Consider the following 57,304-nt stretch of genomic DNA (forward strand, 5'->3'; position numbering starts at 1 on the left):
GGATTTATCGGGCGTTATTGCCGGCACTTATACGCTTACTATTTATGGTAGCTCCGTTTGTGAACCTGTGATCAGCCAACCCATAACCATTCAAAGCACCAATGGCGTATCGCTCGATTACAGTAAACAAGGCGGCGTGTCGCCAAGTTGCAACAGGAGCGATGGCTCTATAACCGGCCTGCAAGCGCCGGGTGCAACCACCTACAACTGGGTAATAACCGGCACAAACACAACTGTTGGGCAAAATTTAGACCTTACCGGTGTACCTGCGGGTTTTTATACGCTTACCATTAGCAATGGTATTTGTAGCAGGTCTTATCCATTCGAGGTTCAAGGTTTTCCGCCTACCGCTTTTACAGGTATTACCTACACCAAAACCAAAACCTGCGATGCCTTCCCCACGGGCACAATTACCCTGAACACAGATAACGCTAACGAAGAACCAAGAGCGTATCAATGGTACGACGAACAGGGCAACCCGGTTGGCTATACCAAGCAGGTACAATTTTTAAAGGCGGGCCGTTACAAACTGGTGCTGGAAGATAAAAATTATTGCTTGTTCGATTACCCTGAAGTGTTTACCATTGAGGCTTACCCTGAGCTGAAGGTAACCCGCGGTACCGAAACGCACATACAATGCGGTGTAGGCACGGGCAGCGTAACCGCAACTACTGTAACCGGGGGCACCGGCACTTATATTTATCAATGGAAAAATGCAGATACCGGGCAAGAACTACCCGGCAAAACACAGGCAAGTATTGAGGGCCTTGCAGCCGGTAATTATATTTTGGAAATTAAAGATGATGGAGGTTGTAACAACTTTCCGATCCCCTACACTATAGTAGACCAACCTGCTACCCCGCCTACGCCCGTTGCAGATGATATACAGGTTTACGGGGTCGGCAAAGCTACTATTAAGGTTAAAGATGCTTTCCCAACGGCCATTTACCGCATTTACGAAAGCGCTACCAACCCGCTGCCTATAAAAGATACCATTGGAGGCGATATTAATATTAACGTTAACGAAAGCCGAAGCTATTACATCAGCCTTACTTATGGCTACTGTGAAAGTGCACGTGCCGAAGTGAAGGTGTTTTTGAGCGCCCTTAGCGGGGGCGTCCCCAATACCTTTACGCCCAATGGCGATGGTGTTAACGATTTGTGGAATATCCCGGGCCTTGGTAGCTACCCAAGTGCTACAGTAAACATCTTCAACCGTAACGGGCAAAGCGTTTATCAGTCGGTAGGCTATGCCAAACCGTTTGATGGTACGCGTAATGGCAAGCAACTGCCGACAGGGGTGTATTATTACATCATCACATTACGGAAAGGCGAGGTGCTCTCGGGCTACGTTACTATACTGCGTTAAGTATGAAGCCTGAAGTAGTAAGTCTGAAGTCTTAAGTTCGGTGTTCGGAAAGGGCCGATGTTTGGGTTCCTTCTTTCGGACTCAAGACTTACAACTATGCCAATTGGCGCAGGTACATTTGTATGGTGTTCTCCAGGCCATAGTACAAAGCATCGCTTATCAGCGCATGGCCAATGCTCACCTCATCTAAGGCGGGGATATTGTCCGAAAAGTATTTCAAGTTATGCAGGTCAAGGTCGTGCCCGGCGTTTATGCCCAAGCCGAGTTTGTGCGCTACTTCAGCTGCTTTTACGTATGGCGCTACGGCCTGCTCTTTGTTTTGCAAGTATTGCGTAGCGTAGGCTTCGGTGTAAAGCTCAATGCGGTCGGTACCGGTAGTGGCGGCGGCTTCCACCATTTCTACAACAGGGTCTACAAATATCGAAACGCGGATACCCGCATCTTTAAATACTTTAATAATATCTTGTAGGTAGGCCTGGTTGGCTATAGTATCCCAGCCATGGTTACTGGTGATCTGGCCCAAAGCATCGGGCACCAAAGTAACCTGCTCAGGTTTGCTCGCCAGTACAAGTTCAACAAATTTTTGCTCCTGGCAATTGCCTTCGATGTTGAACTCGGTGGTAACTATCTTCTTCAGGTCGAACACATCTGCGTAGCGGATATGCCTTTCATCCGGGCGTGGGTGAACGGTTATACCCTGCGCGCCAAAACGTTCGCAGTCTTTTGCCACTTGTACCAGATCGGGGTTATTGCCACCGCGCGAATTACGCAGCGTAGCTATTTTGTTGATATTTACAGATAAACGAGCCATGGCGCAAAGTTATACATCATTTAAATAAATCGGCATTTATGAATAACTTTAAACCATGAAACCTAAGCGCCTTATTATCGAACTGATTGTACTCGCAATAATTTATACTGCAGTGTTTTTCTGCTACTCTGTTGTATATGCGCAAATCTACAACAGTCCCGATATTGCCAACGTATACAAAACTTATTCTATTACGCCGCCATCGCCGCCTCAAATTCTGGTGTTCTCGACCTTTTGCTTAATAAGCACTGTGGTTTATTTTATCCGCTCAGTGGTTAACCGTTATAAAAGCAATATCGTCAATGTCGTCTTGCTGGTCGGTAATGTCTTTTCGGTAACTGCATTATTGGGGGGCTATCAAGCGGTAATTGAATTAGAAAAAGCTTTTATTTAAATGGTGATACGTGGACACTATATTCTCCTCTTGCCGGGCCGCCCAGGTCGTCAGCAGATCAACCGCACCTCGAAGGCTACGTATTTATACCGATTGCGATTTTCGTGCTTATATTGATAAGTAGTTGTGTTATTACCGTTAGAAACTGGAAAACAAACACTTATGCCCAAACTCTATCTTAAAATACTTTCGCTATTTTTAATGCTAATGGCCTTTTGCTGCCGGGCGTTAGGCCAATCCCCCTACACGCCTATAAGCAATTACCGCGTTTATACCGGCGTAGCCAAAGGGTTTGGTTTGAACTGGGTAGTGCTTCGCAGTTTCGAAAACCGCAGCAGGCAATTCCTGCTATTGGTAAACCCGCAAACGATGGAGACAAGGATAGACCTGGCAACTTCGTACACCGTTACACCGCTTGATCTGGAAAAATGCCGTAGCGCTTTAAAAAATACACCTTATACTAAAGCACTTGCCGGTGCCGAAAAACAGTCGGCCGCCCTGCAGGATGCAGGGATAGAAACAGGGCTGCCTAAGGAGACGGGCATCAGCCTTACTGCGGACTTATGCCCTTCGCACCGCCCGCTGGACAGGCGTATATTTACCGATATCATCAATGGCTTTAAAAAAGTAGAACGCCCGGTACCCGTTGCCCTATCGGTAAGCGGGCTTTGGATGCTGAAACATAAACCCGACCTGCAATGGTTAAAACAATTGGAACAACAGCATGAGATAGATATCACCTGGATAAACCACTCGTACAACCATCGCGTTAGCGCAAAAGCTCCCCTGAAAGAGAACTTTTTATTAGAGCCGGGTACCGATATGAATTATGAAGTATTGCAAACCGAGCAGGCGATGATCATCAACGGCTTATTGCCATCGGTTTTCTTCAGGTTCCCGGGCCTGGTATCCGATCAGCAATTGATTTACCGCATTACAGGCTTCGGGTTGATGCCTATCGGTACCGATGCCTGGTTGGCCAAAGGTCAGCAACCGCATGCCGGCAGCATAGTGCTCATTCACGGCAATGGCAACGAGCCTACCGGCGTAGCCGATTTTATAAAATTACTCGGTACAAAAGCCTCTGCCATAGCACAAAAGCAATGGCTGCTTTACGACTTAAGGCAAACTGTAGACGAAGATTTCGAAAGCAATTAGCTAAAATGTTTTAGATGCATTTAAAGTGCATCGAAATGTGATTTTGGTGGCTCTTTGGGGTAAATTCATCAAAATTTCATAATGAAATATATTAGTTACTGAATTTCATTGCATTAAGCAACATTTTATTTAATATATTCGTAATACCAATTTTATTACATGCCCCAGTGATCCATTCGCCCGTACCCCTAAACGAAAAAGAGCGCCTCAAAGCGTTAGATCGATACGAGATCTTAGACACACTGAGCGAGTACGAGTTCGATCGTATTACCGAACTTGCCTCGATCATCTGCAATGTGCCTATCTCGTTGGTTTCGCTTGTGGACGAAAAACGGCAGTGGTTCAAATCCGCCCTGGGGCTTGATGTAAAGGAGACTTCCCGCGATATTTCTTTTTGCCGCTATGCCATAATGGATAGCGCCCCCATGGAGGTGCCAGATGCTACGCTTGACCAGCGCTTTAGCGATAACGTACTGGTGACCGGCGCACCTGATATCCGCTTTTACGCCGGCTACCCGTTGGTAGACCCGCAAGGCTACGCACTGGGTACGCTGTGTGTGATAGATAACGAACCGCGCGAGCTTACCAAAGCCCAAAAACGTGCCATGCAGTTGCTGGCACAGGAGGTAATAGTTTTAATTGTAGAACGCCGGCAGAAGCAACAGCTAAGCAGTTTCGAAAAGCTTTTCCAGTTATCAAACGATTTGGTTTTTGTAGGGAACGAGAACGGTTTCTTCAAAAAAGTGAACCCTGCCTTTACCCGCATTTTAGGTTGGAGCGAGGAGCATTTACTGAATACCTCGACTTTTGATTTTGTGCACCCCGAAGATGTGGAGCGTACCGTAGTACAGTTGGAAAAATTGGGGCAGGGCGAGCCCACGGTTAACTTTTTGCAACGCTTTAAGAGCGCCGACGGCAGCTACCGCACCATACAGTGGACCTCGACCCCCGAACCTTCAACAGGCAATATCTTTGGTATTGGGCGCGATGTTACCCAGAAAATAACACTCGAAAAAGAACTTGCCCGAACTACCGAAATGCTGGAACGCACCAACCGTGTTGCCCGCGTAGGCGGCTGGGAACTCGACCTGCACCGCCAAACTTTGTATTGGACATCGGTAACCAAAGATATACACGGCGTGCCCGACGAATACGAGCCCGATCTGGTCACTGCTATTGATTTTTATAAGATAGGCGAAAGCCGCGATAAAATTACCGATGCTATTAACAAGGCCGTAACCGGTGGTTTCCCCTGGAGCCTGGAACTGCAAATTACCAACGCCAAAGGTAAAGATACCTGGGTGCGTGCATTGGGTAACGTAGAGTTTGAGCAAGGTGTTTGCAAACGTTTGTACGGCACTTTTCAGGATATTGATAATTATAAACGAAGCGAAATTGCCCTGCGCCGCGCCATTGCTACCGAGAAGAAGCTGAACGAAGAGTTACAGGTACAAGTGAGCCTGGTGCAAAAGCAGGACAAAACCATACAGGATATACAGGAGTATAAATTCCTGGCCGACTCGATACCCGAAATTATCTGGACCTGCAACCCCGATGGCAGCGTTGATTATTATAACCGCTATTGGTTCGATTATACCGGCCTGAACATGCAGGAAACCCGCAGTTTCGGCTGGGGGCTGATACTACATCCCGAAGACGTGGAGAAAGACAGTATAAAATGGAATTACTGTTTGGATACCGGTACGCCCTACGAATCGGAGATTCGTTTTAAACGCCAGGCCGATGGGGTATACCGTTGGCACCTGTCGCGCGCATTGCCCATGAAGAACGAGCGGGGCGAGATCGTTAAATGGTTCGGCTCGTGTACGGATATCGATGAGTATAAACGTGCTTTGAATCTTGAAAATAAGATAAGCCAGTTCGAAGATTTTAACCGCATTGTGGCGCACAACCTGCGTGGCCCCGCCGGTAGTATAGGCCTGCTGTTGGATATGATAGACGATGAGGACGATACTGCTGAAAAAGCCAGTCTGCAAGGTATGCTGAAAGAAAGCAGCGTTACCCTCAACGAAACGCTGAACGAGTTGATGAAAGTGCTGGAGGTGCGCAACAACCAAAACATGGCTTACGATCTGTGCTACCTGCCCGAAATGGTAACCGTTACCGATGCCATGCTGAAAGGCCAGATAGCCGCTAAAAAAGCCCATATCACTACCGACCTGCGCGTAGCCACCATGAAATTCCCCAAAATGTACCTCGAGAGTATATTTTACAACATGGTAAGCAACTCGCTCAAGTACAGCAAGCCCGATGTTGCGCCCGAAATTGCCATTAACTCTAAAATGGTTGACGGCCGGGTGATGCTGGAATTTAGCGATAACGGCCTGGGGATTGACCTGCGCCGCCATGGTCAGAATATGTTTAAGTTGAACAGCATTTTCCACAAGGGCTACGACAGTAAAGGCGTAGGCCTGTTCATGACCAAAACGCAGATAGAAACCTTCGGCGGGAAAATAACCGTAGAAAGCGAACCCAATGTAGGGACGAAGTTTACCGTGGTGTTTTAGGTTTTCTTTCACGCAAAGGCGCTAAGGCGCAAAGAAAAAAAACAACAACACCGGGCTTTAAGGCGTTATAAATATTAAATTTACCTCATGCCCTACACCTGCCCCAAATGCGGCCGCGAACTGGTAAGCGAAAGCCAAAGCCACTACTGTGCGCGGGTAAGCTTGGATAGTTTATTCAAAGGCAAGTCGCCGGAGTTGGTACTGCTGTTCGATAAACTACTTGCCGAAGTTGCCGATTGGCCCGATGTGCTGGTAGGCACCACACCTAACTGCATCACCTTTGTGCATAGGCAAACCTTCTTCGTGATTCGCCCCATGCAAAAAGTGCTCGATTTGAAATTTTATTCAGCTGATAAATTGGAAGGCCCGCCTATTTTCAAATGTATAGCCGCAGGTACCCGTTTCCAAAACAATGTGCGCTTAAGTGATGTAAGTGAGTTGCGCCCGAAGCTGTTTAGCTGGATACGGGATTCTTATAACTTGCTGTAAGCCGCCATATAGTTATCCCCCTATCACCTCCACTAAAAACTGAATAGCCCCTTCGGAATGCAATGCCTCGGTAGATTGCATAGTCATTTCTGCAGTTTCGGATGCGCGTGTACGCATTTGCTTTTCATAGGCGGCAATTGCTGATAGTGTGTCGGGATGATTTTCGTTCAATAAAGCCTGCGCCAGTTCAAGGGCATCCAACATCGCCATATTTACACCTTCGCCTGCGTAAGGAGGCATGAGGTGGGCGGCATCGCCAAGGATGGTTAGGTTAGGCTGTGCCTCCCAGGTTTGGTCTAACGGCATGCAATACTGCGAGCGGGGGATAAATGGCCCTGTGGCATTTTTAAAAAGTTCCTGCCATATGTCAGCCCATCCGGCGTATTCGGCTTTAAACCAGGCAAGCACTTGTGCTTTATCTGCAAAATCTATCCCGCTTGTGCGCACCCAGTCTTCGGCGCATTTAAAGCCGGGGTAAAATACCAAGCTGCCATCGCCTTTAGAACTAACGATCAAGCTCTTCTCATCGCCAAAGGCAAATATTTTACCGCCGTTAAGTAACTCGTGTATTTTAGGGCTGTTTTGAGCCGAAAGATAAACAGCTCCCTCCATAGCCGTAACTCCAGAATAGAACGGTTTAATAGGCGTAAGGTAGGGGCGAAGCTTTGAGTTAGCGCCATCGGCCGCTACAGCTATATCGGCGTAAACTTTTTGCCCGTTCTTAAATTCAATATCCCAACCGCTACCGTTCGGCTGTATGGCCGCAAATTGGCTATCCCATATTACGGTACCGGGCTTTAAGGATTCCAGCAGGATATTTTGTAGAGGCCCACGGTCGATCTCGGGCCTTATGGTGTCTTCGCGCGGGGTTTCTTTATCATCGTACACCAACGTGGCGTGTTTATCTGCAATGCGTAAGGCATCGGCGCCTGGGCGGTAGTTAGCCCAAAATTCATCCATTAAACCGGCAGCATCTAAGGCTGCCAAGCCCGATTCTTCGTGGAGGTCTAACGTGGCACCTTTGGGGCGGGCATCTTTATGTGCGTCGCGTTCATAAACGTTAACATCGGCACCGTGCATTTGCAACAGGCGCGCCAGTGTAAGCCCGCCCGGGCCGCCGCCTATAATGGCTATCTTTTTATTGGCTATTGAGTTCATTGTCGAAAGTATTTTAGCATTCTGCCTAATATTGAAGACGACCATAGCCCTCGCATATTTTAAAGTATCTGCTGAAAAATACACCTATATATCATTATAGCGGCTTTGCTGTTCTTTTCATCTGAAATCTGCACATTTGCATACCTGCACATTCAACCGCGCCATGATAGCTGAAACCCCACAACCACCTTACTATGCTGTAATATTTACCTCCATCCGTACGTCCGTCGACGATGGCTATGGCGATATGGCTACCGAAATGGTGAAACTGGCTGCCGAACAGAAAGGTTTTTTAGGAGTTGAGTCTGCCCGTAACGAAACCGGCATTACGGTGTCTTATTGGAAAACGCCGGAGGATATCAAAAACTGGAAGGCCGTGGCAAGGCACCAACTGGCGCAAAAAACGGGGCGCGAAAAATGGTACGAAAGTTATAAAGTACGCATTTGCCTGGTAGAGCGCGATTACGGTTTTTAAGCGAAAATAAAATTTCGCGCCCTCCTTATTTTTTGCTATTTTCAAGCGGAAAGAGTTATCATACTGCTGTTTTACAGTTGCGTACTTTGATGTTTACAAAATTATTGTCCAAATTAGTATTCAGTGTAACTTTTATGTGGTTTTAGGCGTATAAACGTTTCGCCGGTTACTGTGGGGTTTGTGCAGCAGTAGGTTTTAATTACTTTGCGAGCCTGAAAACAATCGAGAATTTATTTAGTTTACAACTTATAGGAGTACAACTTTTTTAATGTTATTTCCGTACAAGGATTAGATATGAGCCCTAATAATAACAAATCCGTGAGCGTTTTATTGGTTGATGACGACGAGATCAACAACTTCATCTCTATTAAACTGATTAAAAAAGCTTTAGCGAACACAGACATCATGGCCTGCCTGAACGGGAGATTTGCGATCGATCAGCTCGCGGATATCCAACGGAAAGACCCAAGTAAACTACCCGATTACATTTTGCTGGATATAAACATGCCGATAATGAATGGCTGGGAGTTTTTGGATGAGTACAAGCGCATCAATCTCGATCCGCTTGGCAAAAGCAAGATTTTTATTATTTCCTCATCTGTTTTCAGCAACGATATCAACAAAGCGCGCTCGTACCCGCTGGTGAAAGATTTTATATCTAAACCGCTTAACGTTGATAAAATAAAGGAACTTTTCGGGGTTACTGAAGAGGCGTAACCGTAAATTGTTCGTCTTGATAGCTTACTGTACCTACAGCATTTGCGCGGGCGTGGTAAAATAAACAGGTATAACCTTCTGCAGCAGCTTTTTTGCCGTACTCTATTCTTAATTCTGCCGAACGGTGGCCATCATAATCGTATTTGGCCACAAATTTCCTTATCAGTTGCTCGGGTTCGGGTAATTCATCACCTCCAAAAAACACTTTACTGCCATCCAGATCAAACCAAAGCACCTGGTGGTATTTGCTATGGCCTGCGCTCGGCTCATAAGTAATGCCCGGCCTAAACTCGCCGTTGCCTTCTACAAGCGTCATTTTCACTTTGTCCTTCAGGGCTTCAAAAATCTCTTTATGGTACGATGATGATGCGCCGGTTAGTGCATATTCCCATTCCTGTTTATTGATCATGTGCTCGGCATCGGGGAAGCTTGGCTCCAGTTTGCCGTTGCGCTCAACCACCAGGCCGCCTGAGTGGTCGTAATGCAGGTGGCTCATGATGACAAGGGTAACATCCTCCGGGTCGAAGCCGGCGTTACGGATGTGCTGGTGCAGCAATAATTCGTCGCGGGTATCTTTATAACCCAGGCCGGCATCTAATAAAATAAGGTCGGTACTTGTTTTAAGCAGGAAAGGGTTCACATGGATGAACAACGAACCGGGGCGGTCTTTTCTATTATCCGTTTCCGGGTTAAAAGGAATAAACTTTTTTGTACTATCAACCGAATACGAGCCCTCGCCTAAAACAAAAATTTCCATAGTGGCGCAAATATACGGCTATAAATTGTAACGGTTTAGTCATAAGGGGTGTCTATTAGAATATGGGAGGGGGGCGAAATTTAACCACGGAGCCCGCAGAGGTTACGCGGAGGTGAACAGAGCTTTGCAAATTGACTTAAGAGTTTTAATTTTTCTTTGCGGCTTAGCGCCTTTGCGTGAGTAAATAACCACAAGACAGGCTCTCTGCGAACCTCTGTGCAACCTCCGCGCCCTCTGTGGTTAAATAGCCGCTATGTTAAAAACTGTTAAAATATTCACAAATAATTTTGATATACGAAATCTATCGTAGATATTTGTACGAAGGGATTCGTAATAAGGATAAAATGGAACTGAAACCAACAGAAAGCGAGCTGGAAATTTTACAGGTGATCTGGAAAAAGGGCGAGTGTACCGTTCGCGAGGTGCACGAAGAACTCATTAAAAGCAAAGAATCGGGTTATACCACTACCCTGAAACTGATGCAGATAATGCACGAAAAAGGTTTGGTAGAGCGTAACACCAATGCCAAAACACACCTGTACAAAGCGGTAATTACCCAGCGCGAGGCGCAGAAGGGCGCGTTGGATAAGATCATATCCACCGTGTTCAAGGGCTCTACCAGCGACTTGGTGATACAGGCCCTTGGCCAGCATCGCGCCTCTAAGGATGAGATAGACGCCATTAAAGATTACTTGAAGCAGTTTGAAGGTAGAGAATAGAGGTTAGAGAATAGAGGTTAGAGGTTAGCGCTTTTTACTTTAGGATTTAGCGTTTAGTTTTTAGAATTTCTCCTCATTTAGAATTTAGGTTTTAGATCTTAGAATTTAAATAACATAAAATGCAAAGCTTGTTGTATAACATCAGCCAGGTTTTAGGTATCGCCATTCTGCACTCGTTGTGGCAGGGTTTGTTGGTTTGGTTTCTGTTGCGTATAGCCTTCGGGGCCATGCCGCTGCTGCCTGCCGCTAAAAAATATAACGTGGCTTTACTAGCCATGTTCGGTATTGCTGCCTGGTTTATGGTTACCTTGTTTAAAGAAGCAAGTAATTTTAACTGGCACCCGGTGAATACAACAGGTGCAGGCTTTGTACAGCAGCCCGGGCTGGTTAACCAGCTATCGCCCTTTACAGCACAGGCCGACAGGTATTACTATGTTATTGAAGGTTATTTGCCCTACATTTCTATCCTTTATATAGCAGGTTTAGTGGTGAACCTGCTTAAACTGAGCTATTGCCGGCTAAAGCTGCGCCAAATAAAAAAAGCGCTGTTGCCTGCCGCCCAATTGCAATGGCTAACCGAAGAATTTGCAGCCAAACTTAATATCAGCCGCTATGTGCGCGTACATTTTAGCGAGTTGGTTGATGTTCCCTGCATGTTGGGGTATTTGAAACCTATTATCCTTTTACCAATTTCCCTATCTGCTAACCTCACCGTTGCCGAAACGGAGGCTATTTTACTGCACGAACTCGCCCATATTAAACGGAATGATTATTTGGTGAACCTGCTGCAGCAGGTAATAAATTCCTTATTGTTCTTTAATCCTTTTGCCCAAATAATAAACCGTTTAATAAGCGTTGAGCGCGAGAACTGCTGCGACGACCTGGTGGTGCAAACCACCAATAACCCGTTGGTTTACGCCCGTGCATTGCTCAAGTTAGAAGAAAGCAGGCATGCAAACCTGCAGTTTGCCCTTGCGGCGAGCACCAACAAAAATGTTTTACTAACCAGAATTGAACGCATCATGAAAACTCAACAAAAAATAGGCAATATACGCCACCTGGTGCTTGCCATATTACTTTTAGCCGGCAGCTTAAGCAGCATTGCCTGGCTAAACCCCGAAATTAAGAACGGTAAAGTAACCGTAAAAGCAGTAAAACCTGCCGAAGTAATTGATAACCTGAATACCCTTTTTGCCGATACTACCCGTAAAAAAGCCGCTAAAGCCAAACCCGCTAAAAAGGCCGTTGCCGCAAACAAAACAAAAACCTACGTAAACGACGAAGGTATCCACTACAATTTTAACGACCCCGAGCTTGACCGCCTGAGCGCCGACGTACAAAAACAGGCCGACGTAATAAACAAATACTACAACAGTGCCGAGTTTAAGGCTATATCTGCCGACCTGGAAAAACGCGGCAAAGAGATAGGCGATTTTTACGCCAAACCCGAACTAACAAGTTTAAGCGAGAAGATGGGTAAGCTGGGCGAGGAGTTCTCGAAAAAATACGGCAACAACCCCGATGCTGAGAAGTACAGCCAGCAAATGGGCGAATTAGGCAAGAAGATGGGCGATTATTACAACTCATCGGCATTTAAAGATATGAACAACGCCCTGAGGAAGAAATACAACATCACCAGCGACTATAACGACAGCCGCGACGAGAACTACAAAAAATACCAGGACGAGTTGCACACTAAAATACCTGCTGATGTGCAGCAGTACAGCGAAACCATGCGCGCCTTGGGCGAAAAAATGCGCAGCTTTTATCAATCTGCAGATTATGTGGCCGCGCGCGACCAAATGAAACTGATGGGAGATAGCATGCGCAAGGCTTATAACAACCCTGCCATGAAGCAGCAGCAGGAAGAGATGCGTAAGCTCAGCCAAAAAATGCACGACTATACCAAAAGCCCTGAGCTTGCCCGTGCCAAAAAAGAGTTGAAAGAAGCTTCAGCACGCTTAAAGGCCTATACCAAAACCCCCGCCTTCGAGAAAAAGATGAAGGAATACCGCAAGCAAATGAAGGCTTACAATTGGGATAATAACTTCAAGTTCGACTACGATAACGACAATAACAATAATAACGACAATGATAACGACAGCAATGATAGTGCTGAGCGTATAAAAAAGGAAATAAAAGAAGCCCGTAAAGCCGCAGAAGAAGCCGCTAAAGAAGCGCCCGCGGAGCCGGTGAAGCCGTAAGGCAGTTAGCAGTGGGCAGTTTGCAGTAAGCAGTTGCCAGTTATCGGTTCGCAGTTTGCGGAGAGTAGAAGCAGTTTACTGCTACATATTCTGTAAACTGCGAACCGTTATTGCATATAGCATAGTAACTGCGGAACTGCCCACCGCAAACCGCAAACTGAAATTAGCTATTTTTTTTAGCAAAATCTTTTCGATAAACATCCTTTTCGTAATTTAGTGCTTTCAAAAAAACAGAAAGCGCTTGTTATGCTGCAGAAGCTCACTATACAAAATTACGCACTGATAGATAACCTCGAGATCAAGTTCGATAAGGGCCTAAACATCCTTACGGGCGAGACCGGGGCGGGTAAATCCATTATTTTGGGGGCGCTATCGCTGATATTGGGGCAGCGTGCCGAGAGCAAATACTTCTTCAATCAGCAAAAAAAATGTGTGATAGAAGGCTCTTTTAAAATAACCGGCTTTAAACTTAAAAGCTTTTTTGAAGAGCACGACCTGGACCATGAGGACGAAACAGTTCTGCGCCGCGAAATATCGAGCGATGGCAAAAGCCGCGCTTTTATAAACGATACACCGGTAAATCTTACCCTCCTGAAACAGTTCGGCGAGAAGCTGATCGATATCCACTCGCAGCATGCCACACAGGAAATAAACGACCCCGATTTTCAGTTATTGGTGGTTGATGGCGTTGCTGACCATCAGCCACTGCTTACCGAGTACCAAACCAAATATAAGGCTTACCGTAAGTCGCTTACCCAGCTACAGCAACTTATCGAACAAAACGATAAAGCTAAAGCCGACCTGGACTACTTCCAGTTCCAGTTTGATGAATTGGATAAGGCAGCCCTTGCCGGCGATGAGCAGGAGGCGTTGGAGCGCGAGCTAAACACGTTAAACAATGCCGAGGAAATAAAACGCAACTTGCTTGGCGCACACTACCTCATGCACGAGGGCGAAACATCGGCCATTATACAACTCCGCGAGGCCGGGCAGCAATTATCATCGGTAGAGAAATTTACGCCCGAAGTTGAAGAACTACACGAGCGCCTCAAGAGCACATTGATAGAACTGAAAGACATTGCCGCCGAAATAGAAACCATAGAGCAGCGCACCTTTACCAACGAAGCCCGCGCCGAGGAAGTGAACACCCGCCTGAGCCTGTTATACAACCTGCAAAAAAAGCACAGAGTAAGCACTAACGACGAACTATTGGCCATACAAGCCGACCTGTCTGAGAAGATAGCGCAGGCCGTTTTTGGTGATGAAGCGGTAGAAAAACTGCAAAAGCAAATAGATGCTGCCAAACAGGAACTGGAAAAATTAGCTGCCAAACTATCTGCCAATCGCAAAAAGGCCATCCCTGTTATTACTAAGAAAGTGCTGGATAACCTGGCAGAAATGGGGATGGGGAATTCGGCGATGGAGATAGATCAGGTAGTGAGGGAGGCGGTAAGTCCGCAAGTCGGGAAAGACGCTTCGTCTGCGGACTTTCGGACTTCCGGACTTTCGGACCATCTTACAAAGACTGGTACCGATAACATTCACTTCCTTTTCTCAGCTAACAAGGGGCATGCTTTGGCGGATATGAGCAAGGTGGTATCGGGCGGTGAGTTGAGCAGGCTGATGCTCAGCATAAAATCTATCATTGCAGAATACACTGCTTTGCCAACTATTATTTTCGATGAGATAGATACGGGGGTAAGCGGCGAAGTAGCTAACAAGGTAGGGCAGGTGATGGAGCGCCTGGCGCAAAACCTGCAAGTGATTACCATAACCCACCTGCCGCAAATTGCCGGTAAAGGCAAAAGCCATTATTTTGTTTTTAAAGACCATAGCGACGCCGTTACCAAAACCCAGATAAGAAAACTAACCAACGAAGAACGCGTGCGCGAAATTGCCAAAATGCTAAGCGGCGATAAGCCCGGCGAAAGTGCTTTACAAAACGCAAGGGAATTGTTGGGGCAACCTAATCCGCTAAGCGGGGAGTTGGACCTGCGGTAGATAAATAGTTGTTTAAATTTATAAGCAAGTATGCGCAAGTTAATTATCATCCCCTCGCTTATTGTGATCATATTCATTGCGGGAGCGATATTGATATATAACACCCACCCCATAGCGCTAAAATGGGCAACAGGTACTGCAAGAGTATTGGGTAAACCCATCCCTGCTAGCGTTTATACCAACGATAAGCAGGATAGCAGTATATTGGTTTACAAAAATGGAGATGATGGGTATGTTTTAGGACTGAAAAAGTTTGATAAGCAAGGCATGCTGCGCTATATACAAATTTATCCTAAGTACAATTGGGTAGGCCGGCCTGCGGGAACGAGTACCTATGATTATGACATAATAGCCGGCAGGCTGTTCCAAAGCGAAGTTGGCCAAAAAACAAGCAGTTTTAAGGATGACATGAAAGGTTTTGGTATGGACCCGCATCTATCCGTGGCAGGCAAAAACATATCATTTAATGTCCCCTACCAATATCTCGGATATAATACAATTAAGGTGATACTCAACTAAGCCGATTCGCTACCGCGAGTTTTTAACTCGTGGTATGGCATTGTTGCAGCTTTCAGCTGCTATTTGTCGAAAGCAGGATGCTTTCGATGTGCACCACCACGAGATACGCTTTCGCTAAATCTCGCGGCAGCGGGAGTTGTTTTCATCAAGAGATCCTAAAATCAAGCGCATCATGGTTCAGAAAATACGGGTGAGATTTGACAACTTTTAGAAAGTTGTCAAATCTTTACGCATGCTCGCGTTAGGGATAGGAGCGGAAACCCCACAGCCGCGGGAAGGCCTGAGCGAAGGAAAGGGCGAGGAGTTGCAGTGTATAGCCCGGGCCGAAGGCAACGCCATAAAAATTTCTGAACTCGAATTTTAAAAGAATTAGATGAATTATTCAGAATTTTAAAGCAATCGGGTTGTAGTTGCTTTACCACAAAACCCAACTGCAAACTGCCCTCCGCAAACTGCGAACAAATTTATACCTTTGCCCATTATAAAAACCAAAAACAATGGCTTACAATTTATTAAAAGGTAAAAAAGGAATTATTTTCGGGGCGCTTAACGAGCAGTCTATCGCCTGGAAGGTGGCTCAGCGTTGCCATGCTGAGGGTGCCGAAATAGTTTTAACCAACTCGCCGCTGGCCTTACGCATGGGCGAACTGAATAAACTGGCGGAAGAATGTAATGCCCCTGTTATTCCGGCTGATGTTACCAGCAATGAGGATGTTACCAACCTGTTCACCAAAAGCATGGAGCATTTTGGCGGCGGTGTTGATTTTGTGCTGCACTCGATAGGTATGAGCGTTAACGTGCGCAAAAACATTCACTATACCGAAAACAACTACGATTTTACCCACAAGGGTTTTGATATTTCGGCACTGAGCTTTCACCGAGTTTTGCAAACAGCCATGAAACTGGATGCAATAAACGAGTGGGGTTCGGTATTGGCCTTAACTTACATTGCGGCCCAGCGCGTATTCCCTGATTATAACGATATGGCCGATAACAAAGCGTACCTGGAAAGCATTGCCCGTAACTTTGGTTACCAGTATGGTGTTAAAAAACACGTACGTGTGAACACCATTTCGCAATCGCCAACCCGCACTACTGCAGGTAACGGTGTAAAAGGCTTTGATGGCTTTGTAAACTACGCCGAAAAGATGAGCCCGCTTGGCAATGCTGATGCCGACCAATGCGCAGATTACGTAGTAACCCTGTTTAGCGACCTTACCCGTATGGTTACCATGCAGAACTTGTTCCACGATGGTGGTTTCTCGTTCACCGGCGTAACCCAGGCGGTTATTGAGCAAATGGAGAAGTAATCAGCCCCACCCGGCCTCCCCTGAAGGGGAGGAGATAAAATATGCGAGCTTCTAAAAGTCTCTCCGCTAACCAGTGGAGGAGATTTAGAGGGAGCTAACAAAAAAGGCACCCAACCGGTGCCTTTTTCTTTTTTGAAAATTTACTGAACATATATGAGGAAACTTTCCGCGGGTTAGGCGGAAAGTTGGGGAAGCCCTTACTGGTTAGAGTCGATCAATACAACTTTAACGTTGCCGTTACCGGGGTTGGGTGTGGTTAAGTTACCATCATAAGCTTGTGCATAAATAGTGAGCAAGCCACGTTCGTGAATGTAGCTATAGCTTACGCCATTGAATACTTCGGGTATTTGCTCGTATACACCATTGGTGAACGATAGGTAAACCAATACGCCTGCATTATCGTTGGCATAGCTATCAAGTTCGGGCATGTTAATGGATTGTTTCCAGGTTTTGCCATTATCAAGGGTAGTCCATTGGTTGGTGCTCACGCTGGTAAGGATAGTAAGGTTGTTGTTAGGCGCTACTACGTTGTCTTTTTGGCAGGATGATGCCGTCAATACAACGATTGCCAGGCATAGGATAGATAGAATTCGTTTCATAATAATTGTGCTGTTTATATTGGTATGAACAATTTTAACAGGAAAGGTTTAACGGCTTTTGTAATTATTATATTTGGTAAATAACCTTATGAAACAATACCTGCTTTTTTTGCTGCTTTTGCCGCTTACTGCGTTTTCGCAAGTTAAAATTACCGGCAAGGTTTTGAACGCCACGGGCGGCAAGCCATTAGGGAATGTGAGTGTGTTCTTAAGTAACGCTACTGTGGGCAGCAAAACGACCGACGACGGCACATTTACGCTATACAATGTGCGCCCCGGGCAATACGAGCTGGTAGCATCGGCTGTGGGTTATAGCACTTACCATATTGTTGTATTGGCCGCCAACGCCGATATCACTGTGGCCGACATTAAGCTTGAGGCGAAAACAACCGAGTTAAAAGAGGTGGCCATTACCGGCGAAAACGACTGGGAGAAGAATTTTGCAAAGTTTAAAACCCAATTTTTGGGTACCTCGGAAGCTGCTGCCGAATGTAAGTTGACAAACTACGATGCCCTTACGTTAGATTACGACAAGCAGACGGGCAAACTAAGCGGCTCATCTAACGATTTTATTGAACTGGAGAATAAATACCTTGGTTATAAAATTAAGTACTTGCTTGCCTCTTTCGATTGGGATGAGCGGGGAGGGGTCTTATATTTTGCAGGATCGTCGGTTTTTGAGGATATGAATGGTTCTGCATCACAAAAAAAGCGATGGCAGAAGCGGCGCAAAGAAGCCTACGAAGGGTCGAGTATGCAATTTTTACGCGGATTGGTTAGCGATAGCATAGAATTGAAAGATTTTAAGGCTTACCGACTTATCAGAAAACCCAACCCGCAGTCGAAAGGCCTTTCTGATAAATATATACAAACGCTGATTAATAAGCCATTGGAAAAGTCGGAATTTTTGCGCCCCACCAATCTTTCCGGTATATATGCTATTAGCTTTAAAGATTGCCTGTCTATCAAATATAAAAGCAACCGGTCAACAGTAGTAACCATCAAAAGCGACTACGCCTTTTTCGACCTGAACGGCATCATTGCAAACCCTGCCGATGTTTTTTTTGAAGGCGCATGGGGCCTCAACCGTATGGCCGAGATGCTGCCGGTAGATTATGCGGTAGAGAAATAATTTTCGCCCCCAGCAATGTTACTCAGTACCACCTACCACAAGATTTCCAATGTTCGTATCCAATTGCGCTATCACTTTCCCGAAGGATTTGTTAAACATCCATTTACCTGCCATATAACCGAGCGGAGGTAATATAATGACACAGGCAATCAGCACCCACCAAGCGCTTGGCTTGTCCATAAAGGTAGTAACATCTTTACCGGAGGCAAATACGCCACCCCACAGATAGCCGCCTGCTGCGCTGAAGGGATAGATAATAGCTGATACCCGCATTTGTATCCGCATCCAAGAGTTAAGGGCGTTGCGGTTGCGTTTTAGTTCGGCCAGTAAGTTATCTGCCAATACATCATCATCTACCGAGCGGTAAAGTTGCCGGGCACTTAGTAAGCCCCAAAGCGTAAACAAAAGAGTGATGCCAATTAAGGCTCGTATTTGCCAGTAGTTAAAAAAATACAGGATGCAAACATACATGCCTATGCAAATACCCACGCCCACCATATTTTGAATAAGGAGTTTCTTCATCCGTTTTAGCGGACTATTTTGCTCCGGCTTTAGTTGCGCTATACCCTGTACTTCGGGCAAACCTGCGGTTTCCGGTTGGTGCCCTTTCCATATTTGTTCAATATCCATGGCTTAACTTGCTTTTAAAATGTTTTGTAATTGATCTTTTATCCGGTGCAGCTTTACGCCTATGTAATTTGCGGTAATACCAAGCACGCTTGCAATTTCGGGGTTGGCGTAACCCTCCAGATGCATAGTAATTATTACCCTATCCACATCAGCCAATTGCCTTATAGCTGCATATAGTTGATGCACTTCTTCCCTTTGCTCGGTTTGCGGCGCTACGGGGATGACGAATTGCTCTATAGAATCGGTATAGCTTACCGGCCGTGTTCTGCGGTTTATAGTGAAGATAGTGTTAATAGCCACCTGGTAAAGCCATGTGCTGAATTTGGCTTCCTGCCTAAAACCCTTTTGACCATTCCAGGCGTTTAATAGTATCTCCTGGTAAAGGTCGTTACGGTCAGTTACCGAATAAGCGTAGAGGTTTATCAGCTTAAGGATAAGCCCATGGCAGCTTTTTACCTGCGTTAAAAATTCCTGCTCTTCCAATTAAAGTTTAGATAAAATTTGGTAAAGCATTGCTCCTAATAACACAACAAAGTGGAGTACAAACCATGTGCGTTGCCACAGGGGGCGTTCTGTAAACTTATTATGATTACCGGGCATAGCAACCAAACTAATGCCGAGCATAGCAAAACCATATTGCCATTCTTTTAGCACGAACAGCACAATAGCGGTAATTAACAGGCAACCATAAGCGATCAAGCTATATCTCGCCGGGCAAATTTGTACAGATGGAGTTGATAAAGTTTTCATATTTCATTTTTGCAATAAGTACCATCCGGAAGCAAATTATTACATGATGGCTAAAATAAATTAAAATAAGCCGCTGATATGATTATGATTGGGTGTAGCACAAAAAAGCCCGCTTACTTTCGTAAACGGGCTTGAATATTTAATGAAGCTTAAGCAGCTTATTGTTGTTGCTCTTCGGGCGTTTTGTCTTCGCCGGCGGCTTTGTTTTTGGCTATAACTTTTACCTGTTCGGTTTCTTTGTCAAAGTCAACTTCCATTACATCGCCTTCGGTAAGTTCGCCTTTCAGTATTTCTTCGGCAATTGGATCTTCCAGGTATTTCTGGATGGCGCGTTTAAGCGGGCGTGCACCAAATTGCGAATCGTAACCTTTGTCGGCAATAAAGTCCTTAGCTGCAAGGGTCAGTTCAATTTTGAAACCAAGGCTGTTCACACGACCAAATAAGGCTGCCAGTTCGATATCGATAATTTTGAATATCTCATCTTTACCCAGCGAGTTGAACACTATAACATCGTCGATACGGTTCAGGAACTCAGGAGCGAAAGCGCGTTTCAAAGCATTCTCGATCACGCCACGTGAGTGTGCATCTGCCTGTGTTGCTTTTGCATTGGTAGTAAAACCAACACCCTGGCCAAAATCTTTTAACTGGCGTGCGCCAATGTTAGATGTCATGATGATGATGGTATTCCTGAAGTCAACCTTGCGGCCTAATGAGTCGGTCAGCTGGCCTTCATCCAATACTTGCAGCAGTATGTTGAACACATCAGGGTGAGCTTTTTCTATCTCATCCAACAATACTACAGCATATGGTTTGCGGCGTACTTTTTCGGTAAGCTGCCCACCTTCTTCGTAACCTACGTAGCCCGGAGGCGCACCTACTAAGCGCGACACGGCGAATTTCTCCATGTATTCGCTCATGTCTATTTGGATCAGTGCATCCTCGGTATCAAACATAAAGCGGGCAAGCTCTTTAGCAAGCTCCGTTTTACCAACACCGGTAGGGCCTAAGAAAATGAACGAGCCTATTGGTTTTTTAGGATCCTTCAAGCCTGCACGGGTGCGCTGAATGGCGCGGGTCAGCTTTTTAATAGCATCATCCTGGCCAATGATTTTGCCCGAAATAGTATCGGTCATGTTCAGCAATTTCAGGCTGTCGGCCTGGCCTACGCGTTGTACCGGTATGCCGGTCATCATAGCCACTACTTCGGCAACGTTATCTTCAGATACGGTGTAGCGTTTAGATTTTGTTTCGGCTTCCCAAACGGCTTTAGCCTGGTCAAGCTCCTCTAACAGGTGCTTCTCGGTATCGCGCAGTTTGGCTGCTTCTTCGTATTTCTGGCTGCGAACAACCTTATTCTTTTCAATTTTTATCTGCTCTATCTTCTGCTCAATATCCAGTATCTGTTGTGGTACGTGGATATTGGTTAAGTGAACACGCGAGCCCGATTCGTCAAGCGCATCAATAGCTTTGTCCGGTAAAAACCTGTCTGTAATGTAGCGGGTGGTTAAAGCCACGCAGGCGTTGATAGCCTCATCGGTGTAAGTTACGCCGTGGTGCTCTTCGTATTTCTCTTTAATGCGGTTCAGTATCTCAACGGTTTCATCAGGTGTAGCAGGTTCTACCATTACCTTTTGGAAACGGCGGTCTAAAGCGCCATCTTTTTCGATGTACTGGCGGTACTCATCAAGCGTTGTTGCGCCAATGCATTGTATCTCTCCACGGGCCAAAGCCGGTTTAAACATGTTAGAGGCATCAAGCGAGCCTGATGCGCCGCCTGCACCAACAATGGTATGTATCTCGTCGATGAAGAGGATAACGTCCGGAGATTTCTCCAACTCGTTCATCACAGCTTTCATACGCTCCTCGAACTGGCCACGGTATTTGGTACCGGCTACCAGCGAGGCAAGATCTAAAGTTACCACGCGTTTGTTGAACAACACACGCGATACTTTACGCTGAACAATGCGCAATGCCAAACCTTCGGCAATGGCGCTTTTACCTACGCCGGGTTCGCCTATCAGGATAGGGTTATTCTTTTTACGGCGGCTCAGGATCTGCGATACACGTTCTATCTCTTTTTCGCGGCCTACAATAGGGTCAAGCTTGCCTTCTTCGGCAGCTTTGGTCAGGTCGCGGCCAAAGTTATCCAGCACCGGGGTTTTTGATTTGATATCCGATACCTTTTTTGGTTGGGTAAAGTTGTCGTCTTCTTTAAAGTCGTCGTCGCCACCGGTTGATGATCCGGGCATCTCGTCGGTAACGTCGTTTTTATGCGATTCTACTTCGCTCTTAAATACTTCGTAATTCACGCTGAATTGAGTCAAAATCTGCGAAGCTATATTATCTTCATCGCGAAGGATAGAGAGCAGCAGGTGCTCGGTACCTATAACATCGCTTTTAAATATTTTCGCTTCCAGGTAGGTGATTTTTAATACTTTTTCGGCCTGTTTGGTTAAGGGTATACTGCCTATATGTACGTTGGTGCCAATGGTGCCTTTTACGGCATCTTCCACAGCACGGCGTAATTTGGCGGTATCAACAGTTAGCCCTTTTAATAATTTGATTGCCACGCCATCGCCATCGCGAATAAGGCCGAGCAAAAGGTGCTCCGTTCCAATATAATCGTGGCCAAGGCGCAACGCCTCTTCCCTGCTGTACTGAATCACATCTTTTACCCGCGGCGAAAATTTAGCTTCCATATATACCTTTCTGATTATGATCGTCCTAATCTATAAAATTATCTCTGTTAAACAAGGCGTTCGTTTTTAGATTTATCAACAATGTTGCCAACTTTTTACCCTTTTTGCAAACAGACAGTTTTATGAAGAAAGCCCTGTTTAAACGGAATATGAATATAGCAGTTTTTGTTTTTTAAACTTTAGAAACACCTGTGCATCAGCCCCAATACGGCAATTGTTTATGTTATGAGCTGCTTTTGCCGGTTTAGTTTAACCTGTGTAACAAATTGCCCGTTTTTATGAAGTTTGCGGGCAAATAGTCACGTTTTGTATGACAATACGGCATGCGTTAATTTTGCCCCGCCGTATGTTAAGCCATTATTAGCAAACCAAAACAATTGTAATGTAATATACAAGTTATCGGATGAATTTTGCGTGAAAATTTACAATGGAATTGTTCTATTCGCCGGCATCGCGAAGCAATGCCTCTATTAATTGAGAAGATATGCGGAAGTTGGTTTGTTGCATTTTTTCGAGGTAGGGTTTTAAAAGCGGAATGGCTCCTAACTCTTTAGCCAATAAAAGCACGCCGCCTGAGCCTTTTATGGCAATGCCTCGTTTGGCAGCAAGCTTCCTTGCATCTTTGTCGTCTGTTAACAAGTAATCACAATCAATTTCAGCAGCTAAGGCAATGGCACTTGCCTCACCCGGATCTACCTGTTGCGCCAACTGTTGCTGGAGTTCGGTATTGGTGACGGTTTGGATATTTACCCAATCGGGCAAAGGGTTGCCATATTCTGCGGCTATCTCAGGAGTGGTAATAATATTACCGAATAATTGCGGTAGAAGGTGTAAAGCCTGTAGTTTCTCTAAGATGATGAAGCAACTGGTATCCGTTATTACAACGGTGAGTTTATCAGTCATTTTTCAGGTCTGCTTCGATACTTTGGTCGAGGTAGTGCACGCCAAAATTGATGAGTATTTCAGCAAAATCCCATTTCTTCATTCCACACATTTCTGCTGCCTGCCCAAGTGTAAGCTTATCAGCTTCGTATAACTTGGCAGCCAGAAAACGCACGGTATCGTCGTGCTCTTTCTCCAGTTGTTCCGGAACTTGAAGTGTCATGGTCGTCATAATATAAAGATAGTGTTTTTCTGTCGAAGGTGAATGAGTTTCCATCGTGAAAATCTTTACGCACAGTATTACAATAATTTTGTTGCGAACCTTATTTACAAGATATTTGAAGCCTTGTACATTATAAATCAATCTGTATAGTATGGCTGACGAGAAGATCATATTTTCTATGGCAGGGGTGAGCAAAGTTTACCCGCCGCAAAAAACAGTACTCAAAAATATATACCTGTCGTTTTTCTATGGTGCCAAAATTGGCGTTATCGGTTTAAATGGTTCGGGTAAATCGAGCCTGCTCAAGATCATTGCAGGGATAGATAAAACCAACATTGGCGAGGTGGTGTTTTCGCCGGGCTACACCGTGGGCTACCTGAGCCAGGAGCCTGAGCTTGACCCTAACAAAACCGTAAAAGAAATTGTAGAAGAAGGCGTTGCAGCCACTACGGCTTTACTGAAAGAATACGAAGAGATAAACGAGAAATTCGGGCTGGAGGAATATTATAGCGATGCCGATAAAATGGAGAAGCTGATGAACCGCCAGGGCGAACTGCAAGATCAGATAGATGCCGTGAATGCCTGGGAGCTTGATACCAAGCTGGAGCGCGCCATGGATGCCCTGCGCTGCCCCGACCCGGATACCAAAATATCGGTACTATCGGGTGGTGAGCGTCGCCGCGTGGCCTTGTGCCGTTTGCTACTGCAGGAACCGGATGTATTGTTATTAGATGAGCCTACCAACCACTTAGATGCTGAATCTATCGACTGGTTGGAACAACACTTGCAGCAATATAAAGGTACCGTAATTGCCGTAACTCACGATCGCTACTTTTTGGATAACGTGGCAGGCTGGATACTGGAGCTTGATAGGGGCGAGGGCCTGCCATGGAAAGGCAACTATTCATCGTGGTTGGATCAAAAATCTAAACGCCTTGCCCAGGAAGAAAAGAGTGAGAGTAAACGCCAAAAAACCCTGGAGCGCGAGCTGGAATGGGTGCGCATGGGCCCTAAGGGCCGCCACGCCAAATCAAAGGCCCGTTTATCTAACTACGACAAATTAGCTTCGGAAGAAACAAAGGACAGGGAAGAAAAACTGGAGTTGTTTATTCCGCCGGGCCCGCGTTTGGGGAATGTGGTGATAGAGGCTAACAATGTTACCAAAGCTTATGGCGATAAAGTACTGTTCGAGAACCTGACTTTCTCGTTGCCGCCTGCGGGTATAGTAGGCATTATAGGCCCTAACGGTGCGGGTAAAACAACACTGTTCCGCCTGATAACCGGGCAGGATACACCTGATGCCGGTACCTTCCGCGTAGGGGAGACGGTTGCCTTAGGTTATGTTGACCAAATGCACGACGACCTTGACCCCAATAAATCTGTTTACGAAAACGTAACCGGCGGCCTGGACACCATTATGGTGGGCAACCGCCCGTTAAACGCGCGCGCCTATGTATCGCGCTTCAACTTCAACGGTGCCGATCAGCAAAAGAAAGTAGGTGTATTATCGGGCGGCGAGCGTAACCGCGTGCACCTTTCTATCACGTTGAAAAAAGGATCGAATGTGCTGCTGCTGGATGAGCCTACCAACGATATCGACGTGAACACATTGCGTTCGTTAGAAGAAGCTTTAGAGAACTTCGGCGGCTGCGCGGTTATCATTAGCCACGACCGTTGGTTCCTGGATCGTATTTGTACCCACATACTGGCTTTTGAAGGCAACTCACAGGTGTACTTTTTCGAGGGTAACTACAGCGATTACGAAGAGAACCGTAAGAAACGCCTGGGCGATGTGGCTCCTAAGAGGATCAAGTATAAGAAGTTGGTGGAGTAGTTTTTTTAGAGTCAAGAACTAAGAATCAAGAGACAAGAAACGATAATAAACAGCACGAGCCTCGGCGAAAGCCGAGGCTCGTGCTGTTTGCCAGTATGTCATTGCGAAGCCTTGCGCGGGGTGAGAGCGCAGGCGGCTGTGGCAATCTCGTCGTATGCATATCGGTAATCTGTAGCGACGAGATTGCCGCGCCGCCCCCTTTTCGCTCATGCCCCTCCCGGCGGCTCGCAATGACAAACGGTAATTTATGCTATTGAGTTATAATCGATTTAGGCACCGTCACAAACCTCTTCCTGTAAACCCTATAAGCCAACCACAGTCCCAAGCCCATCACCCCAAACACCCACAGGTTTGCCAGTGCAAGTATTACTTCTGTAAACATCAACCAACCATTCACAATAGCCATCCACAGGCGTTTAAAGAAAGGTAACTGGTAAGATGAAGGGTCATCGTTAGCAACCATCTCTTTTACAATGGTATTGCTTTGGTAAAAGGCGAGGCTAATGTTGCTGTATTTTACCGCGGCATCAATGCGCTGGTTGTTTATTTGGCCGTCAACCAGGTCGTCCTTTAGCCATAATACGGCAGATGGATCTTTGATATTTATCTTTCCGCTTTTTTGCTGGGCGATGAGTTCGCGACGGTTGTTCAGTTTCATTTTCTCCGACAGGTAGTCTAACGATTTGTCGGCAATATCCATTTGGCGCGAGGTAATGTACATGCCCATGTGGCTAACCTTCACCATGAAATCTTCCAGTTTTTCTGATGGTACCCGCACGGTCATGTCCGCAGCTGTGCTAAAGGCCGAAACGTGCATCACCGAATCATCGCTTACGCGGATATCCTGGCTGTTTACAACATTCGAGTGCATTTGGTGGTGCATTACCATGCCGCCATAACGGTTGGTTAGTGCGGAAACAGAATCGCCGGTTCGCTGTACATTTTTTACTTTGAAGGCCATATCGGCAGTTTTTATCAGTTTGGCGTTCTCGGCAATGGTGGTGTCGGCCGCAATGCCCACCGTGTCTGCCGTTGCTGAGCGGTTATCGGTATTGGCATATTCATAATTTCCTGATTTTCCTTTACACGCTGCCAGCAATGCAACGCCTGCCAGCACAACTAAAATTTTTGTTCTCATGATGATTCGTTCGGTTTAGTATTTATACCCAATATCATGAAATAGTAACCCGGAATTTTAGAATTTATTTTTTATAAGTAATTGATAGTTAGATATTTATAAAAATAAAAATAGCCGCGCGGAACATATCCGGCGGCAATATAAGGCAGCAGCAAACCGAGCCTGTTTGGCTCTTTTATTTTGGTGTCGCTAAATGAGGAATTAAAAATTTACGGCTATGTATCGGTTTTATATTGATACCATTAGGCAATAAAAAGTAACCCTATTGTTATGAAAATAGGTATGGTAAAACATGAAGAACCCTGTAATGCCCGGCATTACAGGGTTCTTCAAAAGGCCTACTTGCCCGGCTGCGGATGCTTCTCTTTCAGAAACTTTAATACCTGCGGAAAAAACTCCGTGAAGTTTTTGTATTTGTTGCTGTTGATGTAATTATTGTAAATAAAAGGGGCAAGCTCATCCACATAAATAAAATCGCTGAGGGTTTCTTTAGCTAATTGGCGTTTATAGAGGCGTTCGGTACGGTATTTTTTGTAGAGAGCGGCGGTAATGGAGCGCACCAATGTTTCATCAAAGCAATAGCGCCAGGTGCTAATGTTATTGCGTTTTTGCCCGTCATCATCTTTGTTGAACAGGTATTCCAGCGCGTCAATTTCCTTCTCATGCTCTTTCAGCAAAGTATTCACATAAACATGGCTGCCCTCGTGCCATACCAGGTTTTCAAAATCCTTAAATTCAAATACCGGGTCGGCATCGGGTTTGCCACCACGGGTGAAATAGCCGGTGTTGTATACCAGCAGATCGGAAAATTGCGGGTTGAGCGTTTTTGTCATGATGGCGTGCGAGCCCCAACTGTTCAGCGGATCTATACAGATGTACCACTTCACGTCGGCATTATACCTATAAAAATCCTGCAGGTTTTTAATGTACTGTACCGAATCAAGTTTATGCTTCATTTGGTTGCCCCAAGTTGTGTAACTTGGCAGATGCTGCTGATAAAAATCCCAGAATTTGGTATCGTTGAAAAAGTCGCGGCATAATTTTATGTACTCCAGCACATTCTCTTTGCCGTACATTTTGTACCAGTTTACATCGCCGGTGGGTTCGTAAATTTTAATGTTCGGGAAATCACTCATGCACCAGCCCAGCTCCACCAGGTCGGTATACGTGTTGCCGAAAGATTGTACTTTTTTAACCGCCGGGTGCTCCTTAAACTTCCCAAAGTATTCCAGCGCCTCTTTGCTGTAGGCCGATGGATTGGGTTGGGGGTATTTTTCGGCCAGTATTTGGATAATGGTGAATAGCTCTACGCCGGGGTGCACCTTCACAGTAAGCTTTTCCTGGCAAACCGCCAGCAGCGGCAGCATGGATAAGAGGCAAATGGTAAGCAGTTTTTTCATGTTTTTGTGATTGATCTGTGCAAGTATCAACCGCTATACGCATCGCCGCAACTGCGATTGGCCAACCCTGCTTATTTGTTGATGAACAGGGAAAAGAGGTGGTGTTAACGTTCGTCAGCCAATAGCGGGCATTTATCACCAACAATGCCGCTTTTATATATTACAGTTTAAAAGCCCGGGGCATCCCTCTATATTTACCGCTAATGAAGCGGAAGTATCTTATACTTTTACATGTGGCGTTTTGGGCTGTGTTTGTTTTAAGCAATGCTGTCCCCAAGTTCATGTCAAACAGCTTGTTCTCTTACCAGGGGGCTACGCCCGATGCTTTACTATTCTTTAAATACTTGCTGATAGAGCTGGGCTACGCACTTATTTTCATGAGCTGTTTTTACGGCAGTTATCTGTTTATAGCACCGCAGTTTTTTGTGCGGAAAAAATATTTTGTTGGCTTGGTTGCCACTGTACTTTGCCTGGGTTTTATTATTGCGTTGCGGTATACACTGGAGTATGGCTTCTTTTTGCCGGTGCTTGGTTTTGATAACTACCGGGGGAATATTTGGCCGGCAAAGCGGTATATAAGCAACATCGTTTTCTACTATTTCCCGGGGTACTTTATGTACGGCATGGCCTACTTTTTTGCCGAGAACTGGTACTGCAACAGCCGTCGCCACCAGGAATTGCAGAAAGAGAAGCTGGCTACCGAACTGGCCTTCCTGCGGTCGCAGGTAAACCCGCATTTTTTGTTCAATACCATTAATGATATTTATGCGCTCACGTACCAAAAATCGGATATGGCGCCTGAGGCGCTGCTGAAACTATCGGTAATGCTGCGCTACATGCTGCGCGAGGGCAACGAAGATTTTATGCCCCTGAACCGGGAGGTGGAATATTTAGAGAACGCCATAGCGCTGCAACGCATAGGTGCAAAAGGGCAGGCATATATTAATTTTACGCAGGAAGGTTATATTGGCGAGCAACCCGTAGCATCGTTGCTGTTTATTGCATTTGTAGAGAATGCCTTTAAGCACGGTGTTTGGAATGACCCGGAACACCCGGTAGGAATTTACCTGCATGCCGATAACCTGGGCGTTATTTTTAATGTGCGCAACAGAAAGAACAACGGGCTTAAAGATAGCACCGGCGGTATAGGTTTAAGCAATGTGCAGCGCCGCCTGCAATTGATATACCCCGACAGGCACCGGTTAACTGTAAAGGATGAGGCCGGGTTTTACGAAGTGAATTTAATTTTAAAACAGAACTGATGCGGTTAAAATGCCTTGTAGTTGATGATAAGCCGCTTGCCATTGATATTATTGCGGACTATATAGGGAAAATTCCGTTCCTGGAATTGGCGGCTACTACTACCGACCCGGTGGCGGGGCTGGGTATTGTGCGCGAGCAGGGCATTAACCTGGTATTCCTCGATATTCAGATGCCGGAACTGAACGGGCTGCAGTTCATCAAAATAGCAGGCTGGCAGTGCAAAGTTATTTTAACTACGGCCTATAGCGAGTACGCGCTGGACGGCTATGAGCACGACGTAGTTGATTACCTGCTGAAGCCCATCGCTTTCGACAGGCTTTACCGTGCGGCAGAGAAAGCTTTACAGGCTTTTGGCAGCACAGATGCCGTAAACAGCCCGCAGCGTCAGCAGATTGCCCCGCTGCAACAAGCCAATAGTACTAACTACCTTTTTGTAAAAACCGAACACCGCATACAACGGGTAAACCTTGATGAGATATTGTACATAGAAGGGTTGCAAAATTACGTCAGTATACAAACGCCTGCCGAGCGCATCATGAGCCTGCAAACCCTTAAACGCATAGCCGAACAGTTGCCCGGGGATGATTTTGTGCGGGTGCATAAATCATTTATTGTGGCGCTAAAGCATATTACCTACATCGAACGCAGCCGCATTTTTATAGGCGAAACAATAATCCCCGTAGGGGATAGCTACAGGGATGGGTTTTATAATGTTATAAGTCTTAAGCCCTAAGTATTGAGTCTTAAGTCGGAAGTCCTAAGTTTGGCCGCATTACGGATAGAGCCTCTAAAGACTACAGACTTAAAACTTACGACTTTATTCAGGGCAATTATCCTTGCGGCGGGTATCTATGATGTAAATAATCTTCCAGCCGGCTTTGGTTTTCATGAGTTGGAAAAAATCGATGCCGCAATGGCTGAATTTATCGCCCAAGTAAAATTTATAAGGAGTCCATACGCTGGCGAGTGACCCGTCAACTTTTATATCGCCAAAGGTGATGCGTTCGTCGTAAACTTCTTTATGCGGCGTACCTACCGATTTAATAAAGCCGGCAGGGTTCTCGTTTTCGAGTGTATAACTACCATCAGCAGTTGGCTTCAGTCCCTGGAAAGCGATGCCATCGGCAAAGGTGGCCTTCAGCATGGTGCTATCGCCTTTGCGCATGGCATCAAACATGGTGGTGATGGTTTTCTTGATATCTTCTTTATCGGTTTGGCAGAAGGCAGGTGTGGCGAGCACTATAAGCGCTAAAGCAAGGAATATTTTTTTCATGGTGTTTAGTTTTGGCGAGTGACAAGTTAGGCAATATCTGCTGTTATTTCAAAACGTTGAGATCGGCAGATTTCATCCAGCCTGTAATCCTTTTCCATTTGTCGGTAATGTAAGTGCAATGTGCCCAGCCATCCTTTTCGGTATCTATATAAACCACATCGCCCGCTAAAACATAGCCTTTCCGTTGCGTGGTTTTGTCGTCTTTATAAAAATAGGTTTTCGGGGTTACAGCATATTTTATGGCTATCCAGTTTTCTTTTTTGGTGAGCACGAGGCGGTTTACGCTATCGGCAAAATGCTCTACATTCCAGCAGCCACCGTGTTCTTCTTTTAGTTTTATGTCTGCTTCAGTTGCCGATTTATAAGTGAATGTGCCGGGGATAATGTCGTCTGTTTCGCCTTTTAATTTCGACGGTGGGAAATAAGTGCTTATTGTAGCTTTGCCGTTAACAACCTTACCCTCCAGGTAAAATATGCATGTAAAAAGAGGCTCTCCATGCCCGTCGTCCCCGGTGCCACTGTGTAAAAGCCCGTTAATATTTTTGTTTCCGGGTTATAAGCAAGCGTCATTTCAAGGTATTGCCCGGGTGTAATTGATTGGCAAAATGCATTGTAAGAGAAGGCAAGTGGGAGAAAGACAAAAAGTATAATTTTCTTCATAGAACGGGGGCTTAATTGTTTTCTCAAAGTAAACAAATATTCTGTTCAGGAAGTAAGTATTGGTTACATTGAGCTTAGATGATAGGTTATCACCCCACAAATCCCTAATTTTGCGCCTCTAAAAGTAAAATATGTCTATAAACAGCGACGAGGAAAGAAACGGCATGCAACAGGCGAGCGATGCTGTTGCCATTACATTGAAAAAGATGCGCGAGTTTGCCACCCCGGGCATGTCAACCAAGCAGCTCGACGATTTTGGCGGCCAATTGTTACTGGAAATGGGCGCAGTTTCGGCACCAAAGCTTACTTATGATTTTCCGGGCTATACCTGCATTTGCGTAAACGGCGAAGTGGCGCACGGCGTACCATCTACAGATAAGATATTACAGGAAGGCGACCTGGTGAATATAGATGTATCGGCAGAGCTAAACGGCTTTTGGGCCGATAATGGCGGCTCGTTTGTTTTGGGTGAAGATATACACGGCCATGGTAAACTGGTAGAAGCCTCGAAAGAGATATTGAAAAAAGCTATCAGCAACATAAAAGGTGGGGTACGCGTATCTGAAATTGGCAGGCTGATAGAAACAGAAGCTAAAAAGGCAGGCTACACCGTTATAAAAAACCTTACAGGGCACGGCGTTGGCCGCAGCCTGCACGAAGAACCTCACGAAATAGCAAACTACTGCGATAAGTACAATACAACGCGCTTTAAAAAGAACTCAGTTGTGGCGATAGAAACTTTCATCTCCACCAAATCAACCATTGCCAATTCGCAGGCCGACGGTTGGACCATGACAGGCAACAAAGGCGGCTTTGTGGCCCAGCACGAGCACACCATTATGGTAACCGGCGGGCAGCCCGTAATATTCACCGCGCAAAACGGTATTTGGGATTAATTTAGCATATCCTTATAAACGAGAAAAGCCCTGCAATTTGCGGGGCTTTTCTCGTTTATAATTTTTTGTCATCCTTGAGCGCAGCGAAGGATCTGTTAGCCACAATGCAATATTAGATTTGCAAATCGGCGAATAGATGCTTCGTCCCTCAGCATGACAAAGGATTACGACATCTTCAGTTTCTTCTGAATATCGGCAACGTAGCCTTTAAATTTCTTATCGGTATCTATCAGGTCTTCTACGGTTTGGCAGGCGTAGATAACGGTTGAGTGGTCGCGGCCGCCGAAGAAGTGGCCGATAGATTTTAATGAGCTTTTGGTGTGCGCCTTGGCCAGGTACATTGATATTTGGCGGGCCTGTACAATTTCGCGCTTGCGGGTTTGCGATTTTATCATTTCGATAGGCACCTCAAAATACTCGCAAACCAGGCTTTGGATGTATTCCATAGAAATTTCCTTGGCCGAATTTTTTACGAAATTCTTCAGCATCTGCTTAGCCAGGTTCAAATCTATCTCCTTGCGGTTAAGGGTTGATTGTGCCAGCAATGATACCATGGCGCCTTCCAGCTCGCGCACGTTGTTATCAATGTTGTGGGCAACGTACTCAACCACATCGTTTGATAGTTCGATGCCGTCCTGGTAGATCTTGTTTTTCAGGATGGCCATGCGGGTTTCCAAATCAGGAATCTGCAGATCTGCAGATAGGCCCCATTTGAAACGCGATAGCAAGCGCTCTTCTAAACCGGCCAGATCCTTAGGGGCTTTGTCTGATGTAATGATCAGTTGTTTGCCGCTTTGGTGCAGGTGGTTGAAGATGTGGAAGAAGAAATCCTGTGTTTTTTCTTTACCGGCAAAGTTGTGCACATCATCCATAATGAGTACATCAATGGCCTGGTAAAAGTTCACAAAATCGTTAATGTTATTGTGCTTAAGGGCATCAACAAACTGCTGGGTAAATTTCTCGCAGCTTACGTATAGCACCAGCTTATCGGGCAGGGTGCGTTTTATTTCGTTACCAATAGCTTGTGCTAAGTGGGTTTTACCCAGTCCAACACCACCGTATATCATCAGCGGGTTAAACGAGGTGCCGCCCGGTTTGGCCGCTACCGCATAACCTGCCGAACGGGCAAGGCGGTTACAATCGCCTTCCACAAAACTTTCGAAGGTGTAGTTACGGTTAAGCTGAGGGTCTACATTCAGTTTCTTCAATCCCGGTATAACAAAAGGATTTTTAATATCCTTGTTAATAGAAATGGGAATAGGCATGCTTTGGCTTTTAGCCTCGGCACCGTTGCCGTTTGATGGCATGTTGGTAGTATACGGCTTGCTGGTAGATTGCTCCACAACAATGTTATACTCCAAGCGGCCTTCGTCTCCCAGTTGTTTCTTAATGGTTTTGCGTAACAAGCCTACGTAATGCTCCTCGAGCCATTCGTAAAAAAACAAACTTGGTACCTGAATGGTAAGCACGCTCCCTTCCATCCTCAAGGCTTTTATCGGCTCGAACCAGGTCTTAAAACTCTGGGCCGGTATATTGTCTTTGATGATCTGCAAGCAGCTATTCCAAACGTTAGTACAAGTTTTTTCCATAGTAGATAGTAGTAATTCTTTGATTTCCAGTACGTCTCAAAACGATTTTTTCGGCCGTTTCGGAACATCGAATATTCGGAAAAAAAGCCAATTAAAAAATACTTTTCAACAATTTTTCCGAAATATATTTATTCAAAAAGCACCATTTTTTAACGCGTAATTCATATAAAATGCTATCTTTCGCATGCTTACGGCAAATATGTGCCCGTACGCGTCGCAAACGCAGTTTTTAAAGTTTAAACAGCAATTGTATTTCCGCTTGTGTGGAAAAGTTCCGGCTTGCCTTACCTCTATTTGCTCTAAATTATTTTTTAAATTTTAACCGGCTTCCCATCTATTAATATTCCCCGAAAATATCCCGGAGCGTATCAGCTATTTCGCCCAAGGTGGCGTAGCTTTCTACAGCGGTTAAAATGTAAGGCATAAGGTTTTCTTTCCCTTTTGCAGCAGCTGCAAGGTTGTGCAGCGCCGTATTTACCTCAGCATTATTTCTATGCTCTCTTAAACGAACCAGCCCCTCAGTTTGTTTGCGGCGTATACTGTCATTTATTCTAAAAGTGCTATCTGCCACAGGCTCAGGCACAATAAATTTATTTACGCCAACAACTACCTTTTCGCAGCTTTCTATAGCGGTTTGGTAACGGTAAGCAGCTGCCGCAATTTCTTGCTGGATGTAGTCGTTTTCTATCGCTTTTACCGAGCCGCCCATAGCCTCTATCTTATCTATATACAACTGTGCGGCTGTTTCCATCTGGTTGGTAAGCTCCTCCACAAAGTACGATCCGGCCAAGGGGTCTACCGTATCGGTTATGCCGCTCTCAAAAGCTATGATCTGTTGGGTGCGCAATGCCGTACGTGCGGCTTCTTCGGTGGGTAGAGAGAGGGCCTCGTCGTACCCATTGGTGTGCAGGCTTTGGGTACCGCCAAGCACGGCGGCCATGGCCTGTATACTTACGCGGGCCACATTATTTATAGGCTGCTGGGCGGTTAGGGTAGAGCCGCCGGTTTGGGCATGGAAACGCAGCTTTTGTGCACCCGCATCGGTAGCGCCAAGCTCTTGGGTGATGTTTGCCCACATGCGCCTTGCCGCCCTGAATTTTGCTATCTCCTCGAAGAAATTATTATGGCAGTTGAAGAAGAATGAGAGACGTTTGGCGAAGATGTTTATATCTAAACCTTTCTCCAGCGCCGCCTTTAAATAGGTTTTGCCGTTGGCGAGAGTGAAGGCAAGTTCCTGCACGGCAGTGGAGCCGGCCTCGCGTATATGGTAACCCGATATAGATATCGTGTTCCACTTGGGTAGTTCTTTGCTGCAATATTCAAAAATATCGGTTATCAACCGCATGGATGGGGCGGGCGGGTATATATAGGTACCGCGCGCGGCATACTCCTTTAATATATCGTTTTGTATAGTGCCCGATATTTCCTTCAGGTCGGCCCCTTGTTTTTTGGCTAGGGCGATGTACATGGCCATGAGGGTAGAAGCCGTGGCATTAATAGTCATGCTGGTGGTGATGTCCTGCAGTTTAATGCCATCGAACAGCACCTCCATATCCAGCAACGAATCTATAGCTACGCCAACTTTGCCTACTTCGCCTTCGGCCAGTTCGTGGTCGCTATCGTAACCTATTTGCGTAGGCAGGTCGAAAGCTACCGAAAGGCCCATAGTGCCCTGGCTTAGTAAATAATGATAACGCTTGTTGCTTTCTTCGGCGGTAGAAAAACCGGCGTATTGGCGCATGGTCCATGGGCGGCCGCGGTACATATCTTTTTGTATGCCGCGGGTAAAGGGGAACTCGCCTGGCAATTCGTTCATGCCCGAAGCTTTGGTATACACCTCTTTTATTTCGATGCCCGAATCGTTGCTGATCTTTTTGCCCGCCATGGTATCTTAAAATAGGTCTTCCAGGTCTTGCCTTAAAAGAGTGATAGCAATATCGTAAGGGTTTTCGTCCAGCTTGCCCAAATGGTTAAGGGTAATGCGGCCAAGGTCTAAGCCGTTAGCATCTTCGGGGAGGGCTTTTAGGGCGCTTCCTACTACTGCCAGGGTATCTTCTTTAACACGTTTTATAACTGCCCAGGCGCGGCTGCTTACATATATCTGCTGGGTAACGTTGTGCTGGTACTCGTTGCGCACCTCATTCATAATAACAGCATGCAATTCGGCAGCGGGTAGGCTATTGCCATTTAGGCGGATGAGCATATTGGCGGGGTTTACGCGCTCTATAAAAAGCACCAACCGCTCGTAGGCTTGCAAACGCAATGGCAAAGTTTGTGCACTAAGCCCCTTTTTTAGTTCGAGCGATTGCAGGGTTTGGCTTTTATCTAAATAAGGCTTAAAAAGGTAGAAGGCAATGTATATGATACCGATACCCGCTACGGTGTATTTTAAAATATCAGTTAGTAAACTCGAAAGATCCATGTTTTTCTAAATGTTAGGCGTAGGCCACAAATAATTGGGCACCCGCAAAAATCCGCATTTTAGGTTATATATTTGTATGGTTAATATAAAAATAAGATGAGCGCGACTGTGGAAACCCTTGTTGCACCGGTTACTTTAACGCCGGGTGCCGTAAAAGAACTTTATAAACTAAGAGACCAGCAGGAATTGACAGATGATTTTGGCTTGCGTATTGGCGTAGAGGGCGGCGGCTGCTCGGGCATGAGCTATGTGCTGGGTTTCGACCAAAAGAAAGATGGCGACAAAGAATATAACATCGAGGGCTTAACTGTGTTTATGCACAAAGCGCATGGTATGTATTTGGCCGGTATGCAAATCGATTTTCAGGATGGGCTTAACGCACGCGGGTTTACGTTTAACAACCCAAATGCTGCCAGCACCTGCGGTTGCGGTACATCGTTCTCGGTGTAACCACCTGCAATAGAAAATATTTTCGAAGCCTCATCCGGTTGGATGGGGCTTTTTTATTTGGCGGTTTTTAGCTTCTTGATGGTTTGCGCAACCCAATAAGGCACCGCGCCATTGTTGTAGCCCAAGCTTTGGAAAGCAATGTTGCCATCTTTATCAATCACCAGGGTTACGGGGCATTCGGTTACGCCATGGTAGGTAAAGTACGCCGCGCCGGCCGGAATAACATTAAAGTTGAACGGCGATATCTTCAGAAACTCTTGAACGTATGCTTTATCATCGGTAGTAATGGCTACAAATACAATGTTGCTATCGTTTTTATAGGCATCGGCAACGCGGTTTAATTCGGCTATCTGGTACCTGCTGGGTGCCGATGCTACCTGCCAAAAATTGAAGACAATGATCTTCCCCCTTAACTCTTCGGCGGTGATGGTTTTGCCGTTAACATCCTGCATGTTCAGCAATACAAAATGGTTTCCCCGCTTAAAAAATATAGTTTGCCTTGGCGATAGGCCTGCAAATTCGGCAGCCTCTGCAACGGTATCGCGCAATATAAGCGTAAATGCAGTGCTGTCGCTTTCGGGGTTTGTTGGCTTTAATTTGTATTTATTTGTAGCCCACAGCTTTTGCCATTCGGCATAGGCGTAGGGCTGGCCGTTTGCTGTGGTAACTTTTGTATTTTGGCTAAGTGCGTATTGGTTAACGGGTGCTTGTTGCTGGGCCTTTGCGGTTATTATGCTGAAAGTTAATGCAATAAGTATAATTATCTTTCTCACGGTGGCTGTGTTTTTCGGGCTTTAAGTTAGTGCAAGTTTTTTATGCAGGCAAAGTTTTAATTAAGCCGTTAAAACATAGGGCCCGGCTGTAACAAATGGAGGCATGCTATAGTCAAAATGCACACGAGTTTATTAAATTACAAGCATGCCGGTAAAAACTACCTACAGAGAGAATATAGCCATAGCACTACAGTCAATAGCCGGCAACAGGCTGCGTACATCGCTTACTGCCCTTATTATTGCTATTGGCATTATGGCCCTGGTGGGCATTTTAACCGCCATAGAAGGCATCAGGCAGTTTACTAACGATGCCTTTGCCGGGCTTGGGGCAAACTCGTTTACCATACAAAACCGCGGGGCAGGCATTAGTTTCGGCAATGGCGGGCACCGCAAAATTTATCCAGCTATAGATTACCAGCAGGCCGAGCGCTTTTATAAAACCTTTAAACTGCCTGCCCGCATGAGTATTGATTTTACGGTATCGGGCACGGCTATCGCCAAATACGAAAGCGTAAAAACAAACCCAAACATTAGGGTAATAGGCAGTAACGAAAACTATATTTTTATAAAAGGGCACAAAATTGCCTACGGTCGTAACTTCTCTACATCCGAGATTGAGCACGGTGCCAACGTGGTGATCATTGGCGATGAGTTGAAGAAGAAACTCTTTAAAACCGGCGACCCGGTAAATAAATACATTTTATTAGGCGCGAGCAAATTCAGGGTTATCGGCGTAATTGCCGCTAAAGGCAGTAATGCTTTCGGGGGCGATAAATTTTGCGTTATCCCGGTTTTGAAAGGCAGGCAGATAGCCGCTACATCCAAACCATCATTTTCTGTAGTGATCAATGTTCCCCGCCCCGAAGCTCTGGATGCCACCATAGGCGAGGCAACATCGCTTTTCAGAAATGTACGCGGGTTGCGCCTTGGGCAGGATAATAATTTTGAGATATTCCGTGCCGACTCCATCCAGGCCGAACTATCGAGCAACCTTGACGGCGTAACGGCGGCAGGTTTTGCCATAGGCATTATTACATTGATTGGTGCTGCCATAGGGTTGATGAATATTATGCTGGTATCGGTAACAGAACGCACGCGCGAGATTGGTTTACGCAAGGCCATTGGTGCTACACCATCGGTAATACGCAAGCAGTTTTTAATAGAGGCTATAGTAATATGCCTTATAGGCGGTGTAGGCGGCATCATACTCGGCATATCGGCCGGCAACCTTATTGCCGTACAAATAAGCGGCACGTTTGTGGTGCCATGGTTCTGGCTGTTTTGGGCAATTGCCCTGTGTACAGGTATCGGGCTGTCATCAGGCTTTTACCCCGCCAAAAAAGCCGCTAAGCTCGACCCTGTTGAGGCGCTTAGGTATGAGTAGGGGTTAGAATCAAGAAGTAAGAGTCAAGAATCAAGAAAAAAACTTAATTGGTATACAAACCTTTTAGTTATGGTTGTTTTGTATGTTATTAAAACAGCAATTTATTTTTTAAGGGATAACTTTCAACCAACAGTTTTTCAATATAATCAGTAGTAAGCGCATCTTCAAATGCCTGGGCGTGGCGCGGGTGGTGCATATCGCTCGACATGAAATCTACTATCTGCTCGTCAACCATCTCCTCGGCAATTTTTTGGGTTTGTTTGCCGTAGTAGCCTGTTAGCGATATAGTATTTAATTGCATCGCACAGCCCCAGCTGCGTATAGCGCGCATACGGTCAACCCCCATGTAAGCGTAACGCTCGGGGTGGGCCAAAATAGGTTTATAACCCGCATCGCGCATTTTTTGCACCATTTGTATTACGTTAGGCGGCTCGTTAATAAACGATAGCTCAAACAATACGTACTTTTCCTCACCCATTGTCATTAAGGTGCCTTCATCAATGCGGCGTTCAAATGTTTCGTCGAAGTAGTGCTCGGCAGCAGCCTCTACCGGTATATCAATGTTTTGGTTTTTTAGTTCCTCTTTAAGTACAGCAAGCGCGTTCATGATGCTGTCGCGGTCGTTACGGTAATAATCGGCCATAACGTGCGGCGTGGCAATTACTTTTTTAATGCCAAGCTCCATCATTTTTTTGATCAGTACAATTGATTCTTCGGGCGTTTGGGCGCCATCATCTATCCCCGGTAGTACATGCGAGTGCATATCTACCAAAATGGGCGAATAATCCAGCGTTCTTTCTTTCTTTACCTGCTTCTTCTTAAATAATCCAAACATCGTTTTTTAACGGTTATTATATTGCTCACTGTAGTACTCCTGGTAATGGCCCGATGTTACATCGTTCAGCCATCCTTCATTAGCCAGGTACCAATCTACAGTTTTTTCTAATCCTTCTTCAAATGTAATTGATGGTTCCCAACCCAGCTCGGCCTTTAGCTTGGTGGCATCAATAGCGTAACGTAAATCGTGCCCGGCACGGTCGGTAACATAGGTTATCAATTTTGCCGATTCGCCTTCTTCGCGGCCCAGTTTTTTGTCTAATATAGTACAAAGCAACTTTATCAGGTCTATATTTTTCCATTCGTTATGGCCGCCAATATTGTAGGTAGTACCAATAGCTGCCTTGTGGAATATTACATCAATGGCGCGGGCGTGGTCTTCCACCCAAAGCCAGTCGCGTACGTTTTCGCCTTTGCCGTATACAGGCACCGGTTTTTGCTGTTTAATATTGTTTATGGCTAATGGTATCAGCTTCTCGGGGAAGTGGAACGAGCCGTAGTTATTGCTGCAGTTTGATATTACTGCGGGCAGGCCGTAAGTATCGTGGTAAGCACGCACAAAATGGTCCGAACTTGCTTTTGAGGCCGAGTAGGGCGAGTGCGGATCGTAGGCCGTAGTTTCGGTAAACATATCTGTTTCGCCCAATGTGCCGTAAACCTCATCTGTTGATACATGGTAAAAGCGTTTGCCTTCGTAATTGCCTTTCCAAATGTTTTTGGCAGCATTAAGCAGGTTTACGGTGCCCACTACGTTGGTCATCACAAATTCTAACGGGTTGGTTATCGAGCGGTCTACGTGCGATTCGGCAGCCAAATGTATTACCGCATCAGGCTGTTCCTGCTCAAATAAATTGTTGATGTAGGCCAAATCAACAATATCGCCTTTTACAAAGCGGTAGTTGGGCTCGTTCTCAATATCTTTTAAGTTGGCCAGGTTACCTGCATATGTAAGTTTGTCCAGGTTGATGATCTGGTATTGCGGATAGGTTTTTACGAAGCGGCGCACTACATGCGAACCTATAAAACCTGCCCCGCCGGTTATGATGATCTTTTTCATTCGTTAAATTGAAAGCCGATGTTTAACAACAGACAACAACATCAGCCCGTTAATGTGTTTTTTTATTGTAAAGGGTTTTCGGCAATATATTTTTCCCAGTTCCAGGCCGATGCCATCATGGTGTTTACATCCAGCTCGGTTTTCCAGCCCAGTTGGTTGGTAGATTTAGTTACATCGCCCCAAACCTGCTCCACATCGCCTGCGCGGGCAGGGCCTATCCGGTAATTCAATTTCACACCGGTGGTTTCTTCAAAGGCCTTTATTACCTCCAGTACCGATGTACCCTTGCCTGTGCCAATGTTAAACATATCATAGCCTTTAAAACTATCCTTTTCGGCAAGTTTTAAGGCGGCAACGTGTGCTTTGGCTAAATCGACTACGTGTATGTAGTCGCGGATGTTGCTGCCATCGGGCGTGTTGTATTGGTCGCCAAAAACGGTGAGCATTTCGCGTTTGCCAATAGCGGTTTGGGTAATAAACGGCACCAGGTTTTGTGGCACGCCAATAGGCAACTCGCCTATCAGCGCACTTTCGTGGGCACCAACCGGGTTAAAGTAACGCAACGAGATAATTTTATAAGTACTGCCTGCGGCAATAACATCCTGCAAAATTTCTTCGGCTATTTGCTTGGTATTGCCATATGGCGATTGCGCCGGTTTCACAGGCGCATCTTCGGTAACGGGCAATACATCGGGCTGGCCATAAACGGTGCAGCTTGATGAGAATATGAAGTTAAGCGGTTTGCCCTCGTAAGCATTTAAAATATTCACCAGGGAGAAAAAGTTATTGCGGTAATATTTCAACGGCAGTTTTACCGATTCGCCAACCGCTTTGGAGGCCGCAAAATGTATGATGCCGCCAACTTCGGGTTCTTGCGCTGCAAAGTTTTTTACAGCAGCTTCGTCGCAAAGGTCAAACTGGTAAAGCGGTGGCTCGTAGCCGATGATCTTAGCCAACTGGCCAAGGATTTTGATGCTCGAGTTAGAAAGGTCGTCTACTATAATAGGGTCGTAGCCGGCATTCACCAATTCAACAACGGTGTGCGAGCCAATAAAACCTAAACCTCCGGTAACTAATATTTTCATGATAGGGCTTTTGTATAAAGCTAAGCCTTGCAATGGTTATTGCAAGGCTTAGCGGTTATTATTTGTTATAGGTTGTAAAATCTTTATGTTCTACTTTTTCCAGCACATCTTTTGGCAACGATTTAAAATACTCGTAAGTTATTTTTAAACCTTCTGCACGCGATACCTTAGGTTCCCAGCCCAAAATGGCCCTGGCTTTGGTAATATCCGGGCGGCGTTGTTTAGGATCATCGGTAGGTAGTTCTTTATAAACCATTTTTTGCGAAGTGCCGGTTAGTTTAATGATCTCTTCGCCAAACTCTTTAATGGTAATTTCGCTGGGGTTACCAATATTCATAGGTAAAGCATAATCGCTGAACAGCAGGCGGTAAATGCCTTCTATCAAATCGTCCACATAGCAGAACGAGCGGGTTTGCGAACCATCGCCAAATACGGTTAAGTCCTCACCGCGGATGGCCTGGCCTATGAATGCCGGCAGTACACGGCCATCATTCAGGCGCATGCGCGGGCCATAAGTGTTAAATATCCTTACAATGCGCGTTTCTACGCCGTGGAAGGTATGGTAAGCCATGGTGATTGATTCCTGGAAACGCTTAGCTTCATCATACACACCACGCGGGCCTACGGTATTTACGTTGCCCCAGTATTCTTCGGGCTGCGGGTTTACGCTTGGGTCGCCGTAAATTTCTGATGTAGAGGCAATAAGCATACGCGCTTTTTTGTGGCGGGCAAGGCCAAGCAGGTTATGCGTACCTAACGAACCTACTTTAAGCGTTTGGATAGGTATTTTTAAGTAATCGATAGGGCTTGCAGGCGATGCAAAGTGCAGGATGTAATCCAGCTCACCGGGTACATACACAAAAGTAGAAACATCGTGATTATAGAACTCGAAGTTCTCGAGTTTAAACAAATGTTCGATATTGCGCAGGTCGCCTGTGATCAGGTTGTCCATCGCAATTACATGAAAATCTTCTTTGATGAACCTGTCGCACAGGTGCGAGCCCAGAAAGCCGGCCGCCCCGGTTATTAAAATACGTTTACGCGTTGCCATTAAATTTTGTTTTTTGTTTTTCGTTGCAAACCTCCTGCCAAGGTTATGATATGGTAAATGCAGTTAACATAGCGCCGTACCAGTAATAAGTTGTTACTTTTACTGCCCGACGAAGATAATAATTACAATCAGAAAAATGCTTTTACTATACAACATTGGCATCACGTTATACTACCTGCTGGTGTATATAGTTTCAATTTTTAATAATAAAGCAAAATTATGGTTAAGCGGGCGCCAAAAGCAGCACGTGCAGCCTTTAAACAAGAGCATTTGGTTTCATTTTGCATCGCTGGGCGAGTTTGAGCAGGGGCGCCCCGTGCTGGAAAAAATGAGGAATATGTACCCCGACGTTCCCGTGGTAGTAACATTCTTTTCGCCCTCGGGCTACGAGGTGCGCAAGAACACGCCCCTTGCCGATGCGGTTTATTACCTGCCATTGGATACCTCTAAGAATGCTGCCCGTTTTATTGCCACCATTAATCCTACAATGGCCGTTTTTACCAAGTACGAGTACTGGTACCACTATTTTAACCAACTGCATAAAAGGCATGTGCCCCTATACATCATATCGGGCATATTTAGGCCGGGGCAGGTGTTTTTTAAATGGTATGGCGGGCTGCACCGCAAAATGCTGAAAATGGTTACATGGTTTTTTGTGCAGGATGCCGATAGCAAACACCTGCTGCAGGGGCTTGGCAAATCTAACATCACCATTAGTGGCGATACCCGCTTTGACAGGGTATGGGCAAACGCACAGGCGCCAAAGCCACTGCCCGAAGTTGTAGCATTTAAAGGCGATAGCAAACTATTTATTGCAGGAAGCACCTGGCCCGCCGATGAGGCCTTGCTGGCTAAACTGATCGTGAAATACCCCGACTGGAAATTCATTTTAGCCCCACACGAAATAGGGGTGGATAAGATAAACCATTTGGAAAGCCTGCTGCCGAAGGATAGCACAATTAAGTTTTCCAATATCTCAAATCTCACATCTGGTATCTCAAATCTTATCATTGATAATATTGGTATTCTTTCCTCGCTTTACCAATATGCAGATGTTGCTTACATAGGCGGCGGCTTTGGTGCAGGCATACACAATACGCTGGAAGCTGCGGCCTTTGGCATGCCGGTAATATTTGGCCCTAAGTACGATAAATTTAAAGAGGCGAGGGATATGATAGGCCTGCAATGCGCCTTCAGCATCAATACCGAAGAAGAATTACTGGCCGTGGCAGGTAGTTTAATGGATGATGAGATATCGCGTTTCAGGACAGCAAAAGTGGCACAGCGGTATGTGGAGCAGAATATTGGGGCAACGGATGCTATTGTGAAGTATATTAAAGAGAAGCATTAACTTGGTAGAGACGCAATACTTTGCGTCTCCGATAGGACAAGAGAACGAAATGCATTGTTGCTTTGCAACGGTAATTTGCATTAGGGAGACGCAAGGTATTGCGTCTCTACAAAAAATATAACCGCTTGCAAGGCTCTGTGCCTCTTTTTGTTTTTCTCTCTGTGTCCTCTTTGGTAAAATAACCCACCATTCAAAACCCTTCATTTTTTCTTAATATTGCCGCCATGGGTTTTTTAGATATTCCGGGGCTGGGCAAGGCGCATTATCACGAGTATGGCAGCGGCAGTAAACCCCTGCTGGCCTTCCATGGTTACGGGATGACGGGCAGGCAGTTCCACGTACTGGAAAACTCCATTCTGAAAGATTACCGCGTTTACGGTTTCGACCATTTCTTTCATGGCGAGAGCAAGCTAAGCGGTTGGAGCGAACAGCAAATTACTGCCGGTATGCCCAAAGCCATGGTGAAGGGCTATGTTGAGGAATGGTTTAAACTGTATGGCAGGCAACGCTTCTCGGTAATGGGTTATTCTATCGGTGCCAACCTGGCGCTGATACTATTGGAAGAATATGCCGGCCTGATAGATGAAATTATACTGATGGCACCCGATGGGCTCTCGGTTTATAAAGGCTTCGATTTTTTGGCCAATAAACCCGCAGGGCGCTTGTTTTTTAAAACCGTTACCAAAAGCAAATGGCTGGCACCGGGACTGATAAAAGGGCTGAAGAAAGTTGGCTTTATTGATGAAAGCCTTTTTAATATTGCTTATAACGAGATAGATACCGAACAAAAGCGGCAGGATGTGTATTATACCCTAAACCTCATCCGCTTGCTGAAACCCGATACCGCAAAAGTTGCCGAACTGATAAACAAGTACGATATAAAATGCCGGCTGATATTCGGTAAAAGCGATAACCTATTTCCGATGAAAGCCGCTATGCCTTTTTTGAGTACGCTGGATAACCCCGATGTGCACGAAGTTGAACTGGGGCACTGGCTGGTGGTGAAACAATTGGATGAGTATTTAGTAAATTTACGCCAATGATAGCCGCCCGCCGCAAGAAATTCCTGGCTGATGCCTTTGCTAAATACATGCACTACCGCATGCGCAAAACCTTTAACCGGCTGCAGGTGGTGAACCCTATTACGCCTAAACCCGGCCACTCGGTACTGCTGCTTTGTAACCATTTTGGCTGGTGGGACGGGCTTTGGGCCAATTACTTGGCCTACTGGCACCTCAAACGGAAATCGTACATTATGATGCAGGAAGATCATCTACTGGCGCGTATGTGGCTGAACCATTGCGGGGCATTTTCGATCAACCGAAGCTCGCGCGAGATGATACGCTCGTTGCAGCATGCCGCCGATATTTTGAACGATGCCGAAAACCTGGTGATCGTTTTTCCGCAGGGCGAACTGATATCTAACCATACCACCGAGATAAAAGTGGAGAAAGGCATCGAACGCCTCATCAAAAACATAAAAGGCCCTTGCCATATTATTTACAGCTGTGCACTGATCGAATATTTCGAGAGCCTGAAACCATCGGTATATTTTCACCTGCTGGATCTGGGGGTAGCAGGCGAGTTAAGCTTTAATGAGATAGACGAAAAGATAAGTGCCTTTCACCGGCAGGCTTTGAAGGACCAGGTAAACGTAGCCCACTGACGCATGCTGTACCCTAAAAACAATGCATTAATGAAGTGGGTATTTGATACCTATGTGAAGCGGCTGGTGGGCAAAACCTTTCACGAGTTTTTGTATAACGAGGTGGGGGTTGACAGCAATAAGTCGGTGCTGTTGGTAGCCAACCACTTCAGTTTTTGGGATGGGCTGATATTATACATCCTGAACATGAAACTGCTGCATAAGAAGTTCCATGTAATGATACTGGAAGATACCGCAAAGCGCGAAGGAATGCTGCGGTATGCAGGGGCATTTTCGGTAAGCAAGAATTCACGGGACGTGCTCGAATCATTAAATTATGCAGCGGAAATATTGAACCAGCCGGGCAACCTGCTGCTGATGTTTCCGCAGGGTAAACTATATTCAAACTTTGTAAGCCGGGTTACTTTTGAACAGGGTTTGCTGAAGGTGATGCAAAAGGCAGAAGGGAAATTTCAGCTATTGTTCGCCGCAACTTTTATTCAGTATTTTAAACATAAAAAGCCCTCGGTAACCGTTTACCTAAAGGCTGATGACAAGGGGCGCGGTTATCAAACTATTGATGAGCTGCAAAGCGCTTACCAGCAGCATTACGATGCCGCCAAACTGCAACAAACCGAAATTGATATAAAGTGATCGTAGTACTGCTTATTGTATTTATTTTCCTCATCCTGCGCTTTACGGTAACGCTGTTCAATTTTTTATCGAACCCCAAACTGCCGCATATTGGCAAGCATTATACCGATAAGGTATCTATACTTATTCCCGCCCGTAATGAGGAGCGGGATATTTTGGCCTTGCTACAATCGATACACCAACAGGATTATACCGATTACGAAGTGCTGGTGCTCGACGACAATTCTACCGATAACACCTATCAAATTTGCGCCGACTTTGCTGCAAAGCATCATCAGTTTAAAGTGATAAAAGGTAAAGCCTTGCCCACGGGTTGGTTGGGCAAAAACTATGCATGCCACCAACTGGCGCAGCAGGCAAGCGGGCGGTATTTTTTGTTTTTAGATGCCGATGAGGTGGTGCACAACGGGCTTCTGAATAGTGCCGTGCACCGCATGAAGCTGCGTGGCTTAAGTTTGCTTAGCCTGTTCACCAACCAAACCATGCTCAGCGCAGGCGAGCAAATGGTGGTACCGCTGATGCACTATATTTTGCTTAATCTGCTGCCCCTGCGGCTGGTTTACCTGGTGCGCAGTGCTTCGGTTGCTGCGGCCAGCGGCCAGTTTATGCTTTTTGATGCTGATAACTACCGCGAGTACCATTGGCACCAACTGGCAAAAAACAAGGTGGTAGAGGATGTAGAGATTATGAAACTGGTAAAAGCAGCCAAACTGAACGGCGAAGCTTTGCTGGCTAACGGAATGATCAATTGCCGCATGTATACCGGCTATAACGAGGCAGTAAATGGCTTCGGCAAAAACTTTTTGGCAGCCTTCAATTATAATATATTTGGCTTTATGGCTTACCTGCTGCTGATTATTGGCGGACCAGCCCTAATTATCATGACCATGAACCTGAACCTCGTTTTTATCATGATGGGGCTGATACTGCTCTCGCGGGTAATGATATCGCTATCGGCCGGGCAAAGCCCGCTCCGGAATATTTTTCTGCATCCTATTCAGATGCTCAGCCTGCTGGTTATCGGCTTCACTTCTATACAAAAGCACCTCACTAAAACCACCGAATGGAAAGGCCGCAAAATTTCGGTATAAACCCTCGTATTGCCGTGGTGGTTATTATCCTGTTCCATATCGTAGGGCTGGTAGGGTTAATGCTGCCCGTAACTCGCCCGCTATTTTTGCAGATAGTGCCCTGGCATTTGCTGCTGATGTTTTTGGTGATTGTATTTGGGCACAACTACATCAATAAAAAGTTTATCGCTTTTTTAGTCGTCACATTTTTAGGCGGGATATTGGCAGAATGGATTGGCGTGCACAAACAGTGGCTGTTCGGCCATTATGCTTACGGCCCAACATTGGGCACGAAGGTTTTTGATATTCCGCTCACTATCGGCATCAACTGGTTTTTGCTGGTTTACGCCACTGGCGTTACCATGCAGCGAAGCCGGTTGAAAAGCATGTTTGCCCGGGTAGTTGTTGGTGCTTTGTTACTGGTACTGCTCGACCTGTTGATAGAGCCCGTAGCCATCCGTTTCGATTACTGGCAATGGGCCGACAATATTATCCCCCTGAAAAATTATTACTGCTGGTTTTTGGTAAGCGCAGTAATGCTGCTCGCATTTGAGAAAGCCGGTTTTAAGAAACAAAGTATAGTAGCGCCGGTATTGTTGGCAACGGAGTTTGTGTTTTTTGGGGTGTTGGTTATCTGAACCATGATGCGCTTGATTTGAGGATTATCTGATGCAGGTAGGCAAAATCAGAGAATCCTTTAATCCCAAGAATCAAGGTTCAGAAAAAAAGCGATAGGGATAGGAGTGGATATCGGCCCGTGTGTAATGCCTGCAGGCGTATGAGCGCATAGCCCGGGCTGAAAAGCATCGCCATTAATTATCCATCATTGAAATTTCAACTTTTTTAACTTTTCATCAACCTTTCTAACTAAAATAAATCCGTAATTTTGTACCAAATGGGTGAATATCAATTACAGGTAACAATAGATCAGGACTCGGGCTTTTGCTTTGGGGTGGTGTATGCTATTGATATGGCCGAAGAAATATTGGCCGAAGACGGTTATTTATATTGCCTTGGCGATATTGTACATAACGATGAAGAGGTTGACCGCCTGAAGGCCCTGGGTCTGCGTATTATTGACCATGCCGACCTGATAGGCCTGCACGATGAAAAGGTACTCATCCGCGCCCATGGCGAAGCCCCCGAAACTTACCGTATAGCGCTGGAGAACAACATTACACTTATAGACGCCAGTTGCCCGGTGGTGCTTAAACTGCAAAACCGCATAAAAACATCGTACGATAACGACGAGAAGATACTCATTTTTGGTAAGCACGGCCATGCCGAAGTAGTGGGCCTTGAGGGGCAAACCAACGGAAGTGCGCTGGTTTTTCAGGATATCAGCGAACTGGATAATGCCGAGCTGCCTGCCAACTTTACCTTATACAGCCAAACCACTAAAAGCGTAGCTAAATTTTACCAGGTAAAAGAAGAACTGATCAACCGTGGTTACGAGGTAAAAGCCAACGATACCATTTGCCGCCAGGTAAGCAACCGCGATAAGGATCTGCCTGCCTTTGTGGCCAGGTTTGACAAGATCGTATTTGTATCGGGCAAAAAATCGAGCAATGGCAAGGTGCTTTACGAGGTTTGCCGCAAGCATAACCCCAACACCTACTTTGTATCGAGCGTGAGCGAGCTGGACAAAAACATGTTCGCCGCGGGCGATAAGGTGGGTATTGCCGGTGCAACATCGAGCCCCATGTGGCTGATGCAGCAGGTAAAGGCCGAACTGGAAACGTATTAATTCTTTCCTATGAAAAAGGCGCTGATCATCGTCACCCTTTTCTTATGCGCGTGCGAGGCTCCTAAAACCGCCGCCGATGAGCTTTACAGAATTGTTGATACCCTAACCGATAAGGAAGGTTACGTAAACACAAAAGGCGATACTGTTATTGCGATGGGCAAGTACCTTATGTGTTTTACCGATACTTTTAAGGCCTATGCTATAGCTTCTAAACCAAAGGAAGGTTTTGTTGCGATCGACAGAAAGGAAAACGTGTTATTCAAAGTCTTTCCTTTTGATAATGGCCCCGACGATCCTTCGGAAGGTTATTTCCGCATTAAAGGCGACGATAATAAAATTGGTTTTGCCGACTCTACCGGCAATGTGGTAATTAGTCCGCAATATGGTTGCGCGTTCTCTTTTGAAAATGGTAGGGCCAAAGTGAGCGATGCTTGCACTACAATTGTCGATGGCGAACACAGCATTTGGAAAAGCGATAATTGGTACTACATAAACAAAGCCGGCAAGCGCGTTAAATAAGGGAACGGATATTGTACCTTTCAGCATAAAATCATCTTTTGCAAAAAATACCAACGTATACAGGTTTATTTGTTGCCCTGCTTGTTATAGGGTTGTGGGTAACCTCTATAGTGCTGCTGATGCAATGGCAGGTAAACTTTGCTAACCCATTGCTTTACCTGTTTATTTTGGTGCAGATGCACTTGTACACCGGGCTGTTTATTACTGCGCACGATGCTATGCATGGCACCATAGCCCCCAATAAAAACATCAACAATTTAATAGGGCATATATGCACCATGCTGTATGCAGTTTTTTGGTATCCCAAGCTTTATACCAAACACCACCAGCACCACGATCATGTACATACAGCCACCGACCCTGACTACCACGAGGGAGGCTTTTTTGCCTGGTATATGCAGTTCATCCGCAATTACCTTTCGGTTTGGCAAATTGTGGCAATGGCTATTTTATTCAATGTACTTAAGCTATGGGTACCGCAGGCTAACCTGATATTGTTTTGGGTAGTGCCCTCGTTACTGAGTACGCTGCAACTGTTCTACTTCGGTACTTATTTACCACATAAAGGCGAACACGATAACAAACACCAAAGCCGCAGCCTGCCGCGCAACCACGTTTTCGCTTTTTTTAGCTGCTACTTTTTTGGCTATCACTACGAACACCATGACGCGCCGTGGGTGCCCTGGTGGAAATTGTGGCGAAGCCCGAGCCCCCCAACCCCCTGAAGGGGGAGCAGAAGTTTTAATTTCGAATAACGATTTCGAATATCCAATGATGAAGTAGTTAGAACGATATTCGACATTGGGCGTTCGATGTTCAATATTTAAAGCCCCCTTCTCCTGTTCAAGCGCGGAAGCTTGACTGGGTGGAGGGGATAGGTATTGTTGCTAATAGAATTAGTAGCAATGCCTGTTAATAGAATGTTTTATGTTAACTTTGTATTTTTATATCTATTTGATATATAGTTATTTGTAATAAATTAAATTTGAAATGTGTTAAGTTATGTTAACCTTGGTCGGCTCAGGGTGCCAAGCTCAGGTCCCCGGCCTCCTGAAGGGGTGCAGAAGGTTTATTCATAGAAGTATGACTACTTAACTAATCAAAAGTTCCCCCTTCAGGGGGCGGAGGGGGAAAATGATCCTCATCATCTTTTTGTAATTTGTCCCCTGCCAAATGTGTTAAGGGGTTAATTTATCGTACTTTTGCGCTCTCAAATTATGGCTAAAAAAGGCGTTTTACTCGTAAACTTAGGCACACCGGATAGTCCGTCGACTGCAGACGTACGCAAATACCTCGACGAATTTTTAATGGACCCACGGGTTATTGACGTTAACCCCGTACTGCGTACCTTTTTGGTGAAAACCATTATCGTACCTTTCCGTGCGCCGAAGTCAGCCAAATTGTATCGTGCCATTTGGGACGAGAAAACAGGCTCGCCGCTTAAGCACTACAGTATTTTGCAGCAGCAATTGTTACAGCAGCGCCTGGGTGATGGCTATATAGTAGAACTGGCCATGCGCTACCAAAACCCTTCTATCGAATCGGCTTTGCAGAAACTGAAAGAAGCTTTGGTGAGTGATATACAGGTGATCGCCCTGTTTCCGCAATATGCTTCGGCAAGTACCGGATCGGTACACGAGAAGGTGATGCGTATTGTAAAAGAATGGCAAACCGTACCTAATATCACATTCAGCAATTCGTTCCATGATAACGAACTGATGATAGAAACCTTTGCCGACAATGCTGCCAAACACCGGCCCGAAACTTACGACCACGTGCTGTTCAGTTTCCACGGCCTGCCGCAACGCCAGCTAAAAAAATGCGACCATACCGGCAGCTACTGCCTGCAAACAAGCGGCTGCTGCGACACGCTGAACGATACCAATAAATTTTGCTATTCGGCACAATCATACGATACGGCACGCCTTATTGCCGAAAAAATGAACCTGCCGAAGAATAAATACACCGTGTGTTTCCAAAGCCGCCTCGGCAGCGACCCTTGGGTACAACCTTACACCAGCGAGGTAATTAAGCAGATGGCCGAGCAAGGGCACAAACGCCTGCTGGTATTTTGCCCCGCCTTTGTGGCCGACTGCCTGGAAACTGTTTACGAAGTAACCACCGAGTATGGCGACGAATTTAAAGCCCTCGGCGGCGAGCACGTTCAACTGGTAGAAAGCCTTAACGCCGAACCGAAGTGGATAGATGCGCTGGAGAAAATGGTTAGCCCAGCCCCCTAACCCCCTGAAGGGGGAACCGAATTTAGTTCTCGGAACAAGTAGGAAAACAACATAAACGAACAACGCCCTCCGATCTACCGGAGGGCGTTGTTCGTTATGCACTTCGAAAGCTCCTCCGCTAACCAGCGGAGGCGGCGGGGGCTTCACTCACTATCTTCGCCGATAACAAACACAACGGAATCCCTCCGCCCGGATGCACGCTACCACCGCAGAAATACAGCCCTTTTACTTTTGATGAACTATTGGCGTGCCTTAAAAAAGCGGCAAAGCGGTCGTTAGATGCTGTGCCGTAAATAGAGCCTTTGTACGATGATGTTTTAGCCTCGATACTTCGCGGGTCTAAAATGCTTTCGCATTCTATTAGCGCGGCAATATCTTCTCTCAATATTTCCGATAGTTTTTTCAGGATATTGGCGCGAGCATCAGCTATCAGCTTATCCCAATCCTGCCCGGTATTGGCGGGTACGTTGATCATCACGAACCAGTTCTCGTGCCCTGGGGGGGCATCGTCGGATTTTAGTTTCGAACTGATATTGATGTATACCGTTGGGTCGCGGTAAATGTCTTGTTCTTGCCAAATGTGTTCAAACTCTGCCCGGTAATCGGCACTGAAGAATATGTTGTGCAGGCCGAGTGCTGGAAAACTCTTTTTTATACCCCAGTAAAATATCAATGCTGAGCTACTCCGTTCGCGCAATAATGTTTTTTCAGGATGCAGTTCGGGATGTTTGTTGAGCATGGTTTTGTACGTATGCCATACATCCATGTTAGATACCACTAAGTCGCCTGTAATATGCTCGCCGTTTGCTCTGACACCCTTGGCAATGCCGTTTATAACTACAACTTCATTTACACGCGTGTTGTACCTGAACTTCACGCCCAATTCCTCCGCCAGTTTTACCAATGCCTGCGTAATGGCATGCATGCCACCCTCGGGGAAGTAAGCGCCAAAATGATGTTCGAGGTGGGGAATAACGTTCAGCGTAGCCGGTGCCTGGTATGGGTTTGACCCATTATAGGTAGCATACCTGTCGAAGAATTGCACCACACGCTCATCTTTAAAAAATGTACTGTTGGCCTTATGCATACTGCGCATAGCATCTATCTTCGGCAGCTTAAATACCGAGCGCAGGGTGTCCCATCGCAAATAAGTCTGCAAGCGATGCAGCGAGCGTTCTAAAAAAACGTGGTTAGTAATGGTATAAATATCGCGGCTGTTGGCCAGGTATTTCAGGATGTTGGCTACGGGTTCGCCGGTACTGCGGTTCAGCTCTGCCGCAAATTGTTGGGTATCGGCGTAGGCTTTAATACGGGTGCCATCCTCATAAAAGTAATTGCAAACTACATCCAGTTTTTGGTAGCGGAAGTAGTCCGCCGGGGTTTTGCCTGCCAGTTCAAAAAGCTCGTCCACATATTGCGGCATGGTAAAGAGGCTTGGGCCGGCATCAAAGCGGTAACCGTTCTGTTCAATTTCGGATAGTTTGCCGCCGGGGTAGCTGTTCGCCTCAAATACCTCAACGGCATAGCCTTTTATAGCTAAACGGATGGCTGTTGCTATACCAGCTACACCGGCACCTATGATGATAGCTTTTTTGGCAGGCATTAAAACGACTTTCCGTTGGCCACGTGCATGGCGGCGTAATTAATAAAGTTACCGGTGAGCCCGTTATCCTCGGTGCCTTTGCGGCGGATGAAATAGAAATCGCGGGTTATCTTTAAGCCTTCGATAGGCACTTCCACCAGGTCGCCCTCTGCCAGTTGGCGGATGATGGAAGGGCGGGGCATAAAGCCAAGACAGGTATCGGCCAGCAAAAAATTCTTCAAAGCTTCGGTACCACCCAGGCGTATTTTCACCAGCAGGTCGGCAGGTTTTATATTGAGCGAACCTATCGACTTTAGCAGCGCGTTCAGCGTACCCGAGCCGCGTTCGCGCAGGGCCAAAGGTGTTTTTACAAATTGTTTCAGGCTAAGCGATCTGCCCGCCAGCGGGCTTTTGGCAGAGCAAACGGGAATAACCTCGTCGCTCATAAAGTGGGTGTAGGAAACGGTAGTCAGTTTGCTGTCGGCCTCAATAATACCCAGGTCCACCTCGTGGTTCAGCAGGGCATTCAGAATATATTCCGAATTGCGGTTAACCAGCTGCACACCCAAATTGGCATACTCGCGCTGAAAACCCGATAGAATGGATGGCAAAATATACAAGGCAATAGTAGTACTTGCCCCCAGGCGCAGGTGGCCAGCGGCACTGGCAGCATTGCCGAGAATGCTAAGATCGTACTCTATCTTACGTTCTATCTCGGTGGCTTCTTTTAGGTAAGTGTTCAGCTTAATACCCGCTTCTGTAAGCAAAATGGTATTACCCTTCCGCTCGAACAGAGGAACTTTATACTGGTCTTCCAAGGCCTTTACGTGTTTGCTGATGGCCGGCTGCGTAATAAACAGCACCTGCGCGGCCTTGCTGAAGCTAAGGTTAGCAGCAACTTCCATAAAAACACGGTGGGCGAACGAGATCATTTGGCTAAGTTAACCACTTTCTCAAAATACTGCCCCGTGAATTTGTAGGTGATGAAATTTTTGGTTATCCGCCCTTCGGCAGTAACTAAAGGGAGCTTTATGGTTCGTGTTCTGCTATCGTAACTTAACCGAGGCTGTTCGGATATGCCATTATTGACCGAGGCACTAAGATCGGACTCAACATGCAAGCTATTATTTAGGCCGCTTTCGGTTTTAATAAGTTTTGCATCAGTATCAAGTTTTGCTTGCGTTATCGCGAAAACTTTTACCCCCTGCACAATGTAAGCACTTGATAACATTGCGGTATTAAGCCCTAAGTAATAAGTTGTTTTGCCTGCTTTAATGTTGTGTAAACCGGAGTAGAAAGGTTCATATCCGTTCGGGTCGGTTATCAAAGCGATGGACTTTGTGCCGGCGCCGGACCTGTATTGAACAATGTTTTTGTATTTACGCATAGTGCCGCCAAGCCCGGTATCCCAGGAGTATATCCTTAGCGCCCCATCTTCACAAGTAGCTATCCTTAAACCCGAATTTGCCAAGGACTTGAATGGCTGGCTTATAGTGCCCGGGTACTTACCGGTGATAGACAATAATTGTGCGGCGAACTGATCATTCGCAAGTATAAGTGAGTCATCGGCGCCTGCATAGCTCCTTTTTTTATCCCAATAAGCGATCTTGTTGAAAGCCTTGTTTAATTTGGATTCGATGGCCGCGGCGTTTTGAGCAGATGCCTCGGTTGGTGCCATCCAAAAAACACAGGATAGTATAAGCAGGCCTCTTTTCATTTGCTAACCACTTTCTCAAAATACTGGCCGGTGAATTTGTAGGTGATAAACTTTTTGGTGACGTTGCCGTCTTTTGTTACCAACGGGATTTTGATGGTCTGGGTGATGGAGTCAAAAGTGATGGTCGGACGTTCTTCAAAAGGAATATTTACAACCGAACCGAAGTCATATTCATAAGATATTTCGTTGCGAAGCCCGGATGTTGTTTTTAAAAGTTTGATCTTGTTGTTTAAACTACCATTTTCAATAGCAAATACCTTAACTCCTGTGCCCGCATATTTCGAAGACTCGATGAAACCATAAATACCCAGATAATAGGTTTTATTAACGGCTTTTAATGTATAAATAGTTGTGTAATAAGTGCCGGCGGACGAATCACTAAGGAGCACCGATCTCGTTTTATTCCCGGTTTTGTATTGCATTACATTGGCGAAATACCGTTGAGTTCCACCGGTGAGGTCATCCCAACTATAAATTCTGAAAAGCCCATCAGCAGACGTAGCTATATCCAGGTTTTCCTTCTTTAATAACTCAAATGGTGAAGCTATAGTTGAAGGATACTTATGCGTGTAAGTTTGAAGCTTCTTACCAAATCTATCGTTAGCGGCCTCAAGCGAATCGCTTGCATCTGCGTCACCCCCACGTTGCTTCTGGTCCCAGTATTCAATTTTTTTGAATGACTTTAAAAGGTCGGCTTCAATAGCTTGAAGTGTTTGGGCGAAATTGGTTTTAACTGCTAAAATGCAGCAGGCGAGCAGTAATATCTTGAGGGCTTTCATTGGAAATATTGATGCATAAAAATAGGGATCATCTTTCGAAAATCCCTATTCATTTTATTTGCCGTAGAGACGCGATACTTCGCGTCTCTGCTTTGCACATGGAAGACGCGAAGTGTCGCGTCTCTACATTTATTACGCCTCTACTGCCTGCCCGATCAGTTGTTTCGCTACCAAGTACTCGGCAATTTGCACGGCATTGGTTGCGGCGCCTTTGCGCAGGTTGTCTGACACGATCCAGCAGTTTAAAGTGTTCGGCTGGGTTTCGTCGCGGCGGATGCGGCCAACAAAAACATCGTCTTTGTCGTGTGCATCAAGCGGCATAGGGTATTTCAGGTTAGCAATATCATCGGTAACAATTACGCCCGGTGCTTTGCTCAGCAATTCTTTTACTTCGGCCAGGTCAAAATCGTTCTCGAACTCGATATTAACCGACTCCGAGTGGCCGCCCATTACCGGGATACGCACGGTAGTGGCAGTTACTTTAATGTTTTCATCGCCCATTATCTTAACGGTTTCTTTCACCATTTTCATTTCTTCTTTGGTGTAACCGTTCTCGGTAAATACATCTATTTGAGGTATTACGTTCAGGTCGATAGTATATGGGTAAGCCTTAACACCGTCGATACCTTTACGCTCGTTAAATAACTGGTCAACCGCTTTTACGCCGGTGCCGGTTACCGATTGGTAGGTAGAAACTACCACGCGTTTAATTTTATAAGCATCGTGCAGGGGCTTTAAGGCCACTACCATTTGTATGGTTGAGCAATTTGGGTTTGCTATGATCTTGTCATCAGCTGTCAACACATCGGCGTTCACTTCGGGCACTACCAGTTTCTTGGTAGGGTCCATACGCCAGGCCGATGAGTTATCAATTACCGTAACACCGGCTTCGGCAAACAAAGGGGCCTGCTCTAAAGAAGCACTGCCACCGGCGCTGAACAAAGCCACATCAGGCTTCTGCTTTATCGCATCCTCAACAGAAACCACCTTATACTGCTTACCCTTAAAAGTAATTTCTTTACCAATACTTTTTGCGGAAGCTACGGGGAATAATTCTGTAACGGGGAAGTTGCGTTCTGCCAGAACCTGCAACATTTTGGTGCCTACCAAACCGGTAGCACCTACTACTGCGACTTTCATTTTGTTGTTAAATAATTGAATAATAAAATTTGAACTCCAAATATGCGAAATTTTTGCCTTTGCGCCAATTAAGTCTACCAGTTTAGTATATAAAAAGGCTATTTGGATATCTTCATAACAAAACCGTAACGTTTCATGGGCGTTTTACCATCGGGGATTTGGTTGTATGCCCTGAAAAACACCATAGTGTTGTGCTTATTAATGTTTACCAAAACATTTCCTAT

Annotated in this window: 57 protein-coding genes (2 of these 57 cut by a window edge); 29 read left to right on the forward strand and 28 right to left on the reverse strand. The window is 45.8% G+C overall.

Annotation, left to right across the window (positions count from 1 at the left end):
• Positions 1-1,369, forward strand: partial view of a gliding motility-associated C-terminal domain-containing protein gene (locus tag BC343_RS19815; protein ID WP_162276901.1) — the final stretch only. The gene continues 1,883 nt to the left of window position 1, outside the view; only the last 1,369 of its 3,252 coding nucleotides appear in the window; the start codon falls outside the window, past its left edge; its stop codon occupies positions 1,367-1,369.
• A 94-nt stretch (positions 1,370-1,463) separates the two neighbouring features.
• On the opposite strand, the gene BC343_RS19820 is transcribed toward BC343_RS19815, so the two are convergent.
• Positions 1,464-2,180 carry a pyridoxine 5'-phosphate synthase gene (locus tag BC343_RS19820; protein ID WP_078349529.1) on the reverse strand — a complete coding sequence of 239 codons (717 nt, stop codon included), beginning with the start codon at positions 2,178-2,180 and terminating at the stop codon, positions 1,464-1,466.
• A gap of 55 nt (positions 2,181-2,235) precedes the next feature.
• Between BC343_RS19820 and BC343_RS19825 the strand changes: the two genes are divergently transcribed.
• The 4 genes from BC343_RS19825 (at position 2,236) to BC343_RS19840 (ending at position 6,749) form a co-directional block, all read left to right on the forward strand.
• On the forward strand, positions 2,236-2,574 hold the full coding sequence (locus tag BC343_RS19825; protein ID WP_078349530.1) for a hypothetical protein: 339 nt from the start codon (positions 2,236-2,238) through the stop codon (positions 2,572-2,574).
• A 162-nt stretch (positions 2,575-2,736) separates the two neighbouring features.
• Positions 2,737-3,732 carry a polysaccharide deacetylase family protein gene (locus tag BC343_RS19830; protein ID WP_078349531.1) on the forward strand — a complete coding sequence of 332 codons (996 nt, stop codon included), beginning with the start codon at positions 2,737-2,739 and terminating at the stop codon, positions 3,730-3,732.
• Between the two features lie 167 nt (positions 3,733-3,899).
• A complete protein-coding gene (locus tag BC343_RS19835; RefSeq protein ID WP_078349532.1) occupies positions 3,900-6,260 on the forward strand; it encodes a PAS domain-containing protein in 2,361 nt (786 codons plus the stop codon).
• An 87-nt stretch (positions 6,261-6,347) separates the two neighbouring features.
• Positions 6,348-6,749, forward strand: a complete 402-nt coding sequence (locus BC343_RS19840; RefSeq protein ID WP_078349533.1) for a DUF5655 domain-containing protein — start codon at positions 6,348-6,350, stop codon at positions 6,747-6,749.
• 12 nt (positions 6,750-6,761) lie between these two features.
• Here the strand turns inward: BC343_RS19840 and BC343_RS19845 are convergent, their stop codons facing one another.
• Entirely contained in the window at positions 6,762-7,907 is a 1,146-nt protein-coding gene (locus BC343_RS19845) for an FAD-dependent oxidoreductase (protein WP_078349534.1), read from the reverse strand.
• Positions 7,908-8,070: 163 nt separating this feature from the next.
• Here BC343_RS19845 and BC343_RS19850 point away from each other — a divergent pair, with 163 nt between their 5' ends.
• Positions 8,071-8,382 (forward strand): antibiotic biosynthesis monooxygenase family protein, encoded by a 312-nt coding sequence (locus BC343_RS19850; protein WP_078349535.1) that lies wholly within the window; start codon positions 8,071-8,073, stop codon positions 8,380-8,382.
• A gap of 294 nt (positions 8,383-8,676) precedes the next feature.
• Complete coding sequence (locus tag BC343_RS19855; protein ID WP_078349536.1) at positions 8,677-9,099, forward strand: response regulator; 423 nt, start codon at positions 8,677-8,679, stop codon at positions 9,097-9,099.
• Here the strand turns inward: BC343_RS19855 and BC343_RS19860 are convergent.
• Positions 9,083-9,856 (reverse strand): MBL fold metallo-hydrolase, encoded by a 774-nt coding sequence (locus tag BC343_RS19860; RefSeq protein WP_078349537.1) that lies wholly within the window; start codon positions 9,854-9,856, stop codon positions 9,083-9,085. The two genes, BC343_RS19855 and BC343_RS19860, sit on opposite strands and share 17 nt — an antisense overlap.
• A 344-nt stretch (positions 9,857-10,200) precedes the next feature.
• Here BC343_RS19860 and BC343_RS19865 point away from each other — a divergent pair, with 344 nt between their 5' ends.
• The 5 genes from BC343_RS19865 (at position 10,201) to BC343_RS19885 (ending at position 16,609) form a co-directional block, all read left to right on the forward strand.
• Complete coding sequence (locus BC343_RS19865) at positions 10,201-10,575, forward strand: BlaI/MecI/CopY family transcriptional regulator (RefSeq protein WP_078349538.1); 375 nt, start codon at positions 10,201-10,203, stop codon at positions 10,573-10,575.
• A 119-nt stretch (positions 10,576-10,694) separates the two neighbouring features.
• Positions 10,695-12,779, forward strand: coding sequence for a M56 family metallopeptidase (locus BC343_RS19870; RefSeq protein WP_078349539.1), 2,085 nt, complete (start codon positions 10,695-10,697; stop codon positions 12,777-12,779).
• A gap of 246 nt (positions 12,780-13,025) precedes the next feature.
• Entirely contained in the window at positions 13,026-14,780 is a 1,755-nt protein-coding gene (gene recN / locus BC343_RS19875; protein ID WP_078349640.1) for a DNA repair protein RecN, read from the forward strand.
• Between the two features lie 30 nt (positions 14,781-14,810).
• A complete protein-coding gene (locus BC343_RS19880) occupies positions 14,811-15,299 on the forward strand; it encodes a hypothetical protein (protein ID WP_078349540.1) in 489 nt (162 codons plus the stop codon).
• A 497-nt stretch (positions 15,300-15,796) separates the two neighbouring features.
• Positions 15,797-16,609 carry an enoyl-ACP reductase FabI gene (locus tag BC343_RS19885; RefSeq protein ID WP_078349541.1) on the forward strand — a complete coding sequence of 271 codons (813 nt, stop codon included), beginning with the start codon at positions 15,797-15,799 and terminating at the stop codon, positions 16,607-16,609.
• Between the two features lie 197 nt (positions 16,610-16,806).
• Here the strand turns inward: BC343_RS19885 and BC343_RS19890 are convergent, their stop codons facing one another.
• On the reverse strand, positions 16,807-17,208 hold the full coding sequence (locus BC343_RS19890; RefSeq protein WP_078349542.1) for a hypothetical protein: 402 nt from the start codon (positions 17,206-17,208) through the stop codon (positions 16,807-16,809).
• An 88-nt stretch (positions 17,209-17,296) separates the two neighbouring features.
• On the opposite strand from BC343_RS19890, the gene BC343_RS19895 reads away from it, so the two are divergent.
• Positions 17,297-18,340 carry a carboxypeptidase-like regulatory domain-containing protein gene (locus BC343_RS19895; RefSeq protein WP_078349543.1) on the forward strand — a complete coding sequence of 348 codons (1,044 nt, stop codon included), beginning with the start codon at positions 17,297-17,299 and terminating at the stop codon, positions 18,338-18,340.
• An 18-nt stretch (positions 18,341-18,358) separates the two neighbouring features.
• Here the strand turns inward: BC343_RS19895 and BC343_RS19900 are convergent, their stop codons facing one another.
• The 6 genes from BC343_RS19900 to BC343_RS19925 form a co-directional block, all read right to left on the reverse strand.
• Positions 18,359-18,970, reverse strand: coding sequence for a hypothetical protein (locus tag BC343_RS19900; protein ID WP_078349544.1), 612 nt, complete (start codon positions 18,968-18,970; stop codon positions 18,359-18,361).
• A 3-nt stretch (positions 18,971-18,973) separates the two neighbouring features.
• Positions 18,974-19,453 carry an RNA polymerase sigma factor gene (locus tag BC343_RS19905; RefSeq protein WP_078349545.1) on the reverse strand — a complete coding sequence of 160 codons (480 nt, stop codon included), beginning with the start codon at positions 19,451-19,453 and terminating at the stop codon, positions 18,974-18,976.
• A complete protein-coding gene (locus BC343_RS19910) occupies positions 19,454-19,720 on the reverse strand; it encodes a hypothetical protein (RefSeq protein WP_143822277.1) in 267 nt (88 codons plus the stop codon). It abuts the gene before it with no gap.
• 158 nt (positions 19,721-19,878) lie between these two features.
• A complete protein-coding gene (locus BC343_RS19915) occupies positions 19,879-22,419 on the reverse strand; it encodes an ATP-dependent Clp protease ATP-binding subunit (RefSeq protein WP_078349547.1) in 2,541 nt (846 codons plus the stop codon).
• Positions 22,420-22,857: 438 nt separating this feature from the next.
• Positions 22,858-23,322, reverse strand: a complete 465-nt coding sequence (locus BC343_RS19920) for a DUF3368 domain-containing protein (RefSeq protein ID WP_078349548.1) — start codon at positions 23,320-23,322, stop codon at positions 22,858-22,860.
• A complete protein-coding gene (locus BC343_RS19925; RefSeq protein WP_238381813.1) occupies positions 23,315-23,524 on the reverse strand; it encodes a UPF0175 family protein in 210 nt (69 codons plus the stop codon). Before BC343_RS19925 ends, BC343_RS19920 begins: the two co-directional genes overlap by 8 nt.
• A gap of 151 nt (positions 23,525-23,675) precedes the next feature.
• On the opposite strand from BC343_RS19925, the gene ettA reads away from it, so the two are divergent.
• Positions 23,676-25,358 carry an energy-dependent translational throttle protein EttA gene (gene ettA / locus BC343_RS19930; protein WP_078349549.1) on the forward strand — a complete coding sequence of 561 codons (1,683 nt, stop codon included), beginning with the start codon at positions 23,676-23,678 and terminating at the stop codon, positions 25,356-25,358.
• A gap of 250 nt (positions 25,359-25,608) precedes the next feature.
• Here the strand turns inward: ettA and BC343_RS19935 are convergent, their stop codons facing one another.
• A complete protein-coding gene (locus BC343_RS19935; protein WP_078349550.1) occupies positions 25,609-26,496 on the reverse strand; it encodes a DUF4349 domain-containing protein in 888 nt (295 codons plus the stop codon).
• 338 nt (positions 26,497-26,834) lie between these two features.
• The gene (locus tag BC343_RS19940) at positions 26,835-27,896 is read right to left on the reverse strand and encodes a DUF4932 domain-containing protein (protein ID WP_078349551.1); all 1,062 of its coding nucleotides are present in this window, start codon (positions 27,894-27,896) and stop codon (positions 26,835-26,837) included.
• Between the two features lie 281 nt (positions 27,897-28,177).
• Here BC343_RS19940 and BC343_RS19945 point away from each other — a divergent pair, with 281 nt between their 5' ends.
• Entirely contained in the window at positions 28,178-29,158 is a 981-nt protein-coding gene (locus BC343_RS19945) for a sensor histidine kinase (RefSeq protein ID WP_162276902.1), read from the forward strand.
• A complete protein-coding gene (locus BC343_RS19950; RefSeq protein ID WP_078349553.1) occupies positions 29,158-29,892 on the forward strand; it encodes a LytR/AlgR family response regulator transcription factor in 735 nt (244 codons plus the stop codon). Before BC343_RS19945 ends, BC343_RS19950 begins: the two co-directional genes overlap by 1 nt.
• 84 nt (positions 29,893-29,976) lie before the next feature.
• Here the strand turns inward: BC343_RS19950 and BC343_RS19955 are convergent, their stop codons facing one another.
• Positions 29,977-30,432: a nuclear transport factor 2 family protein gene (locus BC343_RS19955; protein ID WP_078349554.1), complete on the reverse strand. Its 456-nt coding sequence runs from the start codon at positions 30,430-30,432 to the stop codon at positions 29,977-29,979.
• A 43-nt stretch (positions 30,433-30,475) separates the two neighbouring features.
• Positions 30,476-30,703: a hypothetical protein gene (locus BC343_RS19960; RefSeq protein ID WP_078349555.1), complete on the reverse strand. Its 228-nt coding sequence runs from the start codon at positions 30,701-30,703 to the stop codon at positions 30,476-30,478.
• Between the two features lie 520 nt (positions 30,704-31,223).
• On the opposite strand from BC343_RS19960, the gene map reads away from it, so the two are divergent.
• The gene (map, locus tag BC343_RS19970) at positions 31,224-31,988 is read left to right on the forward strand and encodes a type I methionyl aminopeptidase (protein WP_078349557.1); all 765 of its coding nucleotides are present in this window, start codon (positions 31,224-31,226) and stop codon (positions 31,986-31,988) included.
• A 164-nt stretch (positions 31,989-32,152) separates the two neighbouring features.
• Here the strand turns inward: map and dnaA are convergent, their stop codons facing one another.
• From dnaA to BC343_RS19985, 3 genes are all read right to left on the reverse strand, one after another.
• Positions 32,153-33,577, reverse strand: a complete 1,425-nt coding sequence (gene dnaA, locus BC343_RS19975; RefSeq protein ID WP_078349558.1) for a chromosomal replication initiator protein DnaA — start codon at positions 33,575-33,577, stop codon at positions 32,153-32,155.
• Between the two features lie 337 nt (positions 33,578-33,914).
• Positions 33,915-35,462, reverse strand: a complete 1,548-nt coding sequence (locus BC343_RS19980) for an acyl-CoA mutase large subunit family protein (RefSeq protein ID WP_078349559.1) — start codon at positions 35,460-35,462, stop codon at positions 33,915-33,917.
• 6 nt (positions 35,463-35,468) lie between these two features.
• Entirely contained in the window at positions 35,469-35,999 is a 531-nt protein-coding gene (locus BC343_RS19985; RefSeq protein ID WP_078349560.1) for a DUF7935 family protein, read from the reverse strand.
• A 96-nt stretch (positions 36,000-36,095) separates the two neighbouring features.
• On the opposite strand from BC343_RS19985, the gene BC343_RS19990 reads away from it, so the two are divergent.
• Positions 36,096-36,449 carry a HesB/IscA family protein gene (locus tag BC343_RS19990; protein ID WP_078349561.1) on the forward strand — a complete coding sequence of 118 codons (354 nt, stop codon included), beginning with the start codon at positions 36,096-36,098 and terminating at the stop codon, positions 36,447-36,449.
• A gap of 53 nt (positions 36,450-36,502) precedes the next feature.
• Here the strand turns inward: BC343_RS19990 and BC343_RS19995 are convergent, their stop codons facing one another.
• Complete coding sequence (locus BC343_RS19995; protein WP_078349562.1) at positions 36,503-37,222, reverse strand: TlpA disulfide reductase family protein; 720 nt, start codon at positions 37,220-37,222, stop codon at positions 36,503-36,505.
• Positions 37,223-37,367: 145 nt separating this feature from the next.
• Here BC343_RS19995 and BC343_RS20000 point away from each other — a divergent pair, with 145 nt between their 5' ends.
• Positions 37,368-38,606 (forward strand): ABC transporter permease, encoded by a 1,239-nt coding sequence (locus BC343_RS20000; RefSeq protein ID WP_078349563.1) that lies wholly within the window; start codon positions 37,368-37,370, stop codon positions 38,604-38,606.
• 88 nt (positions 38,607-38,694) lie between these two features.
• Here BC343_RS20000 and BC343_RS20005 read toward each other — a convergent pair whose 3' ends face one another.
• The 4 genes from BC343_RS20005 to BC343_RS20020 form a co-directional block, all read right to left on the reverse strand.
• Positions 38,695-39,441, reverse strand: a complete 747-nt coding sequence (locus BC343_RS20005; RefSeq protein ID WP_078349564.1) for a tyrosine-protein phosphatase — start codon at positions 39,439-39,441, stop codon at positions 38,695-38,697.
• Positions 39,442-39,447: 6 nt separating this feature from the next.
• Positions 39,448-40,500 (reverse strand): dTDP-glucose 4,6-dehydratase, encoded by a 1,053-nt coding sequence (rfbB, locus tag BC343_RS20010; protein ID WP_078349565.1) that lies wholly within the window; start codon positions 40,498-40,500, stop codon positions 39,448-39,450.
• A gap of 62 nt (positions 40,501-40,562) precedes the next feature.
• The gene (galE, locus tag BC343_RS20015) at positions 40,563-41,588 is read right to left on the reverse strand and encodes a UDP-glucose 4-epimerase GalE (protein WP_078349642.1); all 1,026 of its coding nucleotides are present in this window, start codon (positions 41,586-41,588) and stop codon (positions 40,563-40,565) included.
• Positions 41,589-41,643: 55 nt separating this feature from the next.
• The gene (locus tag BC343_RS20020) at positions 41,644-42,636 is read right to left on the reverse strand and encodes a UDP-glucuronic acid decarboxylase family protein (protein WP_078349566.1); all 993 of its coding nucleotides are present in this window, start codon (positions 42,634-42,636) and stop codon (positions 41,644-41,646) included.
• A gap of 136 nt (positions 42,637-42,772) precedes the next feature.
• Between BC343_RS20020 and BC343_RS20025 the strand changes: the two genes are divergently transcribed.
• The 10 genes from BC343_RS20025 (at position 42,773) to hemH (ending at position 51,862) form a co-directional block, all read left to right on the forward strand.
• Positions 42,773-43,987: a 3-deoxy-D-manno-octulosonic acid transferase gene (locus BC343_RS20025; protein WP_078349567.1), complete on the forward strand. Its 1,215-nt coding sequence runs from the start codon at positions 42,773-42,775 to the stop codon at positions 43,985-43,987.
• A gap of 224 nt (positions 43,988-44,211) precedes the next feature.
• On the forward strand, positions 44,212-45,030 hold the full coding sequence (locus BC343_RS20030; RefSeq protein WP_078349568.1) for an alpha/beta fold hydrolase: 819 nt from the start codon (positions 44,212-44,214) through the stop codon (positions 45,028-45,030).
• Positions 45,027-45,653: a lysophospholipid acyltransferase family protein gene (locus tag BC343_RS20035; protein WP_078349569.1), complete on the forward strand. Its 627-nt coding sequence runs from the start codon at positions 45,027-45,029 to the stop codon at positions 45,651-45,653. The genes BC343_RS20030 and BC343_RS20035 overlap by 4 nt, the downstream gene beginning before the upstream one ends.
• 3 nt (positions 45,654-45,656) lie before the next feature.
• The gene (locus BC343_RS20040) at positions 45,657-46,286 is read left to right on the forward strand and encodes a 1-acyl-sn-glycerol-3-phosphate acyltransferase (protein WP_078349570.1); all 630 of its coding nucleotides are present in this window, start codon (positions 45,657-45,659) and stop codon (positions 46,284-46,286) included.
• Positions 46,283-47,377, forward strand: a complete 1,095-nt coding sequence (locus BC343_RS20045) for a glycosyltransferase (protein ID WP_078349571.1) — start codon at positions 46,283-46,285, stop codon at positions 47,375-47,377. The genes BC343_RS20040 and BC343_RS20045 overlap by 4 nt, the downstream gene beginning before the upstream one ends.
• Positions 47,350-47,994: a carotenoid biosynthesis protein gene (locus BC343_RS20050; RefSeq protein WP_078349572.1), complete on the forward strand. Its 645-nt coding sequence runs from the start codon at positions 47,350-47,352 to the stop codon at positions 47,992-47,994. Before BC343_RS20045 ends, BC343_RS20050 begins: the two co-directional genes overlap by 28 nt.
• Before the next feature lie 257 nt (positions 47,995-48,251).
• Positions 48,252-49,103, forward strand: coding sequence for a 4-hydroxy-3-methylbut-2-enyl diphosphate reductase (locus BC343_RS20055; RefSeq protein WP_078349573.1), 852 nt, complete (start codon positions 48,252-48,254; stop codon positions 49,101-49,103).
• A 9-nt stretch (positions 49,104-49,112) separates the two neighbouring features.
• A complete protein-coding gene (locus BC343_RS20060; protein ID WP_078349574.1) occupies positions 49,113-49,622 on the forward strand; it encodes a WG repeat-containing protein in 510 nt (169 codons plus the stop codon).
• Between the two features lie 38 nt (positions 49,623-49,660).
• Positions 49,661-50,347 (forward strand): fatty acid desaturase, encoded by a 687-nt coding sequence (locus BC343_RS20065; RefSeq protein ID WP_238381814.1) that lies wholly within the window; start codon positions 49,661-49,663, stop codon positions 50,345-50,347.
• Between the two features lie 492 nt (positions 50,348-50,839).
• The gene (gene hemH, locus BC343_RS20070) at positions 50,840-51,862 is read left to right on the forward strand and encodes a ferrochelatase (protein ID WP_078349575.1); all 1,023 of its coding nucleotides are present in this window, start codon (positions 50,840-50,842) and stop codon (positions 51,860-51,862) included.
• 118 nt (positions 51,863-51,980) lie between these two features.
• Here hemH and crtD read toward each other — a convergent pair whose 3' ends face one another.
• From crtD to BC343_RS20100, 6 genes are all read right to left on the reverse strand, one after another.
• Positions 51,981-53,465, reverse strand: coding sequence for a 1-hydroxycarotenoid 3,4-desaturase CrtD (crtD, locus tag BC343_RS20075; protein ID WP_078349576.1), 1,485 nt, complete (start codon positions 53,463-53,465; stop codon positions 51,981-51,983).
• Positions 53,465-54,376, reverse strand: coding sequence for a LysR substrate-binding domain-containing protein (locus BC343_RS20080; RefSeq protein ID WP_078349577.1), 912 nt, complete (start codon positions 54,374-54,376; stop codon positions 53,465-53,467). Before BC343_RS20080 ends, crtD begins: the two co-directional genes overlap by 1 nt.
• The gene (locus tag BC343_RS20085) at positions 54,373-55,161 is read right to left on the reverse strand and encodes a hypothetical protein (protein ID WP_078349578.1); all 789 of its coding nucleotides are present in this window, start codon (positions 55,159-55,161) and stop codon (positions 54,373-54,375) included. The genes BC343_RS20080 and BC343_RS20085 overlap by 4 nt, the downstream gene beginning before the upstream one ends.
• Complete coding sequence (locus tag BC343_RS20090; RefSeq protein ID WP_078349579.1) at positions 55,158-55,940, reverse strand: hypothetical protein; 783 nt, start codon at positions 55,938-55,940, stop codon at positions 55,158-55,160. Before BC343_RS20090 ends, BC343_RS20085 begins: the two co-directional genes overlap by 4 nt.
• A 132-nt stretch (positions 55,941-56,072) precedes the next feature.
• Complete coding sequence (locus BC343_RS20095) at positions 56,073-57,080, reverse strand: aspartate-semialdehyde dehydrogenase (protein WP_078349580.1); 1,008 nt, start codon at positions 57,078-57,080, stop codon at positions 56,073-56,075.
• A gap of 98 nt (positions 57,081-57,178) precedes the next feature.
• On the reverse strand, positions 57,179-57,304 hold the 3' end of the coding sequence (locus tag BC343_RS20100) for a hypothetical protein (protein WP_078349581.1). The gene runs 864 nt beyond the window's last position; 126 of the gene's 990 nt are visible here — the last part of the coding sequence; its start codon lies beyond the right edge, outside the window; it ends in the stop codon at positions 57,179-57,181.

It is taken from the genome of Mucilaginibacter pedocola (assembly GCF_002013915.1).
GTDB classification, from domain to species: Bacteria; Bacteroidota; Bacteroidia; order Sphingobacteriales; family Sphingobacteriaceae; genus Mucilaginibacter; species Mucilaginibacter pedocola.

What these genes read in the sequence shown, in the direction of transcription:
- BC343_RS19820 (WP_078349529.1), bottom strand. Translation starts at nt 2,180, where the DNA reads ATGGCTCGTTTATCTGTAAATATCAACAAAATAGCTACGCTGCGTAAT.
- BC343_RS19825 (WP_078349530.1), top strand. Translation starts at nt 2,236, where the DNA reads ATGAAACCTAAGCGCCTTATTATCGAACTGATTGTACTCGCAATAATT.
- BC343_RS19830 (WP_078349531.1), top strand. Translation starts at nt 2,737, where the DNA reads ATGCCCAAACTCTATCTTAAAATACTTTCGCTATTTTTAATGCTAATG.
- BC343_RS19840 (WP_078349533.1), top strand. Translation starts at nt 6,348, where the DNA reads ATGCCCTACACCTGCCCCAAATGCGGCCGCGAACTGGTAAGCGAAAGC.
- BC343_RS19845 (WP_078349534.1), bottom strand. Translation starts at nt 7,907, where the DNA reads ATGAACTCAATAGCCAATAAAAAGATAGCCATTATAGGCGGCGGCCCG.
- BC343_RS19850 (WP_078349535.1), top strand. Translation starts at nt 8,071, where the DNA reads ATGATAGCTGAAACCCCACAACCACCTTACTATGCTGTAATATTTACC.
- BC343_RS19855 (WP_078349536.1), top strand. Translation starts at nt 8,677, where the DNA reads ATGAGCCCTAATAATAACAAATCCGTGAGCGTTTTATTGGTTGATGAC.
- BC343_RS19860 (WP_078349537.1), bottom strand. Translation starts at nt 9,856, where the DNA reads ATGGAAATTTTTGTTTTAGGCGAGGGCTCGTATTCGGTTGATAGTACA.
- BC343_RS19865 (WP_078349538.1), top strand. Translation starts at nt 10,201, where the DNA reads ATGGAACTGAAACCAACAGAAAGCGAGCTGGAAATTTTACAGGTGATC.
- BC343_RS19870 (WP_078349539.1), top strand. Translation starts at nt 10,695, where the DNA reads ATGCAAAGCTTGTTGTATAACATCAGCCAGGTTTTAGGTATCGCCATT.
- recN (WP_078349640.1), top strand. Translation starts at nt 13,026, where the DNA reads ATGCTGCAGAAGCTCACTATACAAAATTACGCACTGATAGATAACCTC.
- BC343_RS19880 (WP_078349540.1), top strand. Translation starts at nt 14,811, where the DNA reads ATGCGCAAGTTAATTATCATCCCCTCGCTTATTGTGATCATATTCATT.
- BC343_RS19885 (WP_078349541.1), top strand. Translation starts at nt 15,797, where the DNA reads ATGGCTTACAATTTATTAAAAGGTAAAAAAGGAATTATTTTCGGGGCG.
- BC343_RS19890 (WP_078349542.1), bottom strand. Translation starts at nt 17,208, where the DNA reads ATGAAACGAATTCTATCTATCCTATGCCTGGCAATCGTTGTATTGACG.
- BC343_RS19895 (WP_078349543.1), top strand. Translation starts at nt 17,297, where the DNA reads ATGAAACAATACCTGCTTTTTTTGCTGCTTTTGCCGCTTACTGCGTTT.
- BC343_RS19900 (WP_078349544.1), bottom strand. Translation starts at nt 18,970, where the DNA reads ATGGATATTGAACAAATATGGAAAGGGCACCAACCGGAAACCGCAGGT.
- BC343_RS19910 (WP_143822277.1), bottom strand. Translation starts at nt 19,720, where the DNA reads ATGAAAACTTTATCAACTCCATCTGTACAAATTTGCCCGGCGAGATAT.
- BC343_RS19915 (WP_078349547.1), bottom strand. Translation starts at nt 22,419, where the DNA reads ATGGAAGCTAAATTTTCGCCGCGGGTAAAAGATGTGATTCAGTACAGC.
- BC343_RS19920 (WP_078349548.1), bottom strand. Translation starts at nt 23,322, where the DNA reads ATGACTGATAAACTCACCGTTGTAATAACGGATACCAGTTGCTTCATC.
- BC343_RS19925 (WP_238381813.1), bottom strand. Translation starts at nt 23,524, where the DNA reads ATGACACTTCAAGTTCCGGAACAACTGGAGAAAGAGCACGACGATACC.
- ettA (WP_078349549.1), top strand. Translation starts at nt 23,676, where the DNA reads ATGGCTGACGAGAAGATCATATTTTCTATGGCAGGGGTGAGCAAAGTT.
- BC343_RS19935 (WP_078349550.1), bottom strand. Translation starts at nt 26,496, where the DNA reads ATGAGAACAAAAATTTTAGTTGTGCTGGCAGGCGTTGCATTGCTGGCA.
- BC343_RS19940 (WP_078349551.1), bottom strand. Translation starts at nt 27,896, where the DNA reads ATGAAAAAACTGCTTACCATTTGCCTCTTATCCATGCTGCCGCTGCTG.
- BC343_RS19945 (WP_162276902.1), top strand. Translation starts at nt 28,178, where the DNA reads ATGTCAAACAGCTTGTTCTCTTACCAGGGGGCTACGCCCGATGCTTTA.
- BC343_RS19950 (WP_078349553.1), top strand. Translation starts at nt 29,158, where the DNA reads ATGCGGTTAAAATGCCTTGTAGTTGATGATAAGCCGCTTGCCATTGAT.
- BC343_RS19955 (WP_078349554.1), bottom strand. Translation starts at nt 30,432, where the DNA reads ATGAAAAAAATATTCCTTGCTTTAGCGCTTATAGTGCTCGCCACACCT.
- map (WP_078349557.1), top strand. Translation starts at nt 31,224, where the DNA reads ATGTCTATAAACAGCGACGAGGAAAGAAACGGCATGCAACAGGCGAGC.
- dnaA (WP_078349558.1), bottom strand. Translation starts at nt 33,577, where the DNA reads ATGGAAAAAACTTGTACTAACGTTTGGAATAGCTGCTTGCAGATCATC.
- BC343_RS19980 (WP_078349559.1), bottom strand. Translation starts at nt 35,462, where the DNA reads ATGGCGGGCAAAAAGATCAGCAACGATTCGGGCATCGAAATAAAAGAG.
- BC343_RS19985 (WP_078349560.1), bottom strand. Translation starts at nt 35,999, where the DNA reads ATGGATCTTTCGAGTTTACTAACTGATATTTTAAAATACACCGTAGCG.
- BC343_RS19990 (WP_078349561.1), top strand. Translation starts at nt 36,096, where the DNA reads ATGAGCGCGACTGTGGAAACCCTTGTTGCACCGGTTACTTTAACGCCG.
- BC343_RS20000 (WP_078349563.1), top strand. Translation starts at nt 37,368, where the DNA reads ATGCCGGTAAAAACTACCTACAGAGAGAATATAGCCATAGCACTACAG.
- BC343_RS20005 (WP_078349564.1), bottom strand. Translation starts at nt 39,441, where the DNA reads ATGTTTGGATTATTTAAGAAGAAGCAGGTAAAGAAAGAAAGAACGCTG.
- rfbB (WP_078349565.1), bottom strand. Translation starts at nt 40,500, where the DNA reads ATGAAAAAGATCATCATAACCGGCGGGGCAGGTTTTATAGGTTCGCAT.
- BC343_RS20020 (WP_078349566.1), bottom strand. Translation starts at nt 42,636, where the DNA reads ATGGCAACGCGTAAACGTATTTTAATAACCGGGGCGGCCGGCTTTCTG.
- BC343_RS20025 (WP_078349567.1), top strand. Translation starts at nt 42,773, where the DNA reads ATGCTTTTACTATACAACATTGGCATCACGTTATACTACCTGCTGGTG.
- BC343_RS20030 (WP_078349568.1), top strand. Translation starts at nt 44,212, where the DNA reads ATGGGTTTTTTAGATATTCCGGGGCTGGGCAAGGCGCATTATCACGAG.
- BC343_RS20035 (WP_078349569.1), top strand. Translation starts at nt 45,027, where the DNA reads ATGATAGCCGCCCGCCGCAAGAAATTCCTGGCTGATGCCTTTGCTAAA.
- BC343_RS20040 (WP_078349570.1), top strand. Translation starts at nt 45,657, where the DNA reads ATGCTGTACCCTAAAAACAATGCATTAATGAAGTGGGTATTTGATACC.
- BC343_RS20050 (WP_078349572.1), top strand. Translation starts at nt 47,350, where the DNA reads ATGGAAAGGCCGCAAAATTTCGGTATAAACCCTCGTATTGCCGTGGTG.
- BC343_RS20055 (WP_078349573.1), top strand. Translation starts at nt 48,252, where the DNA reads ATGGGTGAATATCAATTACAGGTAACAATAGATCAGGACTCGGGCTTT.
- BC343_RS20060 (WP_078349574.1), top strand. Translation starts at nt 49,113, where the DNA reads ATGAAAAAGGCGCTGATCATCGTCACCCTTTTCTTATGCGCGTGCGAG.
- hemH (WP_078349575.1), top strand. Translation starts at nt 50,840, where the DNA reads ATGGCTAAAAAAGGCGTTTTACTCGTAAACTTAGGCACACCGGATAGT.
- crtD (WP_078349576.1), bottom strand. Translation starts at nt 53,465, where the DNA reads ATGCCTGCCAAAAAAGCTATCATCATAGGTGCCGGTGTAGCTGGTATA.
- BC343_RS20080 (WP_078349577.1), bottom strand. Translation starts at nt 54,376, where the DNA reads ATGATCTCGTTCGCCCACCGTGTTTTTATGGAAGTTGCTGCTAACCTT.
- BC343_RS20085 (WP_078349578.1), bottom strand. Translation starts at nt 55,161, where the DNA reads ATGAAAAGAGGCCTGCTTATACTATCCTGTGTTTTTTGGATGGCACCA.
- BC343_RS20090 (WP_078349579.1), bottom strand. Translation starts at nt 55,940, where the DNA reads ATGAAAGCCCTCAAGATATTACTGCTCGCCTGCTGCATTTTAGCAGTT.
- BC343_RS20095 (WP_078349580.1), bottom strand. Translation starts at nt 57,080, where the DNA reads ATGAAAGTCGCAGTAGTAGGTGCTACCGGTTTGGTAGGCACCAAAATG.